At 49.2% G+C, this 57,671-nt stretch carries 55 protein-coding genes, 6 tRNA genes and 1 pseudogene (1 of these 62 running past the window's edge); 34 read left to right on the top strand and 28 right to left on the bottom strand.

All coding sequences use genetic code 11. From position 1 onward, the window contains the following. A pseudogene (locus EQP46_RS14620) lies at nt 1-400 on the bottom strand (transketolase); the annotation flags it as partial. A gap of 388 nt (nt 401-788) precedes the next feature. On the opposite strand from EQP46_RS14620, the gene metK reads away from it, so the two are divergent. The 7 genes from metK (at nt 789) to ruvX (ending at nt 6,398) form a co-directional block, all read left to right on the top strand. Next, nucleotides 789-1,943 (top strand): methionine adenosyltransferase, encoded by a 1,155-nt coding sequence (gene metK / locus EQP46_RS14625; protein WP_129494365.1) that lies wholly within the window; start codon nt 789-791, stop codon nt 1,941-1,943. Nucleotides 1,944-2,048: 105 nt separating this feature from the next. Then, nucleotides 2,049-2,540 (top strand): SprT family zinc-dependent metalloprotease, encoded by a 492-nt coding sequence (locus tag EQP46_RS14630; RefSeq protein ID WP_167482773.1) that lies wholly within the window; start codon nt 2,049-2,051, stop codon nt 2,538-2,540. Between the two features lie 128 nt (nt 2,541-2,668). Beyond that, entirely contained in the window at nt 2,669-3,379 is a 711-nt protein-coding gene (gene endA, locus EQP46_RS14635) for a deoxyribonuclease I (protein WP_129494534.1), read from the top strand. 95 nt (nt 3,380-3,474) lie between these two features. Beyond that, nucleotides 3,475-4,206, top strand: coding sequence for a 16S rRNA (uracil(1498)-N(3))-methyltransferase (gene rsmE, locus EQP46_RS14640; protein WP_129494367.1), 732 nt, complete (start codon nt 3,475-3,477; stop codon nt 4,204-4,206). Nucleotides 4,207-4,253: 47 nt separating this feature from the next. Next, nucleotides 4,254-5,201: a glutathione synthase gene (gshB, locus tag EQP46_RS14645; RefSeq protein WP_017013188.1), complete on the top strand. Its 948-nt coding sequence runs from the start codon at nt 4,254-4,256 to the stop codon at nt 5,199-5,201. Nucleotides 5,202-5,392: 191 nt separating this feature from the next. Then, a complete protein-coding gene (locus tag EQP46_RS14650) occupies nt 5,393-5,956 on the top strand; it encodes a YqgE/AlgH family protein (protein ID WP_129494368.1) in 564 nt (187 codons plus the stop codon). Nucleotides 5,957-5,966: 10 nt separating this feature from the next. Next, a complete protein-coding gene (gene ruvX / locus EQP46_RS14655; RefSeq protein WP_129494369.1) occupies nt 5,967-6,398 on the top strand; it encodes a Holliday junction resolvase RuvX in 432 nt (143 codons plus the stop codon). Nucleotides 6,399-6,495: 97 nt separating this feature from the next. Here the strand turns inward: ruvX and EQP46_RS14660 are convergent, their stop codons facing one another. Together EQP46_RS14660 and EQP46_RS14665 are read right to left on the bottom strand one after the other, a co-directional pair. Further along, nucleotides 6,496-7,608 (bottom strand): PilT/PilU family type 4a pilus ATPase, encoded by a 1,113-nt coding sequence (locus tag EQP46_RS14660; RefSeq protein ID WP_129494370.1) that lies wholly within the window; start codon nt 7,606-7,608, stop codon nt 6,496-6,498. Continuing rightward, a complete protein-coding gene (locus EQP46_RS14665) occupies nt 7,608-8,648 on the bottom strand; it encodes a type IV pilus twitching motility protein PilT (RefSeq protein WP_129494371.1) in 1,041 nt (346 codons plus the stop codon). Before EQP46_RS14665 ends, EQP46_RS14660 begins: the two co-directional genes overlap by 1 nt. A 26-nt stretch (nt 8,649-8,674) precedes the next feature. On the opposite strand from EQP46_RS14665, the gene EQP46_RS14670 reads away from it, so the two are divergent. From EQP46_RS14670 to EQP46_RS14705, 8 genes are all read left to right on the top strand, one after another. Next, nucleotides 8,675-9,379: a YggS family pyridoxal phosphate-dependent enzyme gene (locus tag EQP46_RS14670; protein ID WP_129494372.1), complete on the top strand. Its 705-nt coding sequence runs from the start codon at nt 8,675-8,677 to the stop codon at nt 9,377-9,379. 75 nt (nt 9,380-9,454) lie between these two features. Beyond that, nucleotides 9,455-10,273 carry a pyrroline-5-carboxylate reductase gene (gene proC, locus EQP46_RS14675; RefSeq protein ID WP_129494373.1) on the top strand — a complete coding sequence of 273 codons (819 nt, stop codon included), beginning with the start codon at nt 9,455-9,457 and terminating at the stop codon, nt 10,271-10,273. Between the two features lie 9 nt (nt 10,274-10,282). Next, a complete protein-coding gene (locus EQP46_RS14680; protein ID WP_129494374.1) occupies nt 10,283-10,852 on the top strand; it encodes a YggT family protein in 570 nt (189 codons plus the stop codon). A 3-nt stretch (nt 10,853-10,855) separates the two neighbouring features. Continuing rightward, entirely contained in the window at nt 10,856-11,170 is a 315-nt protein-coding gene (gene yggU, locus EQP46_RS14685) for a DUF167 family protein YggU (protein WP_129494375.1), read from the top strand. A gap of 84 nt (nt 11,171-11,254) precedes the next feature. Next, nucleotides 11,255-11,713, top strand: a complete 459-nt coding sequence (locus EQP46_RS14690) for a DUF4426 domain-containing protein (RefSeq protein WP_129494376.1) — start codon at nt 11,255-11,257, stop codon at nt 11,711-11,713. A 149-nt stretch (nt 11,714-11,862) separates the two neighbouring features. Beyond that, the gene (locus EQP46_RS14695; protein WP_129494377.1) at nt 11,863-12,477 is read left to right on the top strand and encodes an XTP/dITP diphosphatase; all 615 of its coding nucleotides are present in this window, start codon (nt 11,863-11,865) and stop codon (nt 12,475-12,477) included. A gap of 6 nt (nt 12,478-12,483) precedes the next feature. Next, nucleotides 12,484-13,650: a radical SAM family heme chaperone HemW gene (gene hemW / locus EQP46_RS14700; RefSeq protein ID WP_129494378.1), complete on the top strand. Its 1,167-nt coding sequence runs from the start codon at nt 12,484-12,486 to the stop codon at nt 13,648-13,650. Between the two features lie 93 nt (nt 13,651-13,743). Next, entirely contained in the window at nt 13,744-15,777 is a 2,034-nt protein-coding gene (locus tag EQP46_RS14705; protein WP_129494379.1) for a DUF3857 domain-containing transglutaminase family protein, read from the top strand. Between the two features lie 151 nt (nt 15,778-15,928). Here EQP46_RS14705 and EQP46_RS14710 read toward each other — a convergent pair whose 3' ends face one another. The 3 genes from EQP46_RS14710 to trmB form a co-directional block, all read right to left on the bottom strand. Further along, nucleotides 15,929-16,690, bottom strand: coding sequence for a DUF2884 family protein (locus tag EQP46_RS14710; protein ID WP_129494380.1), 762 nt, complete (start codon nt 16,688-16,690; stop codon nt 15,929-15,931). A 99-nt stretch (nt 16,691-16,789) separates the two neighbouring features. Then, nucleotides 16,790-17,710, bottom strand: a complete 921-nt coding sequence (gene glsB / locus EQP46_RS14715; RefSeq protein WP_129494381.1) for a glutaminase B — start codon at nt 17,708-17,710, stop codon at nt 16,790-16,792. Nucleotides 17,711-17,814: 104 nt separating this feature from the next. Next, a complete protein-coding gene (trmB, locus tag EQP46_RS14720; RefSeq protein ID WP_129494382.1) occupies nt 17,815-18,531 on the bottom strand; it encodes a tRNA (guanosine(46)-N7)-methyltransferase TrmB in 717 nt (238 codons plus the stop codon). A 476-nt stretch (nt 18,532-19,007) separates the two neighbouring features. Here trmB and mutY point away from each other — a divergent pair, with 476 nt between their 5' ends. The 7 genes from mutY (at nt 19,008) to EQP46_RS14755 (ending at nt 22,247) form a co-directional block, all read left to right on the top strand. Next, nucleotides 19,008-20,093, top strand: a complete 1,086-nt coding sequence (mutY, locus tag EQP46_RS14725; RefSeq protein ID WP_167482772.1) for an A/G-specific adenine glycosylase — start codon at nt 19,008-19,010, stop codon at nt 20,091-20,093. A 20-nt stretch (nt 20,094-20,113) separates the two neighbouring features. Beyond that, nucleotides 20,114-20,386, top strand: coding sequence for an oxidative damage protection protein (locus EQP46_RS14730; RefSeq protein WP_129494384.1), 273 nt, complete (start codon nt 20,114-20,116; stop codon nt 20,384-20,386). Between the two features lie 143 nt (nt 20,387-20,529). Then, nucleotides 20,530-21,672, top strand: coding sequence for a membrane-bound lytic murein transglycosylase MltC (mltC, locus tag EQP46_RS14735; protein WP_129494385.1), 1,143 nt, complete (start codon nt 20,530-20,532; stop codon nt 21,670-21,672). A 136-nt stretch (nt 21,673-21,808) separates the two neighbouring features. Beyond that, nucleotides 21,809-21,884: transfer RNA gene (locus tag EQP46_RS14740), tRNA-Phe, on the top strand. 46 nt (nt 21,885-21,930) lie between these two features. Continuing rightward, nucleotides 21,931-22,006 (top strand) — tRNA-Thr (locus tag EQP46_RS14745). Nucleotides 22,007-22,044: 38 nt separating this feature from the next. After that, a tRNA-Phe gene (locus tag EQP46_RS14750) sits at nt 22,045-22,120 on the top strand. Nucleotides 22,121-22,171: 51 nt separating this feature from the next. After that, nucleotides 22,172-22,247 (top strand) — tRNA-Asn (locus EQP46_RS14755). A gap of 118 nt (nt 22,248-22,365) precedes the next feature. Here the strand turns inward: EQP46_RS14755 and EQP46_RS14760 are convergent. From EQP46_RS14760 to EQP46_RS14815, 12 genes are all read right to left on the bottom strand, one after another. Then, nucleotides 22,366-24,057, bottom strand: a complete 1,692-nt coding sequence (locus EQP46_RS14760) for an ATP-binding SpoIIE family protein phosphatase (protein WP_129494386.1) — start codon at nt 24,055-24,057, stop codon at nt 22,366-22,368. Nucleotides 24,058-24,201: 144 nt separating this feature from the next. Then, complete coding sequence (locus EQP46_RS14765) at nt 24,202-24,501, bottom strand: STAS domain-containing protein (RefSeq protein WP_129494387.1); 300 nt, start codon at nt 24,499-24,501, stop codon at nt 24,202-24,204. Nucleotides 24,502-24,509: 8 nt separating this feature from the next. Continuing rightward, on the bottom strand, nt 24,510-25,679 hold the full coding sequence (locus tag EQP46_RS14770) for a methyl-accepting chemotaxis protein (RefSeq protein ID WP_129494388.1): 1,170 nt from the start codon (nt 25,677-25,679) through the stop codon (nt 24,510-24,512). Further along, nucleotides 25,672-26,715, bottom strand: coding sequence for a protein-glutamate methylesterase/protein-glutamine glutaminase (locus EQP46_RS14775; protein ID WP_129494389.1), 1,044 nt, complete (start codon nt 26,713-26,715; stop codon nt 25,672-25,674). The genes EQP46_RS14770 and EQP46_RS14775 overlap by 8 nt, the downstream gene beginning before the upstream one ends. Continuing rightward, nucleotides 26,715-27,356: a chemotaxis protein CheD gene (locus tag EQP46_RS14780; RefSeq protein WP_129494390.1), complete on the bottom strand. Its 642-nt coding sequence runs from the start codon at nt 27,354-27,356 to the stop codon at nt 26,715-26,717. The genes EQP46_RS14775 and EQP46_RS14780 overlap by 1 nt, the downstream gene beginning before the upstream one ends. A gap of 35 nt (nt 27,357-27,391) precedes the next feature. Beyond that, on the bottom strand, nt 27,392-28,243 hold the full coding sequence (locus tag EQP46_RS14785) for a CheR family methyltransferase (protein WP_129494391.1): 852 nt from the start codon (nt 28,241-28,243) through the stop codon (nt 27,392-27,394). A 2-nt stretch (nt 28,244-28,245) separates the two neighbouring features. Continuing rightward, entirely contained in the window at nt 28,246-30,636 is a 2,391-nt protein-coding gene (gene aer2, locus EQP46_RS14790; RefSeq protein WP_129494392.1) for an aerotaxis transducer Aer2, read from the bottom strand. Nucleotides 30,637-30,641: 5 nt separating this feature from the next. Next, entirely contained in the window at nt 30,642-31,115 is a 474-nt protein-coding gene (locus EQP46_RS14795; protein ID WP_129494393.1) for a chemotaxis protein CheW, read from the bottom strand. A gap of 8 nt (nt 31,116-31,123) precedes the next feature. Next, nucleotides 31,124-31,618 (bottom strand): chemotaxis protein CheW, encoded by a 495-nt coding sequence (locus tag EQP46_RS14800; protein WP_129494394.1) that lies wholly within the window; start codon nt 31,616-31,618, stop codon nt 31,124-31,126. Nucleotides 31,619-31,627: 9 nt separating this feature from the next. Further along, the gene (locus tag EQP46_RS14805) at nt 31,628-33,712 is read right to left on the bottom strand and encodes a chemotaxis protein CheA (RefSeq protein WP_129494395.1); all 2,085 of its coding nucleotides are present in this window, start codon (nt 33,710-33,712) and stop codon (nt 31,628-31,630) included. 24 nt (nt 33,713-33,736) lie between these two features. Further along, complete coding sequence (locus tag EQP46_RS14810; protein WP_017010799.1) at nt 33,737-34,096, bottom strand: response regulator; 360 nt, start codon at nt 34,094-34,096, stop codon at nt 33,737-33,739. 30 nt (nt 34,097-34,126) lie between these two features. Then, nucleotides 34,127-34,405, bottom strand: coding sequence for an STAS domain-containing protein (locus tag EQP46_RS14815; protein WP_129494396.1), 279 nt, complete (start codon nt 34,403-34,405; stop codon nt 34,127-34,129). A gap of 385 nt (nt 34,406-34,790) precedes the next feature. Between EQP46_RS14815 and EQP46_RS14820 the strand changes: the two genes are divergently transcribed. Both EQP46_RS14820 and EQP46_RS14825 read left to right on the top strand, forming a co-directional pair. After that, nucleotides 34,791-34,866: transfer RNA gene (locus tag EQP46_RS14820), tRNA-Phe, on the top strand. 73 nt (nt 34,867-34,939) lie between these two features. Further along, nucleotides 34,940-35,015, top strand: a tRNA-Thr gene (locus EQP46_RS14825). Nucleotides 35,016-35,284: 269 nt separating this feature from the next. On the opposite strand, the gene mrcB is transcribed toward EQP46_RS14825, so the two are convergent. Together mrcB and hrpB are read right to left on the bottom strand one after the other, a co-directional pair. Next, a complete protein-coding gene (mrcB, locus tag EQP46_RS14830) occupies nt 35,285-37,645 on the bottom strand; it encodes a penicillin-binding protein 1B (RefSeq protein WP_129494397.1) in 2,361 nt (786 codons plus the stop codon). 11 nt (nt 37,646-37,656) lie between these two features. Then, nucleotides 37,657-40,152 carry an ATP-dependent helicase HrpB gene (gene hrpB, locus EQP46_RS14835; RefSeq protein ID WP_129494398.1) on the bottom strand — a complete coding sequence of 832 codons (2,496 nt, stop codon included), beginning with the start codon at nt 40,150-40,152 and terminating at the stop codon, nt 37,657-37,659. Between the two features lie 62 nt (nt 40,153-40,214). Between hrpB and thpR the strand changes: the two genes are divergently transcribed. The 8 genes from thpR (at nt 40,215) to panC (ending at nt 46,820) form a co-directional block, all read left to right on the top strand. Beyond that, nucleotides 40,215-40,844, top strand: a complete 630-nt coding sequence (thpR, locus tag EQP46_RS14840) for an RNA 2',3'-cyclic phosphodiesterase (RefSeq protein ID WP_129494399.1) — start codon at nt 40,215-40,217, stop codon at nt 40,842-40,844. Beyond that, a complete protein-coding gene (gene sfsA, locus EQP46_RS14845) occupies nt 40,834-41,544 on the top strand; it encodes a DNA/RNA nuclease SfsA (RefSeq protein WP_129494400.1) in 711 nt (236 codons plus the stop codon). The genes thpR and sfsA overlap by 11 nt, the downstream gene beginning before the upstream one ends. A 132-nt stretch (nt 41,545-41,676) precedes the next feature. Next, the gene (gene dksA, locus EQP46_RS14850; RefSeq protein WP_017008353.1) at nt 41,677-42,126 is read left to right on the top strand and encodes an RNA polymerase-binding protein DksA; all 450 of its coding nucleotides are present in this window, start codon (nt 41,677-41,679) and stop codon (nt 42,124-42,126) included. Between the two features lie 108 nt (nt 42,127-42,234). Next, nucleotides 42,235-43,116, top strand: a complete 882-nt coding sequence (gluQRS, locus tag EQP46_RS14855) for a tRNA glutamyl-Q(34) synthetase GluQRS (protein ID WP_129494401.1) — start codon at nt 42,235-42,237, stop codon at nt 43,114-43,116. A 68-nt stretch (nt 43,117-43,184) separates the two neighbouring features. Further along, nucleotides 43,185-44,600 carry a polynucleotide adenylyltransferase PcnB gene (gene pcnB / locus EQP46_RS14860; RefSeq protein WP_129494402.1) on the top strand — a complete coding sequence of 472 codons (1,416 nt, stop codon included), beginning with the start codon at nt 43,185-43,187 and terminating at the stop codon, nt 44,598-44,600. Continuing rightward, nucleotides 44,597-45,079 carry a 2-amino-4-hydroxy-6-hydroxymethyldihydropteridine diphosphokinase gene (folK, locus tag EQP46_RS14865; RefSeq protein WP_129494403.1) on the top strand — a complete coding sequence of 161 codons (483 nt, stop codon included), beginning with the start codon at nt 44,597-44,599 and terminating at the stop codon, nt 45,077-45,079. Before pcnB ends, folK begins: the two co-directional genes overlap by 4 nt. Before the next feature lie 50 nt (nt 45,080-45,129). Next, nucleotides 45,130-45,924, top strand: a complete 795-nt coding sequence (gene panB, locus EQP46_RS14870) for a 3-methyl-2-oxobutanoate hydroxymethyltransferase (protein ID WP_129494404.1) — start codon at nt 45,130-45,132, stop codon at nt 45,922-45,924. Between the two features lie 14 nt (nt 45,925-45,938). Further along, nucleotides 45,939-46,820 (top strand): pantoate--beta-alanine ligase, encoded by an 882-nt coding sequence (gene panC / locus EQP46_RS14875; RefSeq protein ID WP_129494405.1) that lies wholly within the window; start codon nt 45,939-45,941, stop codon nt 46,818-46,820. Nucleotides 46,821-46,923: 103 nt separating this feature from the next. Here panC and EQP46_RS14880 read toward each other — a convergent pair whose 3' ends face one another. Genes EQP46_RS14880 through EQP46_RS14890 form a run of 3 tightly spaced genes read right to left on the bottom strand, consistent with a single transcriptional unit; the run spans nt 46,924 to nt 50,285 of the window. Continuing rightward, a complete protein-coding gene (locus EQP46_RS14880) occupies nt 46,924-47,694 on the bottom strand; it encodes an ABC transporter permease (RefSeq protein WP_129494406.1) in 771 nt (256 codons plus the stop codon). Next, entirely contained in the window at nt 47,691-48,614 is a 924-nt protein-coding gene (locus tag EQP46_RS14885) for an ABC transporter ATP-binding protein (protein ID WP_129494407.1), read from the bottom strand. The genes EQP46_RS14880 and EQP46_RS14885 overlap by 4 nt, the downstream gene beginning before the upstream one ends. Nucleotides 48,615-48,632: 18 nt before the next feature. Continuing rightward, nucleotides 48,633-50,285: a SulP family inorganic anion transporter gene (locus EQP46_RS14890; protein ID WP_129494408.1), complete on the bottom strand. Its 1,653-nt coding sequence runs from the start codon at nt 50,283-50,285 to the stop codon at nt 48,633-48,635. A 220-nt stretch (nt 50,286-50,505) separates the two neighbouring features. On the opposite strand from EQP46_RS14890, the gene can reads away from it, so the two are divergent. Beyond that, complete coding sequence (gene can / locus EQP46_RS14895) at nt 50,506-51,159, top strand: carbonate dehydratase (RefSeq protein ID WP_129494409.1); 654 nt, start codon at nt 50,506-50,508, stop codon at nt 51,157-51,159. A 124-nt stretch (nt 51,160-51,283) separates the two neighbouring features. On the opposite strand, the gene hpt is transcribed toward can, so the two are convergent. Further along, on the bottom strand, nt 51,284-51,817 hold the full coding sequence (gene hpt, locus EQP46_RS14900; RefSeq protein WP_129494410.1) for a hypoxanthine phosphoribosyltransferase: 534 nt from the start codon (nt 51,815-51,817) through the stop codon (nt 51,284-51,286). Between the two features lie 243 nt (nt 51,818-52,060). Between hpt and EQP46_RS14905 the strand changes: the two genes are divergently transcribed. Beyond that, nucleotides 52,061-52,663: a TetR/AcrR family transcriptional regulator gene (locus tag EQP46_RS14905; RefSeq protein WP_129494411.1), complete on the top strand. Its 603-nt coding sequence runs from the start codon at nt 52,061-52,063 to the stop codon at nt 52,661-52,663. A gap of 63 nt (nt 52,664-52,726) precedes the next feature. On the opposite strand, the gene EQP46_RS14910 is transcribed toward EQP46_RS14905, so the two are convergent. The 4 genes from EQP46_RS14910 to EQP46_RS14925 form a co-directional block, all read right to left on the bottom strand. Continuing rightward, nucleotides 52,727-53,755, bottom strand: coding sequence for an ABC transporter ATP-binding protein (locus EQP46_RS14910; protein ID WP_129494412.1), 1,029 nt, complete (start codon nt 53,753-53,755; stop codon nt 52,727-52,729). After that, nucleotides 53,752-55,383, bottom strand: a complete 1,632-nt coding sequence (locus tag EQP46_RS14915; RefSeq protein ID WP_129494413.1) for an ABC transporter permease — start codon at nt 55,381-55,383, stop codon at nt 53,752-53,754. Before EQP46_RS14915 ends, EQP46_RS14910 begins: the two co-directional genes overlap by 4 nt. A gap of 73 nt (nt 55,384-55,456) precedes the next feature. Further along, nucleotides 55,457-56,476, bottom strand: a complete 1,020-nt coding sequence (locus EQP46_RS14920) for a Fe(3+) ABC transporter substrate-binding protein (RefSeq protein ID WP_129494414.1) — start codon at nt 56,474-56,476, stop codon at nt 55,457-55,459. A gap of 356 nt (nt 56,477-56,832) precedes the next feature. Beyond that, nucleotides 56,833-57,671 carry the 3' portion of a LysR family transcriptional regulator gene (locus tag EQP46_RS14925; RefSeq protein WP_129494415.1) on the bottom strand. 43 nt of this gene lie beyond the right edge of the window, so only the last 839 of its 882 coding nucleotides appear in the window; the start codon falls outside the window, past its right edge — the gene reads right to left on this strand; the stop codon is at nt 56,833-56,835.

The raw sequence follows: 57,671 nt of genomic DNA on the forward strand, positions 1-57,671 counted from the left end.
TCGCCATGCCTACCGCATTGGTGATGCCTTGGCCAAGTGGACCTGTGGTGGTCTCGATGCCTGGTGCATAACCGTATTCAGGGTGACCTGGGGTTTTTGAATGCAGTTGACGGAAGTTTTTCAGATCGTCAATCGACAGATCGTAACCGGTGAGGTGAAGCAGAGAGTAGATCAGCATTGAGCCGTGGCCGTTCGAAAGCACGAAACGGTCGCGGTCAGCCCACTCAGGGTTTTGCGGGTTGTGGTTCATGTGGTCGCGCCACAATACTTCGGCGATGTCTGCCATCCCCATAGGGGCACCTGGGTGACCAGAGTTGGCTTGTTGGACACCGTCCATACTTAGAGCGCGGATCGCGTTAGCTAAAACCTTGCGAGAAGACATGTCTGCTCCTGAGATCATCAATAGACGTTTTGTATTAGTTGCCATCTCGCACAATACTTTTAAACGTTGGCGAGAAAGCAGAATTCGGCGGGCAAGTATTGTCGCAAGACTCCCCCTGCACTGCAAACGTTTTACATCGCTGATTTCACGGCATTCTGCTGAATTTTGCGCGAAGAATTCGCTTTTTTACGTAACCTTTTGCTTCCACACGCAAACGTTTACCCAAAACAGCAAAAAGCGCACCGGTGATATGCCAAATACAAACTCTCAGGGCGTGAATATATATCACCGACAAATTGCATGGTTGATTTATTATCGCTCCGGCGTAGAATAGACGTCCAGATGGTAAAACATCTAACCATTTAAACGTATATAAGCATATCTTCATTTTTTTAAGGAACGCGACATGGCCAAACACCTGTTTACTTCAGAATCAGTTTCGGAAGGTCACCCAGACAAAATTGCTGACCAGATTTCAGATGCTGTACTTGATGCAATTTTGGAGCAGGATCCGAAAGCCCGCGTTGCTTGTGAAACATACGTAAAAACCGGCATGGTCATGGTTGGCGGTGAAGTAACAACGTCTGCATGGGTTGATATCGAAGAAATTACGCGTGAAACAGTGCGTGAAATTGGTTACGTTCACTCTGATATGGGCTTTGACGCTGACTCTTGTGCCGTTCTAAACACCATCGGTAAGCAGTCTCCAGACATCAACCAAGGTGTTGATAAAGCAGACCCTAAAGAGCAAGGCGCAGGCGACCAAGGTATCATGTTTGGTTACGCAACTAACGAAACTGAAATCCTAATGCCAGCGCCAATCACTTACTCTCACCTTCTTGTTAAGAAGCAAGCTGAAGTACGTAAGAGCGGCAAGCTAGACTTCCTACGCCCAGATGCGAAATCTCAAGTTACTTTCCAATACGACCAAGGCAAGATCGTCGGTATCGATGCTGTTGTTCTTTCTACTCAGCACTGTGATTCAGTAACAACACCTGATCTACGTGAAGCGGTAATGGAAGAGATCATCAAGCCAGTACTTCCTGCAGAGTGGATCAACAAAGACACTAACTTCTTCATCAACCCAACAGGCCGTTTCGTAATCGGTGGCCCAATGGGTGACTGTGGTTTGACGGGTCGTAAGATCATCGTTGATACCTACGGCGGCGCAGCACGTCACGGTGGCGGTGCATTCTCTGGTAAAGATCCATCAAAAGTTGACCGTTCTGCAGCTTACGCAGCACGTTACGTTGCGAAAAACATCGTTGCAGCTGGCATGGCTGACCGTTGTGAGATTCAACTGTCTTACGCAATTGGTGTTGCAGATCCAACGTCTATCATGGTTGAAACGTTCGGTACTGAAAAAGTAGCTCACGACATCATCATTGAAGCAGTTCGTCAAAACTTCGACCTGCGCCCATACGGTCTTCAAGAAATGCTGAACCTTCTTCAGCCTATCTATAAGCAGACTGCAGCATACGGTCACTTCGGTCGTGAAGAATTCCCTTGGGAAAAAACCGACAAAGTGTCAGCACTGCGCGATTTCGCAAACATCAAATAATCGCGACAACGCAGCACAACAGAATAAGAAAAGGGAAGCTTCGGCTTCCCTTTTTTCATGCCTATCTTTACCCTACCCGCTGTGACAATCCACTCTGCCAAGGCGATGAACGAACTCCACTACCGCATTACTCGACGCGTAAGCGAATGCATTTCTCATGCGAATCTGACCCTCAATACAGATTTTGCAGTCCCCGCGATCCGCTTTGATATTCGAGGTAAAACAGCCGGCATGGCATTGCTTCAGCGTTGGCAACTGCGCTTTAACCCTGTGTTACTTGCAGAAAACCCTGACGCCTTTATCGAGGAAGTGGTGCCCCACGAAGTGAGTCACTTGATCGTCTTTTCCCGTTTTGGACGCGTTCGCCCACACGGTAAAGAATGGCAGGCTGTGATGTCGCAGGTCTTTGACGTTCAACCTAAAACGACACACAGCTTTGACATCAAATCTGTAGAAGGAAAAACCTTCCCCTATCAGTGCCAATGCGACGTTATCCCGCTGTCCGTGCGTCGGCATAACAAAGTACAACGCCAGCAAGTGCAGTACGTTTGCCGTCGCTGCAAACAACCGCTGGTATGGAAACCTTTATCCCCCTAACGCAAATGCGTTAAGTGCAACACATCACCTAATAACAAGTTGTTCAATTAACACTATTTTAGTGGGATTTAACTCGCAACTATCTGCAATAATCAAAGTACTTAATTCCAATAAGACTTTGTTTAATGATGAAGACATATCTCCTCCTGCTTTCCGCGTTGTTGATATCGCCACTGGCAATGTCAGCACCTGAACACCCGCAATCCTTCTCGAAAGCCAAGCGTCTCGCGCAAAAAATCTATCTCGATCACCCCACCTCTTTTTACTGTGGCTGTGACATCGAATGGCAAGGTAAGAAAGGCGTGCCTGAACTCGATACCTGTGGCTACCAAGTGCGTAAACAAATAAAACGCGCAAGCCGCATTGAGTGGGAACACGTCGTGCCAGCATGGCAGTTCGGCCACCAGCGCCAATGTTGGCAAGATGGCGGACGCAAAAACTGTGGGAAAACCGATCTGACGTTCCGCCTTATGGAAGCGGACCTGCACAACCTCGTGCCTGCGATTGGTGAAGTGAACGGAGACCGATCAAACTTCCGCTTCTCACAATGGAACGGCGACAAAGGCGCGTTCTATGGCCAGTGCAAAATGAAGGTCGACTTCAAGCAGCGTGTGGCAGAGCCACCCGCACAAAGCCGCGGTGCCGTTGCGCGTATCTATCAATACATGAATGACCAATACGATTTTCGTTTGGCATCAGCGCAGAGCAAACTCATGAACGCATGGGATAAAACCTACCCAGTCACCGATTGGGAATGTGAACGCGACCGCCGCATTGCTGCAACACAAGGAAATCACAATCCTTTCGTGAAAGCTGCATGCGAAAAAGCAGGTCTATAACAACAGCACCAAAAAACTGAAACCACACCAAGACTACAGTCAATGAGCAGTAGCATGCTAAACTGCTGCTCATTATTTCCAAGACCAAAACCACCATGCGTATCCCAAGAATTTTCCATCCTGAATTGCTGCCTAACAGCGGCCGTGTCGCACTCGATGATGATGCGGCGAATCATGTTGGCCGTGTATTGCGTATGCAAGTTGGACAAGAAGTCCTGCTCTTTGATGGCAGTGGTGCTGAGTTTCCTGCTGTGATTTGTGACGTGTCGAAAAAGAACGTCAATGTCGATATCACAGAGCGTGTCGAGCGCAGCATTGAATCGCCGCTAGACTTGCACCTTGGTCAAGTTATCAGTCGCGGCGACAAAATGGAGTTCACCATCCAAAAATCCGTTGAGCTTGGCGTGAATGTCATCACACCACTGATCTCTGAGCGATGTGGTGTCAAACTCAACGCTGAGCGCTTCGACAAAAAATTACAGCAATGGCAAAAGATTGCGATTGCTGCCTGTGAGCAATCGGGCCGAAACATCGTCCCAGAAATCCGCCCAGTCATGGCGCTAGAAGCCTGGAGTCAGGAAGCGTTTGAGGGGTTAAAACTCAACCTTCACCCTCGCGCCAAATATTCCATCAATACGCTGCCGCAACCTGTGAATCGCGTGCGCCTATTGATTGGCCCTGAAGGCGGTTTGTCAGCAGAAGAAATTGAAAAGACCCGTGAATATGGGTTTGAAGAAACACTTTTGGGACCGCGTGTGCTGCGCACCGAAACCGCAGCATTGACCGCAATTACGGCATTGCAGGTTCGCTTTGGTGACTTGGGTTAAACACACCAAGATTAACAGCGACGAACTTGCCAAATAAGGAAGACAGAATGATCAAACTGGGTATCGTGATGGACCCGATTGAGTCCATCAACATCAAGAAAGATTCTTCTTTTGCCATGATGCTAGAAGCACAAGCGCGTGGCTGGGAAATTCACTACATGCAGATGAATGACTTGTCGCTGGAGCAAGGCAAAGCCCTTGCTCGCACCAAGATCATCAGCGTAGAACAAAACCCTGAGAAGTGGTTTGACGTGAAAAGCGAGCAAGAGATCGCACTCGCCGATCTGGATGCCGTCTTGATGCGTAAAGATCCACCGTTCGACACCGAATACATTTACGCGACATACATTCTTGAGCGCGCGGAAGTGGAAGGCTGCTTGATCGTTAACAAACCGCAAAGCCTGCGTGATTGTAACGAAAAGCTGTTCACGGCTTGGTTCCCAGAGCACACGCCAATCACTTTGGTGACACGTCGTGATGACCAAATCAAAGCATTCCATGAAAAACACGGCGACGTGATTTTGAAGCCGCTTGATGGCATGGGTGGTTCCTCTATCTTCCGTGTGAAGAAAGGTGATCCTAACCTGTCTGTGATCATCGAAACACTGACCAACCTTGGAACAAACTACTGCATGGCGCAGACGTTCGTTCCAGACATCAGCAATGGCGACAAACGCATTCTGGTGGTTGATGGTGAGCCAATGCCATACTGCTTAGCGCGTATTCCGGCCAAAGGCGAAACGCGCGGTAACCTGGCAGCAGGTGGTCGCGGTGAAGCGCGTCCATTGAGTGACACAGATTGGGCAATCGCCCGCGCCGTTGCACCGACGTTGAAAGAGAAAGGCCTGATTTTTGTCGGTCTGGATATCATTGGCGACAAGCTGACAGAAATTAATGTCACAAGCCCAACCTGTATCCGCGAAATTGAAGCGGCCTTTGATATCAACATCAGTGGCAAGTTGATGGATGCGATTGAAGCGCGTCTACAAAAATAAAGCTTCGCACACCGAGCAGTTTCGGCTGCTCGGGTATGACTTTCTCTTGCTTACTGCTCATACTGAACATAAGCGAGAGAGCATTAAACGGCTCACTTCAACAGATTCACATACATCAGAAAATACAACATCATCGCAGCTAGCAGTCTTGCAAAGAAATAACGCGAAATCGCACGTACTGGAAGGGCACCATGAATCTCAAAAACCATTTCCTTGTTGCTATGCCTAGCATGGCGGATGAACGTTTCAAACAAAGCGTCATCTACTTGTGCGAGCACAATGACGACGGCGCTATGGGACTTGTTATCAACCAAGCGATCAATATTTCTGTCGCCAACATGTTGGAACAGATAGAGATCGAGCGCGATTTGGACCTCACCCACGAAGTCAGTCTCGATCAGCCCGTGTTGTTTGGTGGTCCCGTTTCTGAAGACAGAGGGTTTGTGTTGCACAAGCCAAACCAAGTTTTCGGATCTAGCATCAGCTTGTCTGATCAACTGACGGTCACAACCTCCAAAGACATTTTGAGCATTCTTGGCACCCATGATGAACCCGACCAATTTATTGTGGCACTGGGGTATTCTGGTTGGGATGCTGGCCAGCTAGAGCAAGAACTTACCGAGAACAGTTGGCTGACAATAGAAGCCGATCCAAAAGTCATCTTCGACACACCGATCAACGAACGCTGGGAAAAAGCCCTAAACCAATTAGGCATTAGCGGTTTAAACCTGTCGTCGGACATCGGACACGCATGAGAACAACACAATGAGTAACATCCAAAGCGTGATGGGCTTTGACTATGGCACCAAGAGTATTGGGGTTGCCGTAGGCCAAATCATCACAGGCACGGCGCGCCCACTAAAAGCGCTGAAAGCCAAAGACGGTATTCCAAGCTGGGAAGCCATTGAAGCCTTACTGAAAGAGTGGCAACCAGACTTAGTGGTTGTCGGCTTACCCTTGGATTTACGCGGGGGTGAACTCGACGCTATCACACCACGTGCGCGCAAATTTGCGAACCGCTTGAAAGGCCGTTTTGGTGTAGATGTGGAATTGCACGATGAACGTCTCACCACCACAGAAGCGCGCTCTTCATTGTTTGAGCATGGCGGTTACAAGGCGTTAGGCAAGGGCAATATTGATTGCCAATCCGCCGTCATCATTGTCGAAAGCTGGTTCGAAAGCCAATACGGCGAATAAACCGCTGTACGCAACGAATAAAAAATCCCGCCATCATACATGGCGGGATTTTTCTTTTGAGACGTTTGATTTTCTAAACGTGCACTTATCTAAAACATCACTCAATACTGACGTTGGCCAACGTAGGGCTACCATCTGGCGATTGTTCAGACATCTTGATCATCAGTTTCAATTCATTGCGTGAATCAGCATTGTGCAGCGCTTCTTGTTCCGAGATCTTGTTCGCGCGAAACAGCTCAAACAACGATTGGTCAAACGTACACATTCCCGCATTGTTCCCTCTGCGGATACACTCTTTCAGCTCGTGCAACTCACCTCGACGAATTAAATCAGACACATGCGAGGTGTTGAGCAGAAGCTCGTAAGCACCATGACGACCAATGCCGCTAACATCCGGCACCAACTGCTGAGCAAGCACACCGCGCAGGTTCAAAGACAGGTCAAACAGGAATTGCTCGCGGCGCTCTTTGGGCACCAAATGCAATACGCGTTCGAGGGCTTGGTTGGCATTGTTCGCGTGCAACGTGGCAATACAAAGGTGCCCTGTTTCCGCAAACTGCATGGCATATTCCATGGTTTCACGTGAACGGATCTCACCGATCATGATCATGTCTGGGGCTTGGCGCAGCGAGTTTTTCAGCGCCACTTCATAGCTTTCAGTATCAATGCCGATTTCACGTTGCGTCACAATGCATTGATCGTGCGGGTGAATAAACTCAATCGGATCTTCTACGGTCAGAATATGCCCGCTACGGTGACGGTTTCGATACCCCACCATTGCCGCCATCGACGTCGATTTACCCGACCCCGTCCCGCCTACGATCAATATCAAACCGCGCTTTGCGATTGACAGATCCTGCATGACGGACGGCAAGCCGAGGTTTCGAATATCAGGAATGTCCGTTTCAATGCATCGAATCACCATGCCCGGCAAATCACGTTGCCAAAACGCACTCACGCGAAAACGGCCCGTTTCTGTGACCAGCGCGAAGTTCGCTTCACGTTCACGGTAAAACATTTCGCACTTCTCGTTATCCATGGCTTGTTCAACCAAGCTTTCCAGATCCGAGATCGTCAGTTTGTCGCCGGTCGGTGTTAACGCGCCATCGACGCGCAACATGCAAGGTGCATCCACCGTGATGTAACAATCTGATGCTTGCTGACTCAACATGTCTTCAAGCAACTGACTTAATTTAATGTGGCCGCTCATCAGGACATGCCCATCCCTGAGGTATCCATGATCCGGTTCGCTTCCGCACCATCAATGATGCCCTGCATCATCAAATTACGCAGCGATTGCTCCATGGTTTGCATGCCTAGCGCTGCACCGGTTTGGATCATCGAAAACATCTGCGCGACTTTGTCTTCACGGATCAGGTTTCGAATCGCCGGCGTTGCAATCATGACTTCGTGCGCAGCAACGCGCCCGCCGGTGACTTGCTTCACCAAGTTCTGAGAAATGACCGCACGTAATGATTCCGACAACATAGAACGCACCATCGGCTTATCTGCACCCGGGAAAACATCAATAATACGGTCGATGGTTTTCGCCGCGCTTGAGGTATGCAGAGTACCGAACACCAAGTGCCCTGTTTCAGCCGCCGTCAGCGCCAAGCTAATGGTCTCTTGGTCACGCAACTCGCCCACCAAAATCACGTCAGGGTCTTCACGCAATGCCGAACGCAGCGCATTGTTGAAAGAGTGGGTGTCTCTGTGTACTTCACGCTGGTTAATCAAACACAGCTTTTGCTCATGAACGAATTCAATCGGGTCTTCAATCGTCAACACATGGCGATGTTGTTCATTGTTAATTTTGTCGATCAGCGCCGCCAAAGTGGTGGATTTTCCTGATCCTGTTGGGCCTGTCACCAACACCAACCCTTTACGATACTGCGTAAATTGGTCGAAAATTTTCGGTGCGCCTAGCGTCTCCAAAGAAGGAATGACAGTGGGAATGCTACGGAAAACGGCGGCACAACCACGCGCCTGATGGAAGGCATTGACGCGAAAACGCCCGACAGACGCCAAGTTAAACGAAAAATCGACTTCTAGGTTTTGCTCAAATTCGCGCTGTTGCGCATCATTCATGATGTCGAAAATCAATCGATTCACATCATTGTGATCCAGCGGAGGCAAGCTCAGCTTGCGAACATCACCATCTACTCGGACCATAGGCGGAACACCAGCAGAAAGATGTAGATCTGAAGCATTATGCTTTACACTGAAGTCTAATAATTCAGTAATATCCATTAATACGTTTCCTCGCAGAATCAATCATGTGTAGTATCAAACAAAACCTAGAACAGGTCACCAGACAAATAGACAGTGCCGCACAAAAATGCGGGAGAGACGCCTCTGGCGTGCAACTGTTGGCTGTAAGTAAGACCAAGCCTATCGACGCGATCGCTGATGCAGTGGGCGCTGGGCACCACCAGTTCGGTGAAAACTATGTGCAAGAAGGTGTAGAGAAAATCCTTCACTTTCGCGAACAAAACACGCCTTTAGAATGGCATTTTATTGGTCCTATTCAGTCCAATAAAACCCGCCCCGTTGCCGAACATTTCGATTGGGTTCATTCGGTTGACCGCAGTAAAGTGGCGCGTCGTTTGAGTGAGCAACGCCCCGATGATATGCCGCCACTGCAAGTGCTGATTCAAGTCAACACCAGCGGTGAATCGTCTAAATCCGGCACGCAGTTTGACGACGTAAAAGTGCTCGCAGACGAAATCGATCAACTGCCAAGCCTCGAACTTCGAGGCCTGATGTGCATCCCCCAACCCGAAGATGATCACGACAGCCAACTCGCGGCTTTCGCACCACTTTCTCAATTATTTGAGGAAATGAAGGCGTCACGCCCGCGTTTTGATACGCTGTCTATGGGTATGAGTGGCGACATGGATGCTGCTATTGCATCAGGCAGTACCATGGTACGCATTGGTACCGCGATTTTCGGTGCGCGTGATTACGCGAATCGCAAATAATCCGAACCAGAAAGACAGTCAACGTCAGTATTTCATTGGCGACAGATTGCCGCCAATTCAACAGGAAGTAGATGGATGGAACAACGTACAGTCGCCTTCATTGGTGCAGGAAACATGGCGCGCTCTATCATTGCAGGCCTTGTGCAATCAGGTTATCCGGCATCGGCCATCACGGCAGTGAATCGTACGCCAGAAAAAAGCGCAGCGTTCCGTGAATCATTCGGCATCAATGCTAACGAGAATGCCATTGAAAGCGCGGCAAACGCCGATGTCGTCGTACTGGGTGTAAAACCTCAGGCCATGGCTGAGCTATTGGAAAGCATGAAAAGCATCGATTGGCAGGGCAAATTGGTGATTTCTATCGCTGCGGGTATCTCTGTCGCACGCCTTTCAGACATGGCGGGCACCGAATTAAACCTTGTTCGTGTGATGCCAAACACACCTTCTTTGGTTGGCGAAGGTATGAGTGGGCTTTATGCGCCAGACTCTGTATCTGAAAATGATCGTGCCTTTGCCGGTCAACTGCTTGAAGCTGTGGGTAAAGCTTGCTGGGTATCTGAAGAATCAGGTATCAACGGCATCATTGCCGCAGCGGGCAGTGCACCTGCGTATTTCTTCTTGTTTATGGAGGCCATGCAAGCGGAAGCTGAGCGTCAAGGCTTCGATAAACAAACCGCGAGAGCGCTGGTTCAACAATCTGCACTTGGCGCCGCAAAAATGGTGGTTGCCAACCCAGACATTGAACTGGCAACCTTACGTGAACAAGTGACGTCGAAGGGCGGCACAACCGCTCAAGCGTTGAGCGTTTTTAATAACAACCAACTTCCAGAAACGGTTGCCGAAGCCATGCAAGCGGCGGTGCGTCGAGCGGAAGAAATGGAATCGCTATTTTAGGGCAACTTTATGAACACAATGAATTTCCTCGTATCAACACTGTTCGATCTTTATATCATGGTGGTGTTGTTACGAGTTTGGCTACAATGGTCACGCGCTGATTTCTACAACCCATTTAGCCAGTTTGTCGTTAAAGCCACTCAACCTGTGGTTGCACCGCTTCGTCGTATTATTCCATCGATTGGTAGCTTTGATTTAGCCACCGTCCTGTTTGCCTTTGTCCTTTGTGTCGCGAAATTCTTCGTGCTGCAAATGGTGGCATCTGGTGGCCTTCCACCGTTTGACGCAAGTTACTTGCTGATCGGTCTGCTTGCATTGGTTAAAGCGGCGGGCGGTTTGCTGTTTTGGGTACTTATCCTTCGTGCAATCCTGAGCTGGGTAAGCCAAGGTCGTAATCCCATCGAATTCGTGATGATCCAACTGACCGAACCGTTGGTTGCACCAATCCGTAATGTACTGCCTTCACTGGGTGGTTTGGATTTGAGTGTGCTGGTGCTGTTTATTGTGCTGCAATTCCTGAACTTCCTGATCGGTGATTTGCTTAGCCCATACTTCGGCAACTTGTGGTTCGTACTGTAATTCATGACGCGCGCCACCCGCCCTGCTTGGCATGAGAATGACGACCTGATACTGCGTTTGTACATTCAACCAAAAGCCAGCAGAGATCAGTGGATGGGGCAACATGGCGAGGAAATAAAACTCGCCATTACCGCCCCACCTGTCGACGGCAAAGCGAACGCCCATCTCACCAAATTTCTCTCAAAACAATTTAAGGTCGCCAAAGGCCAAATTGACATTGAAAAGGGGGAGCTTGGGCGTCACAAGCAAGTCAGGATCCATGACCCCGTCATTTACCCCGATGCCATTAGTGATCTGATTTCCGCCCTCAAGCAGTAATGTCTTTGTATCACCCAATATGTGAAAGAGTCAGCGCAACACGCTGACTCTCGTTTAACGAAACACCGTGATAAGGAAAGCACGATGACCCGTTTCTTATGCCTCACTCGACGCATTCAATATGCCTTCTTCAGTGCGCTTTTGTTGATCCTTTCTCCGTCTGTTACCGCAGAGCAGTTCAAAAACATTGGCTCGTTAGAAGTGCATTATTCCGCACTGAATTCGACCTTCATCCCAGCAAAAATAGCGAAGACGTATGGCATCCAACGTGGCAGCCACAATGCGCTGATTAACATTGCGATACTCGACAAAGCCCAAGCTGGAAAACCCGCATTAACAGCCACCCTTGAAGGCACAGCCCGCAACTTACTTGGCACCAAAAAGCCGCTCACCTTTCGTGAAGTGAAAGAAGGTAAGGCCATCTACTACTTGGCAGAAGTGCGTTTCGCGAACGAAGAAAACCTTATCTTCGACATCGAGGTGCAAGCACAAGGCAATCGCGCAGGCAAACTCACCTTCCAACAGCAGTTCTATACTGACTAGCGTGGTAGATGACACCACATCACATTCAGGTATGATGGCGCTCACATGAAGCGCCATTTTTTATGGATGGCGATCAGACGACAATTTGCGTTTGCGCCAGTGCGCCCGTTGTGGGTATCAGCACGGGCAACACCTTCAGGAGTACAATGATGAGCAAAGTGGTTCTCGCGACAGGCAATGCAGGAAAGGTCAAAGAAATGGCCGACCTTCTGCAAGATTTCGGCTTCGATGTGCTTGCACAAAGTGAGTTCGGCATCAGTGACGCTGATGAAACTGGAACCACCTTCATCGAAAATGCCATCATCAAAGCACGCCACGCTGCCAAAGAAACAGGGCTTCCCGCCATTGCCGATGATTCAGGCTTAGAAGTGGATTACCTGCAAGGCGCGCCTGGCGTTTACAGCGCACGTTATGCAGGTGAAGGCCAAGGCGATCAAGCCAACATCGACAAGTTGCTCGAAAGCATGGCCAATGCTCCTGACGATCAACGCAGTGCCCGTTTCCATTGCGTACTGGTGTACATGCGCCATGCGAACGACCCAACCCCTTTGGTCTGTCATGGCGTGTTTGAAGGCCACATTGCGCGTGAAGAATCTGGGACCAATGGCTTTGGTTATGACCCTGTATTCTGGGTAGAGAGCCACAACTGCACACTGGCAAACATTGAGCCTGCAGTGAAAAAGCAAATGTCTCACCGAGGACAAGCGCTCAAGAAACTGTTCGCTGCGCTCAGTGAACGCATGCAATCCGAACAAGCGAAGTAAACTGAAATGACAGACCACAACGTGGCGGCACACATTCCGCTAAGTCTTTACGTCCACATTCCTTGGTGTGTGCAGAAATGCCCGTACTGCGATTTCAACTCGCACACCTTGAAAGGCGAAGTACCAGAGCGAGATTACATCGACGCCTTGTTGGATGATCTTCAACGCGACTTGGCTCGCTTCCAAGGCGTGAGTGGTCGAAAGCTTCATTCCATCTTCATCGGTGGCGGCACGCCAAGTCTGATGTCGCCAGAAGAAATCTCTCGCCTGCTGATAGGTATTGATGCGCAAATTCCGTTTAAAGACGGCATTGAAATCACCATGGAAGCGAACCCAGGAACGGTCGAAGCGGATAAATTTATTGCGTATCAACAAGTGGGCGTAAACCGCATATCCATCGGCGTCCAAAGCTTTGATGACAAGAAGCTCGCACGCCTTGGCCGCATTCATGGTTCAGAAGAAGCAAAACGCGCTGCAACGTTAGCCCATGAAGCGGGATTGAACAGTTTCAATTTGGATTTGATGCACGGCCTGCCCGATCAAACCCTTGAAGGGGCGCTTGACGATCTTAAACAAGCCATTGCACTGAACCCGCCGCACTTGTCTTGGTATCAGCTCACCATTGAGCCCAATACCCAGTACTACTCCAAGCCACCCACACTGCCGGATGACGATGACCTTTGGGACATTTTTGAAAAAGGCCATGTGCTGCTGAGTGAGGCAGGCTATGTACAATACGAAACATCGGGATACAGCAAGCCGGGATATCAGTGCCAGCACAACCTGAATTACTGGCGTTTTGGCGACTATCTTGGCATTGGCTGTGGCGCACACGGCAAAATCACCGCCGAAAATGGTGCCGTACAGCGCACAGTAAAAGTGAAACACCCACGCGGTTATCTCGATCTTGAGAAAGAATACCTCAGCGAATTGCATATAGTGGAGTCTGATGAATTGCCGTTTGAATTCTTCATGAACCGATTCCGATTGGTAGAGGCTTGTCCGAAAGAGGACTTTCCTGCACGCACGGGATTGCCGCTGGATGTGATCAAAGCACCTATCGATAACGCTATCGAGCAAGGGCTTCTCAGCGAAACTGACACACACTGGCAAGTGACACAAAAAGGTCGCCTGTTCTTGAACGACTTGCTTTCCGGCTTCATCGACGAGTAAAGGCAGCGAATAACGCTGTCTTTATACGAAGGGAAGACACCTTCCCTTCGTGTTGATCTTCGCCAAACGGCAAAGCCAAGGACAGCGTTGTAGATGAAGAAGTATCTGTTTGCCCTGAGTGTAATCGCATGGCTGCCACTCACCGATATTGCGCTCGCCGCAACATCCGGCAGCACCTCACCCAGCCATGCCTCACCGCATGCCTCAAAACATGCATCCCAAAGCATTGGCACCATTTTCGGCAACCTGCCTCAATGGGTCGCCCCCATTTCAGCCATCCCCGCGTTCGACGAAAAAGGCCACCACTACGATCAGCAATATCTGTTGGTTGATAAGCAATTGAACCTTTCGGTGGCTAAGCCCGTCATGTATAAGCGCTACGCCAGCAAGGTGGTGTCCATCAAAGGGGTAGAGTCAGCCTCACAAATCTCTATCGATTTCGACCCAGCTTATCAGCACGTCTTGGTTCACCGCCTAGAGATTGTCAGAGACGGCAAAGTTATCGATCGCAAGAAAAGCGCCAAAACCTCGCAGTTTAAGCGTGAAGTCGACCTCGATGCTTTGCTCTATAACGGCGAAGAAACCTTGCATATCGTGCTAGATGACGTCCAAGTCGGCGACGTTATTGATTACAGCTACACACTCACTGGCTATAACCCTGTTTTTGGCGATCATCGAGAGTGGTACATCAAATCGGGTTGGGCAACCAGTGTTGCCCTGACCAATACGCGCGTCATCGTGCCAAAAAACAGCCCGATAGCCGTGACCAACCTTGAGGACAAAGGAAAAGGCACACTGACCACCACTCAGCAAGCAAACACCACGGTTTACCATTATCGCGAAGAAAACGGCCTGTATGATTTTGATGAATCAGAGCAACCACGCTGGTATAACCCCTACCCCTACCTGCATATTTCCAGCTACAAAGATTGGCAGGATGTGGTGAATTGGGCGCTGCCTTTGTATCAAGCCACCCCGGAAGACGAAGAAGTACAAGCGCTGGTTAGCGACATTCGAGAGACCTACCCTGCCGACATTCAACGGCAAGTGGTGGCGGCGATTCACTTTGTGCAAAACAACATTCGCTACTTAGGCGAAGAGAACGGCATTGGCTCGCACAAGCCTCGCCCACCCGCTCAAATCGTGGCGCAAGGGTATGGTGACTGTAAAGACAAAGCCTTGCTGCTGGTGTCTATGCTCAATGCACTTGGCATTGATGCTTACCCCGCCTTGGTCGATACCTACTGGCGCGATCAACTCAACGAACAGCCCGCAGCGCCTTACAGCTTTAACCATGTGATTGTGCAAATCGACTTCGGCGGAAAGCCCATGTGGATTGATGCCACGCGCACGCACCAAGGCAGTAAACTCACCACCATGGCGCAATCACAATTGGGTTACGCCCTCGTGCTCAAACCCGGTGAGCGTACTCTGCAAACCATGCTCAAACCCGGCCAAGACGTGATTCAAGATGTTGAGCAAAAGTTCGTGGTGAACCATGCTGACAAGAAAAGCTACCTGACGGTGAAAACCACTTACCGCGGCATTGAAGCTGAACAATGGCGTCGCTATTTGGAATCAAAGCCATTAGGTGAACTTGGGGAAGAGTACGCCAACTACTACGCCAGTTACTTTGAAGCGCTCGATCTTCTCAGACCGCTGACGATCACCGATGATCCAAACCAAAATGAACTAACCTTGCATGAAGCTTACGCCGTAGAGGGTTTATGGTCGAAAGACGACGACACCTATGTCTTCGTGATTTCCGGTGACATCGTGGATGATTACTTGGTGAAACCCGATTTGATCCGCCGTAAAACCCCTTTCCGTTATGGAACAGAAGGCGCGGTGCATCAAAAGATCCAAATCAGTTTGCCGGAAACGTGGAACATCACGCCATCTAAGCATTCTGTCGATAGCCCTTTTTTCGAGTTCACGTCATCCCTCAAAGCCGTGTCTGGACCGGGGGATTCATTGCTCGATAAAACCTATGTCGAAGCCGATTATTACTACCGTGCGAAAGCACGACACGTAAAAGCCAGCGAACTGCGCCAGTACCTTCGTCATGTTGATGATGCGTGGAATAACGTGGATTACGAGTTTACGTATCGACCGAATACGCCGTAAGCGAGATTGCGAGATTGCGAGATTGCGAGATTGCGAGATTGCGAGATTGCGAGATTGCGAGATTGCGAGAAAAGCATAATGCGACGTAAAGATGGCGCATAAAAAAACGCGGAATGCTCCGCGTTTTTTTATGTTTATCAAGGTGGTAAACCTACAACATGGTGACGGTTTTCCAACCTGACAGAGCAGGGATCAGCTGTTGAATGTTCTCTTCCTGAACCTGCCAATCAGACAAGCGTGCACACACATCCTGACGAACGGCTTGCGTGCGATGACGCTGCGTTTTCACTTCATCCGTCAGCTTGTTTTGCAGTGACGCCATTTTGCTAGAGATATAAGACAGCTTGTTTGGCTTGTCAGCACTCAGCGTTGCAATGTCATTCAAGCCACGGCTTGAGACAGTGGCAATCAGTTGCGGCACGCTCGCTTCTAACTCTTTCACCGTCATGGTCAACGCTTCGTGATTCAGCATCGGGCTTCGGTCAGAACCATAAAAAGAGGTCACCACACGGTTTTGCAAATGTTGGTGGAACTGACCCAACTCGCCGCGCAATGAACTTTTCTCGCCCAGCTCATTGGCAATCACGCCATCCAGCGCGCGCCAAGACGTTTGCAGCTCGTTAGACAATGAGCGGCTGATGTAAGGCAAATCGTTACGAATGGTTTTGTTGTAGGCCGACAAAGAGGCGCGCTGCTGATCAGACAGCGCCACTTTGTGCACGTCGAAGAACAGGCTGCCATTCGACTCAATACGGAATGTGTTGTTATTGCGTTCGATCACCAAGCTATCGGCATCAATCGCAATGTCGCTATGCAGCTGAGGACGACAGGTTTCTGCGCTCACAAACATTGGTAGTGTCGCCAATAGAACGGCAATAGATTTCACGAGATTCGATACGTTCATTTTAACCATGCTCACTCTCCTTTATCTGGTGCTCAGCACCAGCAGCATTCCCAAAAAGACTGTCTCAATGCCGTGATAAGTCACCGCATTGCAACACCCTTCGGTGCTTTAGAATATTGAACGTCCGATGCGCTCGGCCAACAGTTCTAGTGCTGCTGTGCCTGCTAATGAGTTACCGGAAGGATCGAGTTCTGGAGACCAGACACAAATCGACATTTCTCCCGGTACGATCGCTACGATCCCGCCTCCGACGCCAGATTTCCCCGGCATGCCAACTCGGTAGGCAAACTCCCCTGCACCGTCGTACAAACCACAGGTTGCGAGTAACGCATTGACCTGCTTACTCTGAGTCTGGCTGACAATTGTTTTTTCTGCGCCTAAAGGAAGTCCCTTATTTGCCAAATAGTTAAACGTTTTTGCCAGATCGACACAGCTCATGCGGAGTGCGCAGTAATGAAAATAATTTGAAAGCACAGGCATCACATCATTGTCGAAGTTGCCAAAGGCACGCATCAAATACGCAATCGATGCGTTGCGATCACTGTGTTCCATTTCAGACGTTGCGACGCTTTTGTCGTAACAAAGATGGGGGTTGCCAGACAGCATACGTACGAATTCCAGCATACGCTGACGCGGGGCGGATAAACGGCTGTGTAGCATGTCGCAGACCACCAGCGCACCCGCATTAATAAACGGATTACGCGGGATCCCTTGTTCCATTTCCAACTGGATCATGGAGTTAAACGCTTGACCGGATGGCTCTTTGCCCACGCGCTGCCAAATCTCAGCAGGCAGATAATTTTGCAGGGCCAGTGTTAAGCTCAACACCTTAGAGATAGATTGAATGGAGAACGCTTCTTGTGCGTCACCCGCAGTGATGATTTCGCCGTCGTTATAACAAACGGCAATGCCTAGTTTATCCGCCGGCACGTTTTCGAGTGCAGGGATATAATTGGCAACACGACCTTGTCCAATTAATGGGCGAACTTCTTCTAGGATCTCGCTCAACAGCTCTGGGCTTGGTTTCATCACTATCTCCAGTGTTCAAAAAAGCCAACGCGAGGTTGGCTTTAAATCATTCTCCGATATGCACATTACAGTGTCGCGCCGCGAATAAAGGTATGAGTTTTTTCTTATTCTGTACGGGCGTACTTCATGTCCCATACGCCGTGACCCAAACGATGGCCACGCGCTTCGAATTTCGTCAATGGACGATCATCTGGGCGAGGGATGTAAGAACCGTCAGTTGCCGTGTTCTTGTAACCCGGTGCAACGTCCATCACTTCAACCATATGTTCAGCATAGTTTTCCCAGTCAGTTGCCATATGGAAAATGCCATCAATTTTTAGCTTATCACGCAGCATTTGAACGAATTCAGGCTGAACGATACGGCGCTTGTGGTGACGCGCTTTGTGCCAAGGGTCTGGGAAGAACAGTTGAACCGTTTCCAGGCTTGCGATTGGCAGCATGTGCTCGAACACTTCTACCGCGTCATGACACATAACACGCAGGTTGGTCACGCCAGCATCGCGAGCTGCCATCAAACATGCACCCACACCTGGGCTGTGCACTTCAATGCCCACAAAGTTTTTCTCTGGCGCGTTCTTCGCCATTTCAACCAGTGATGCGCCCATACCAAAACCGATCTCTAGAACAACAGGATTGTTGTTGCCGAAAACCTCAGCCCAATCCAGTTGTTTCTCCTCGAAATCAATACCCATGGTTGGCCAGCAATCGTTCATTGCTTGCTCTTGGCCTTTGGTCAAACGACCTTCACGGCGTACAAAGCTTCTAATTCTACGAAGAATTTTGCCGTCTTCGGTCAATTCGGTTTTGGTAACTTCAGTCATTCTCTATGCCTGTAACTCAGTAACGAAGAAAAGTTAAGCGGATCGCGCATTATCCAAAGATCGAGCAAGTGTGCAAGCCTGATCATTTGACGGCACGTATCTTACCTGAGATGCCTACAAGTTTGCGGCCTTTTTCTGCACAGACTTATTATACCCAAACAACCTCAAGGTGCCTGTTCAGCGAGAGTTTGTTGGCTGGCAGGCGCGGCGCTGAATTGAAAACATAGTTGCTCTACGTTAAAACTCCGCAACAAAGCATGGCAGCCAACAAAACTCGCCCTTTGGGAGCCTCTCATTTCGCTCACTTTTTTGTCAAAAAACCTCAAAATGGCGCACCATTACTGTGGTTTTCCTCCTCACATTTAACCAAATGAGAAGCTCTGAATCCTGCATCTTGAGGTTATTTGGGTATAGACTGTTGCACGAGCAATCTCGTGGGCAACGCCCCCAATAAAGATAACAAAAGAGCGAGCAAAGTGAGTCAGTCCTTTTCCGACGCAATATTGGCCTGGTATGACAAATACGGCCGCAAAACCTTACCGTGGCAGCAAGAAAAAACACCGTATAAGGTGTGGCTGTCCGAAATCATGTTGCAGCAAACCCAAGTTGCAACAGTGATTCCTTATTTCGAGCGCTTCATGACGCGCTTCCCAACTGTCGTCGATCTCGCCAACGCAGAACTCGATGAAGTGCTTCATTTGTGGACAGGGCTTGGCTACTACGCCCGCGCCCGCAACCTGCACAAAGCCGCACAAAAAATCGCAACGGAGTTTCATGGCGAGTTCCCGACCGATATCAACGACGTCATGGATTTACCCGGCGTAGGCCGTTCAACCGCAGGCGCAGTGTTGTCACTCTCATTGGGTCAACACCATGCAATATTGGACGGCAACGTAAAGCGCACCCTTTCGCGCCATTTTGCCGTTGAAGGCTGGCCGGGCAAAAAGCCGGTTGAAAACGCATTGTGGGAACTGGCCGATGCCAACACCCCAGCCGAAGGCGTTCAGCGTTATAACCAAGCCATGATGGACATGGGTGCCATGATTTGTACCCGCAGTAAGCCCAAGTGTGACATTTGCCCTGTCCGCACAAGTTGTGACGCCAACGCGCTTGGTCGCCAAGCAGACTTCCCGGGTAAGAAACCCAAGAAAACCATGCCGGAAAAAGAAACCTGTTTTGTGCTCTTTCAATACGACAATTACATCTGGTTAGAGCAACGCCCTCCCGCTGGTTTATGGGGCGGCTTGTGGTGTCTTCCAGAAGGTAATGAGAAAGAAATAGAGAGTTTCATTGCAGGAAAGCTCAATGACACCGCGTTCGAGAAGCCTCAACATCTCAACGCATTTCGCCACACGTTTAGCCACTTTCACCTTGATATCGTGCCGATTCACGTCACTTTAAACAGCAAACCTACCTTCATTGGTGAGCAAGGAATCATGGAAGGCAACGGCGGGCTTTGGTATAACTTAACCCAACCAGCAAAGGTCGGACTGGCAGCGCCAGTACAAAAGCTGCTTGAAAGCCTGACCAGAGAAATTCAACTTTCGGCTGCGGCCGGATAATTTAATCGGGGAACGGAAAAATGAGCCGTACAGTTTTTTGCGAGCGCTTAAAGAAGGAAGGCGATGGCCTTGATTTTCAACTGTATCCAGGTGAGCTGGGTAAGCGCATTTTCGACAACATCTCAAAAGAAGCATGGGCAATGTGGCAAAGCAAACAGACCATGTTGATCAACGAGAAGAAGCTCAACATGATGGATCCTGAGCACCGCAAATTGCTGGAAACAGAAATGGTGAAGTTCCTCTTCGAAGGCCATGACACTGTGATCGAAGGCTACACGCCGCCTTCTGAGTAATTCGTAGGCTAGATACTTCACAGTTTCATTATATTGTTTTGTAAACAAAGGCATCGTGATTACTCTAATCATGATGCCTTTTTTAATGTCTGATATTTTTTACTCCACAGTCTTCATCACTGTGTAATCGTGAATGGGAACACATGAAACTACGCCGCGTGCTTGCGCTACTTCTCCTTACCCTCTTTTCGACAGGCTGTACCCGTGAAATGATCGAGTCGGTTTACGACGTCGATTATGAATCCACCAACCGATTTGCGAAGAACCTTGCGCCGCTGCCGGGGCAATTCCAAAAAGATTTTGCCGCGCTCGACAAGCTGATCAACAGCTTTAACGGCAACATCGAAGTGCGTTGGGGTAAAGATGAAGTCTTAATTTCGGGTAAACGTGACTACGTAAAGTACACAGATAATTACCTCAGCCGTGCCCGCGTTGACTTTGCCAATGGCCTCGTCACGATCGAGACCGTCGCGACATCGGATCCCAAACAGCATTTAAAACAAGCCATTGTAACGACGCTGCTGACACCTAATGACCCAGCCTCTGTGGATTTGTACTCCGCGGCAGACGTGCAATTGGAAGGTCGCCCCTTCTTGCAAGGGCAAGTGCTCGATCAAGATGGAAAAGAAATCGCGTGGGAGTGGCGCGCCAATCGCTACGCCGATTACCTGATTGATTCGAAGATAAAAAGTAAATCACTGCGTTTTCAGAAGGTGTTTTACGTCGAAATACCGATGGTGTCTGATCACTCCAGCAAACGACGTTATCAATACGCTGATCTGATCCGTAAATCATCACGCCAATACGGCATCTCGGAAGAGCTGATTTATTCCATTATCAAAACGGAAAGCAGTTTTAACCCTTACGCGGTGAGTTGGGCAAATGCATATGGTTTGATGCAAGTTGTTCCCAAAACTGCAGGACGCGATGTGTTTAAGCTTGTGAAAAAACGTTCTGGTGAACCAAGCCCTGAGTACTTATTCGACCCTGCAAGAAATATTGATGCGGGTACGGCATATTTCTATATTTTGAAAACGCGATACCTAAAAGATGTCCGCGATCCATTGTCAAAACACTACAGCATGATCTCTGCATACAACGGCGGAACAGGCAATGTACTTAAAACATTCCACCGTTCAGACCGAAAACGTGCCATGAATGATTTAAATCGATTAAATCCTAATCAGGTGTATTGGGCATTAACCAATAAACACCCGTCCTCAGAGTCTCGACGCTATCTTCAGAAGGTGACTAACTTTCAAAAAGAATTTCGTTCCATGCAATAAAAACGCGGGGAAAACCAGAAACTCAGTGCATTTTTAAATCAAAACGACGAAAAAGACATCAAACAGTCTTATTTGACGTTTTTTTTAAAAAAAGGTGTTGACGAAAACCCTGAAAATCCGTTTAATGCACCCCGTTGCCTCGATAGCTCAGTCGGTAGAGCAGGGGATTGAAAATCCCCGTGTCGGTGGTTCGATTCCGCCTCGAGGCACCATATTTAGTGAGATGGTGTTTGTACGCAACGTTTCCACGGTTTGTGTGCCGGCTTAGCTCAGTTGGTAGAGCAACTGACTTGTAATCAGTAGGTCACCAGTTCGACTCCGGTAGCCGGCACCATTATTTTGATATTGAGTTTAGAGAACTCTTTAATCAAAGCCTCGATAGCTCAGTCGGTAGAGCAGGGGATTGAAAATCCCCGTGTCGGTGGTTCGATTCCGCCTCGAGGCACCATATTGCAACATGGTGATTCATTTAGCTTCGGCTAAGTAAGTTTCCAGCAATTCCCCCTTAGTTCAGTCGGTAGAACGGCGGACTGTTAATCCGTATGTCGCAAGTTCAAGTCTTGCAGGGGGAGCCACTTTAAGAAAACCAGTCTTCGGACTGGTTTTTTTTCGTCTTTAAAAAGCCCAATCATTTGATTGGGCTTTTTGCGTTATCGTGTGGGCTTGATGAATGCCAAAGTGATGTATTCACCGTCACCAGTCATTCGGTAACCCTGCTGCGAGCAAGTAAACGCCTTTGGCGGTGCAACCACCATCGATGTAATCGAACGTATCGCAAAGTTCTGAGACCAATGCGATGCCGCGTCCGCACATAGCGCCACTTTCATCTAGCCGGCTCCCTACCCCTTCCGATTCGAACCCTTCCCCATTATGGGTGACATAGAAAGACAAGGTGCGTTTGGATGGATTAAAAGAAATGCCTATTTCCATGTAAGCATGACCACCGAGATCTTCAAGACGGCGCTGACGCTCAAGGTAATAATCAAGAAAGCCTTCGTCATCCGTTTTCACGTCAGATTCTAGACCTAACAAACCATGCTCAAGTGCATTGTTCGACAGCTCAGACAAAATGGTACACATCAAATCCAGATCGATGTTGCTGCCCAGCGTGCCTTTCAGCATTCTGCGCACTTCCCCAACCAAATTTACTTTCTGTAATTCACTGGACCCAAAATACACGGTCAACTGCGCGGGGGAACGACGGTGATAATACTCTGGGTCTCCGGGTTGGACTTCAATGCGGCTTTTAATCGGCGCGGTCAATTCAAGCATCGACATATCATCGCCCACGCCCCCACCGCTGGTAAATTCTGACACACGCTGCTGCGTAGTATCGATGATGCTCGCGTGTGGCTCAGTGAATATGGCTTCTAAGCCTTCTTCACCCAACTCCTGCCCATACGTATTTCTCGCTTCTGTCACACCATCCGTGAAGAAAAACAGCTTATCGCCATGCTCCAGTTTCAACGCAACAAGATTGGCTTCAAACTCCTCTGAATCCATCGCGCCCAGCGCCATGTGGGACGATGGGAGCCGTTGCTTCACTTCACCATTTCTGTCAATGAGGTACCCGTCTGGCATCCCGCCTCCCCACCAGTTTACATCTACGCCATTGGGCATCACTTCCAATAAATTGGCAGCCACCAACATGCCGGGAGGGAGAAACTTTTTCAGCGTCGCATTCATTTCTTTCACGATATCACCCAGCGCCAGGCCGTTATGCGTCATGGCAAAGAATGCTTTTGTGGCTGGAATAGAAGAAATAGCGGCGGGAAGCCCATGCCCCGTCGCGTCGGCAAGCAAGGCATACACACCACCTTGGGGGCGTGGCGTCACAAGTACGACGTCACCATTGAAGTTAGTGTAAGAACTGGTATAGAAATTCACGCCTTCGGCTTCCTGATAACACCCTTGCATCAGGTTACTGAAGATGGTTTCCGCCATGGTGTGTTCGTATATCGTGTGCGCTTGAAAATGCTTGAGTTTATCGCGCTGAACAGCGACTTCTTTATACAGCCGAATGTTGCGGCAATGCGCCCGTATCTTCGCAACAATGGTGGTTCGGCTAATGGGTTTGGTGAGAAAGTCATCCCCAAGTGTCATGCATCGATTGAACGCATCATTATCAGAAATGCCCGTCAAAAAAAGCACCGGCATGTAGGTATCTTTATAGCGCTTTCTTATCTCGGTGGCGGCGTCAAAACCATTCATCACAGGCATCATGACATCCATGATGACCAGTGCGGGCAGCTCGTTCATGCCTTCCAACATGTCCAGTGCCATCTGACCATGATCAGCAATGAGCAGTTCTTCAAATTCATCCTTGAGTACATGCTCAAGAAAACACTGTATCGAGACCTCGTCTTCAACAATCAACGCTTTCACTCAGCTTCTCCCATGCTAAACAACCGCTTTGATATTCTTTAGAGCAACCCGGTCATGCATGGCATTACTCATTTAATGGCACGCCCAAGACGGCTCACCATCTCTGTAAATGCGTTTTAAAAGGGCGTTTTCTTTTGGTTCGCCTTATTCGATTTTGAATTTTTTCTCGAAGCGAGCAATCACGAGCACACGCTTGATTTGAGGCATTGTGTTGATAAGACGGATATCTCCGTCTTTTTGCTCGAGAAACGTCTGCATGTTTAGCAACATGCCTAACCCCGCACTGTCGATGTATTCCGTGCCACGGAAATCAACAACAATGTCTTTACCCTGACAATCCTGATACGCCGCGCGAAATTCTTGCACCACGCTAAAATCGAATTGCCCATTCACATGGATAACAACACTGTTCCCTTCTTTTCTTTCTTCGCAACTGATGGCCATACCATCTCCTAAAACAGTTCGATGTCGCCTTCGTCAGCAGACATTTGTTTAGCCGGTGCTCGCTCTGACGAGCCAGCCGCATTTTCAATCGCATCGATGGCTTGATGTAACGCCGCCCAATCCACACTTCCCTCATCCAACTTCTCGAGAATAAGTGCATTCAAGCCCTCTAGAATATGGAGGTTATTGATAACGTGCTGGCCCTGCTGAGAAACGATGTCAGCAAACTGCAGCCCTTGAATACTTTTGGACACTTCGCCACGCACAGATTCACCGAGTTCAGTCACCTTCCCAATTTCCATGGTGACTTGCTGGTTAACCCGCTGAACACCTTTCAAAAGATCTTCAATGTGTGTTTTCGATTCAATGGCCGCCGTCATGTCCAAGGTGGCAATCTCGCCCACAATCGAATTCGTTTGTTTCACTGTGTCTTGCGCCAAGTTGATATCACGGTGAATTTGACTGTTCAGCTCTGTTGCACGATTCGCTAAATCTCGCACTTCAGCGGCAACAACGCCAAAGCCTCGCCCGAGATCGCCCGCCCTTGCAGCTTCAATCGCAGCATTCAACGCAAGTAAGTTTGTTTGGTCAGACATTGCCTGCACTTGGTCGAGGAGGTTAAACACCGCATCGAGCTTCTCTGACATGTCATGAATACGGTGAATGGCCGTAATACTCTTCTCTGATACCTGAACCAGAATGTCGATATAGGTATCAATGGCATGTTCCGTCTCGGGCAGCACTTTTGTCAGGCTATATTCACTTTCATCATTGTTCAGCAAGTCCGTGACCATATGCTGCGACAGGGTTGCTTGAGCGCTGACGGCTTTCTCCATACCAAAGAAACTGGAGTTTAGGTTGTGCACCGAGTCATTAATGACTTCTTGCTGGCGATCAAGCTGCTCCCGAATGGGCACCAATTCAATCGTCAAAATGTTATGGATTTTCTTAAGTATCTGCGTGGACTCGTAAGACACATCGGTATGATTAAACCCGACGTCTCCTGCGTCTGTATCTGTCTTAGATGCCGTTGATGATAGCCACAGCAACGACGCCACCCCCAACAGAACGACCGACGATGATGCAATGTTTATCACGCTTAGCGAAGTCCACAGCGGTGCGCATGCAGCGGCAATGGCTAAGAGTGCTATAACGGTTCTTAGGCTTTTGTTATCCATAAACTTTACCTACCAAGTACGTTGCGATTTTGTCCAAAGGTAGAACATGCTGGGCAGCTTCCAGCTCAACCGCTGCTCTTGGCATTCCCCATACAACTGAACTGTGTTCATCTTGTGCGACGGTGATGGCGCCTTGCTGACGCATCTCAAGCATGCCTTGTGCGCCATCTCGCCCCATTCCTGTGAGCAAGACCGACATGGCACGTTTCCCCGCCGTTTGGGCGATGGACGAGAACATCACGTCCACCGAAGGTTTATGGCGCTGCACAGGTTCACTGTCGCAGCGTGTGCAATAGTATCGTCCCGCCTTTTTGATGATCTTCAGATGCACATCGCCAGGTGCGACATACACTCGCCCGTTAATGAGCGGAGCTGTGTCTGTCGCCAGCTCTTCGACGGTGAGTTTTGAAATACGATTCAGGCGTTCAGAAAACGATTTACTGAACACGGCTTTGATGTGCTGAGTGATGACAATAGGCGGCATCAGTTCGGGCAACGCTTCCAACACGTTCCGAATTGCTTCGGTTCCCCCCGTTGAGGCGCCAATGGCAATAACATCGATGTCATTACTGAGCTGTCGGCCAGACACACTGATCTCACTCGATGGCTTATGCACCGCGCCTGAGATGTTGGCTGTGGCCGCCATTTTGACCTTTTCGACCACCAGCTGACGGTAAGTATTCAGTTCTGCAGCCACGTTATCTGTCGGCTTGGGGAAATAATCCACCGCGCCTATTTCCAGCGCCGCTAAGGTCGCTTCTGCGCCATGTTGTGTCAGCGTGGAGATCATCACGACGGGCATGGGATGTAGGCGCATTAAATTACGGAGAAACTGGACACCATCCATTTTGGGCATCTCGATGTCCAAGGTGATGACATCGGGTTTCAGCTTCTTTATTTTTTCTCTCGCTTCGTACGGGTCTACCGCCAAGCCCACGACTTCTAACTGTGGATCTGCATCTATGATTTCACTAAGCAATGCTCTAAAAACCGCAGAGTCATCAACAATAAGAACTTTGTGTGCTCGCTTTTTCATTAGAATAGTTCCGCGTTGTCTTCATCATCTCGTTTTGCTTCATTGACCAGACGACGGTTGTAATTGTTCTCTTCCGCTTCCATTTCGGCACGATAACCACGCAGTTTCTTCACCCACGCTTTTCCTGTTATCGGATCAAATACCACCTTGCGCGGATACTCACTCCCTAAATCTTCGCCAACTAACGTTAGCCCTTCGCTTTCAACATAATTGCGGACAAAGGCGATATTCTTTTCGCCGATGTTGGCTTGTGTACCCATTACCAATCCGCCACCAAACAACTTCACACGCAGTCGGCTTTTAATCGCCCCCTGCTGAATTAAGGTGTTAATCAACAACTCCATGGCGTAGTTGCCATAACGTGCAGCATTCGATCGCCACTGTGTCGGATCCCAATCCTCCACCTCATCAGCATCCCCAAAAGGCAGCATAAAGTGGTTCATTCCGCCAAGCGCAATAAACGGATCCCAGACGCAGGCGGAGATACACGATCCAAGCCCTGTCGAGATCAGTTCCCGCTCAGAAGTGACGTACACTTCTCCGGGCTGAATTTTCACCATCATCATTTGCTTACCGGGGTGGTAGAAGCGCTTTACTCCTGCGCCTATCGGGCACCCAGTAAGCTCCAACACTTTATGCATATAGCGAACACTGTCCTTAAACGAGGTTTCTCGCCCTAAGGCTTGCGAAACATGGTTTGACCGAGATTATCGAACCGGCTCCCCATTTCGCCGATGCTTTCCGAGTGACCAATAAACAGAACGCCGCCACTGTCGAGTTTTTCCCAAAATCGATAGATAAGCTCTTGCTGCACCTCTTTTTCAAAATAAATCATGACATTGCGACAAAAGATCGCATCGAGCGGACCTTTGTGAGGCCACGTCGCCATCAAATTTAACTGTTTGAATACAATGTGTTTTTGTAACAAGGGCTTCGCTTTTAACAGCTCTTGTTTCGCACCTTTTCCTCGAATAAAACCGTGTTTAAGCTCTTTGTCTGGAATAACACTGCTCGCTTCGATGCCATAGGTGCCATTTCGCCCTACATCCAAAACCTGAGTGTCCAGATCAGTGGCGAGAATGCGGCAGTCGTACGGCCCAGTGAGTAAGCCATTCGCAGCCAAAGACGACGCTATCGTGTATGGTTCTTCACCAGTAGAACAACCAGCGGACCAAATTCGGATTCGATGTTTATTTTTTTTCTGCCACTCTGGCACCAGTACATTGGACAGAAAATCAAAGTGATGCTTCTCCCTGAAAAACTGTGTTTTGTTCGTTGTGAGTGCGTTGATAAACGCTACTCTCTCGTCCAAATCACGGCTTACCAAGTCAAAATATTCACAAAATTTCTCTATACCCGTTCGGCGAAGCCGACGAGCAAGGCGTCCATAAACCATCGACGTTTTTCGCTCAGAGAGAGAGATTCCCGTCTCTCTGAGCATGAATTCCTGAATGTGGGTAAAGTCCTCTTCGGTGAACTCAAACTCGCGCTGCTCTTCTATTTGGCTAAGCGCTTGAATGGCATCCACCGTCAGAACTCCTCCCAATCATCTTCAGATGCCACACTCGGAGGTGCCGATGCGGAAGGGGCATTGGCCACCTTCTTCACCGCCGGTAATGTTACCTTCGGGTGTGTGGTGCTCGGTTGGCGAAAACTCTTGATGGGTTCGGCCGACACGGCATTTAATCCCGTGCGCGCGCTGTCCACTTGGAAGAATCCAATCAGATTCATCAGCTCACTACCTTCATCACGAAGGGACTGACTTGCTGCAGAAGCCTCTTCCACCAAGGCGGCGTTTTGCTGTGTCATTTCGTCCATCTTCACAACGGCTTTTGAAATCTCATCAATGCCTGTAGCTTGCTCTTGGCTCGCTGAATTAATTTTACTGATGAGCTGACTCACCTCGCCAACCGCATCCACGATCTCGTTAAGCACATCGCCAGATTCATCCACCAAACGCGACCCCTCAGAGACTTTTTCCACACTGTCTTTGATGAGCTCTTTAATTTCTTTTGCAGCACCTGCACTGCGCTGCGCAAGGTTTCTGACTTCACCCGCAACCACGGCAAAACCCCGCCCTTGCTCACCGGCGCGAGCAGCTTCAACCGCCGCATTCAGTGCCAGCAGGTTTGTTTGGAAAGCAATCTCGTCAATCACACTGATGATGTCCGCAATCCGTTTACTCGCTTTGTTAATTTCTCCCATGGCAGAGACAGCTTGTTTCACCACGCCCCCACCTTTTTGCGCTTTGCTGCTCGCATCTTGAGAAAGGCGATTTGCAGAGTTCGCACTCTCGGCGTTCTGTTTCACCGTCGACGTCATTTCTTCCATGCTGGCGGCGGTTTGCTCTAGGCTGGCGGCTTGCTCTTCCGTACGCTCGCTAAGATCGCTGTTCCCATCCGCTATTTCTCCGGATGCCGTCGCCACACGCGCAGAAGATGCCGTGATTTTTTCCACCATGTCGCGAAGGTTGATGATGGATGTATTAACTGCAGCACTAAGTTCCGCAAACTCGCCTTTGTAATCCTCTGGCATGCTCACTTTGAGGTTGCCATTCGACACTTCTGTCATGACTTCTCGGCAGTTATTTAATGGCCCAACCATGCTGTTGAGTAAACCATTAATGCTGTCACTGAGGTTTGCCATAAACCCAGAATACTTCGCGGTATCCATTCGGGAATCGAGCAAGCCTAGAGAAGCATCATTGATGAGCCCTTGAACTTCACGTTGCCCCATCATTTGCTCGGTAATATCTTCCCATTGCAGTGCAGGGCCAATGTAACCACCAGCATCATCAAACATGGCAATACATGTCAGTTCGAACTCCAGCTCTCCCACTTTGATTTGGGTGGTGTATGGCAAGCAATCAGGGTTGCTAATAATGGAGCGCTGATGTGAGGGGTTTTTATGAAAAACATCAAAGTTTCTCCCCACCAGCCCTTCAACAGAAAAACCGGGGAAGTGATTTCGTAGCTCATTCTCGCGGTTTAAGAGAAGACGTTTTAGTGCAGGGTTTAAATAAGAAATGTTGCCATCCTTGTCCGCCATCATGATGTTCGTTGTCATCCCTTCAACGGCAGACACAAGGCGGCCTACTTTCAGCTCATTTTGACGGATTTCAGTGACATCTCTCCATTCAAGGCTGTTACCAATGTAGTTGCCTTTGGCATCGGTAATCGCTGCAACATTGAGTTCAATGGTGAGTTCACTGACACTGATGTCCGTTTTGTAAGGTAAGTTGGCAGGATTTGCCAGTAGCTGTCGTTGGTGCGCAGGGTTTTTATGGAATTCATCGATGCATCGCCCTATCAACCATTCTCTTGTCGCTGTAAAGCCCGTCCATACCTCTCTAAAGGAAGATTGGTGCTTATCAAATAGCGCCAATGTTTGCTCGTTGACGTAAGTAATGCTGAAGTCTCGGTCAATCAATACGATCGCTGTTAATGACTGTTCAATGGCGGCTTGAAGGCGAGAACGTTCATTGTCTTTTTTGATATCTTCGGTGATGTCGTCCCATTCTAAGGTATTGCCTACATACTCCCCATCAGCGTCGATGACAGCACCAACAACAAGACGTAATGTGACATCCTCGATTTCTATCTTCGCTTCGTGAGGAAGATTTTTGGGATTAGATAACATTTTCCGCTGATGCTCAGGATCCTTATGGAAGAGGTCGATACACGTGCCTTCAATCCATTCTTTCTCCGCACGGAAACTGGGCCACTGTTTGCGAAAGAGAACCTCATGCTGTTTTAACAGCTCAACAGATTTTTTGTTGACGTAAAAGACCTTGAAATCTCGGTCAACCATCATGAGGGCGGTCTGAGCCGTATCCAATGCAGATACAATATGCGCTTTCAACGCACGCTCTTCTTGACGCTGTTGTTTCTCAAGTGCCTTTTCTTTATTCCACCAAGACATAATCGTTAACCCTCGCTAACCAGCTCCGGCTGCGCTACTTCGTGCAACTCATCAAAATCAAAAAGTGTGTCTAATTGAATCAAGACCACATGCTTACCATTGACCGAGGCGATGCCTTCGATAAACCTTTCATCAATTTTCACGTAACCCGGTGCGGCTTTAATTTGTCCAGCAGACAGTTGATACACTTCTGCCACCGCATCCACAATGATCCCTAAAGATTGCCCTTCTTCATTCCGAACAATCACAACCACAGTGGTGCTGCCCAACGTGGCGGGTTCCATATTGAATCGCTGTCTTAAATCAACAATAGGAATGTATTCACCCCGAAGCTCAAGCACACCCAGCAGGTAGCTTTCACTGTTAGGTAATTTCCTGACATCTGACCACCCTCGCACCTCTTTCACGTCGAGAATGTTCACGCCATATTCTTCGTCATCAATGAGAAAACTCAGGAATTCTTTTACTTCTTCAGTCATCGCCCCTCCTAATGCACCAACCCCTCGATATCGAGCAATGCATCGACATCAAGTAAGCTCATGACTTGGGCATCCACATTTAGCAAGCCGCTCACAAAAGGCATCACCTGCGAGTCTCCAATCGGCGGGATCAAGCTGTTATCGCCCATGTCGATAACATCTGACACGGCATCCACAACGATCCCCATCATCCGGTTTCCCGCCGCTTCTCCGGCTCTAAGAATCAGCACCACGGTTGTCGGCAAATACTCAACGACGCCGATGTTAAACCTCACCCTTAAATCCATAATGGGCACGATCATTCCTCGCAGGTTGATGACCCCAAGAATGAATGTTGGTGCGCGCGGTATCGTGGTAGGGGATTCCCATACTCGGATTTCCTCAACAGCTTTGATATCCACGCCATAGAGTTCATGGGCGAGATCAAAGCTCAAGAAATCCGAGCCTTTTAATCTGTCTTTGCTTTCTGCTGTTTCTTGAGGTGCTGCTATCTGTTCAGTCATTGTCATCACCTATGCCGCTGCAATGTGGCTTTTGCTGTCGCCCACACGGCTCAAGAAGCCTGACATCAAGCCCTGCACATCCAAAATAAGGGAGACAGAACCATCGCCGAGGATGGTGGCACCAGAGATGCCATTGACGCGGGTATAGTTAGATTCAAGGCTTTTGATCACCACTTGCTGCTGCCCCAGCATTTCATCAAGCAGCAACCCGACACGATTTCCTCCCGCCTCAACAAGACAGAGAAGTTGCTTATCAAGCGCGCCTGTCTCGCCCAGTTCGAACTCTTCTTTCAGGCGAAGAATGGGGATGTTTTCATCACGCAGACGATAGAGCTCAACGCCCCCCGTTGCGACTTTCACGCGCTCGGATTCAATTTGGATGGACTCGATGATTGAGATCAGCGGAACCACGAAAACCTGATCCGCGAGTTTGACGAGCTGACCGTCCAAAATAGCCAGCGTCAGTGGCAGACTGATGCGGAAGATACTGCCCACATTGGGTTCAGAATCGACTTCAATGTGCCCGCCGAGATCTTCGATGTTTCGTTTCACGACATCCATGCCCACGCCACGGCCTGATACGTCAGAGACTTGCTCTGCGGTCGAAAAGCCTGGCGCGAAGATCAAGTTATAGACTTGGTGATCGGACAGATCATCCAAGGCCATATCATGATGCAGTAGGCCTTTTTCAATGGCTTTCTTCCACACGCGTTCTTTATTTAGGCCAGCACCGTCATCACGTACCTCGATCACTATCGAGCCGCCTTGATGGTAGGCATTGAGGGACACGCGGCCCATTTCAGATTTGCCCTTGCTCAACCTTTCTTCAGGCCCTTCTAGGCCATGGTCAACAGCGTTTCTAACAAGGTGAACCAGCGGATCGGTAATACGTTCGAGTACCGTTTTATCAAGTTCGGTTTGCTCCCCTTCAATCACTAACTCCACCGTTTTACCCAACTGTGATGACAGGTCGCGAATCAGGCGAGGGAAACGGTTGAAGGCAAAACTGATAGGCAGCATGCGAATATTCAACACACTTTCTTGCAGCTCTTTGGTGTTTTGAAGCAATTGATCGAGACCCGCTTGCAGACGTTCAAGCTTACTTTCGGAGAAGTTTTGTCCCAATTCAGTGAGCATGGATTGGGTGATCACAAGCTCCCCTACTAAGTTGATCAGGTTGTCGACTTTGTCGATTTCAACGCGAATCGAAGAGACTGCATCATTTTTTGCAGCGGCAGGCTTGGTAGGCGTTTTAGGTTTTGGTGGCACCGGCGCAGTGGCAGTGTCAGCCACAGACTTTGAATCAGCTTGGACGGCGTCATTCCCATTTGCATCACTGCTTTCAGGTTCACCCGTCCCAGAAGGCGCAGCGTCTGGTTTTGAAATCTCTAATGAACACTCGTCTTCCACCCATTCGAAGATCTCTTCAATCAGGTGCTTTTCAAGTTCCCCATCCACCACAATGTGCCATTTGAGGTAACACATCTCGGGCTCAAGCTCGCTAAAGGGCGGGAGTGCCTCTGACAAGCATTCGATCGAACAATGCACACCAAGATCAAAGAGCTCTCTTAGGATCCGAACCGGGTCGTTTCCTGAAAAGAACATGTCTTTGTTTGGGACGAAGCTAACAACCCAATCACCATCCCCTTCCATTGGCGCCGCTTCGTCGCTCGTGGCACTGGGTTGCGCTTCATCTGGGCTATCGCCATCAAGCAGCTGGTTGAGTTGTTTCGTGAGATCATCACGCAGTTCATGGTCGAAATCAGAATCCGTTTCATACGCGACCAGCATACTGTGAATGCAGTCGCCGCCTTTGAGGAGTAAATCAATGGTATCGGCATCAAGTCGACGTCTCCCTTCTCGCGCTTCGTCGAGCAGGGTTTCCATCACATGGGTAAACTGGCTGATTTCATTGAGATTGAACGTCGCACCACCGCCCTTTATGGAGTGTGCAGCACGAAAAATAGTGTTGATGATATCAAGATCAACCTCACCATCAGGGTCGAGTGCTAACAGTTCACGCTCAAGGACTTCGAGGTTTTCACGACATTCCTCGTAGAAAATCCGGCGCAGTTGGTCCATGTCCAAAGCCATAGCTATCTCCTAGGTGGAACACTTTTAGATAACGCGTTGCAGCGTCTTCAAAAGCGTATCTGGATTAAACGGCTTAACGATCCAACCAGTTGCCCCAGCAGATTTACCCATGCTTTTTTTCTCCGCGGAGGTCTCCGTGGTGAGCATGAGAATAGGCGTGAATTTATATTGAGGAACGGCGCGGACTTGGCGAACAAACTCCAATCCGTCCATGTTTGGCATGTTGACGTCAGAAATGATCACGTCGTAATCGCCCGATTTCGCTTTTGACAATGCTTCAGCACCATCGTTTGCGGTCTCAACTTGATAGCCCGCTTCTTTCAGTGTGTGGCTTACCATTTGACGAATTGAAACTGAATCGTCTGCAGCTAGTATTTTTCGCATGCTGTCACCCTAATTAACTTACGTGAAAAGCTATAAAGCAAAACCGTTTAAGCCCAATGGCTCAACTAAACCCAACGTTTTTGCAGCACCCACTAATTCGCTCGAAGCGCCCTCCCACTGCCAATTGATGTTTTTTTCTTGGCAAAGATGTCGTGCGGTAAGTAAAAGTTGTAGTCCTGAAGCATCAACACGAGAAACTGCACTGCCATCAATAAGCAAACTGTCTGACTGCTCCAACTCGGCTTGCAGGCGTTCTTTAATGTCCATGACCTGCGTGATATCTAATTGCTCCCCTAATGCGAATCCCATGTCAGCATTCCTTCCGGTGCTTTTTTGGCTCTCGCCATTTAGATTTATGTACCTGTAAGTGTAGCAATAGTGGGAAAATTGATAGATTTTTAGTCAACTGTTTTTATATCAAGACGAAAAATATGGGTATTGCCTAAAGATTTGGTCGGAAAAACCTGTAGGCAAAGGAGAATCAGGAGCGTAAAGCGGGATTGATGACGCGAGTAAGTGTCGTTTTAACGTCAGATTTAATAATGTGCCCCGTTTCACAGATCCAAAATACTGGTCAACAGAACACCGTTCTGACTGAGATACGCCCAAACAAGCTAAAAAAGCAGCAAACGAACCATTTTGGTAATAATTTATTTTGACAAGATCACGCGAGTCCTATTTAATAGCGCTCGTTGCCTCGATAGCTCAGTCGGTAGAGCAGGGGATTGAAAATCCCCGTGTCGGTGGTTCGATTCCGCCTCGAGGCACCATTTTACAAGTAATCGCTTTTAGCGGTTACAAGGAAATGGGGCTCAGTAGAAGCAACATTTTCAAAGTTTGTGTGCCGGCTTAGCTCAGTTGGTAGAGCAACTGACTTGTAATCAGTAGGTCACCAGTTCGACTCCGGTAGCCGGCACCATCTTTACGAAAGCCTCATCCAAGGATGAGGCTTTTTCGTATCTGGCGTTTGGGAAATGAGATTGCGAGATTGCGAGATTGCGAGATTGCGAGATTGCGAGATTGCGAGATTGCGAGATTGCGAGATTGCGAGATTGCGAATCAGTGTGAGTTCGGCTTTGGCGGAACATCAAGAATGAATCCGTATTCTTTTCGCTTTTCCCTTCTGCTCTCGCTCTTATCTCTTACCTCGCAACTCGTCTCTCAATAATCGCTTTCTGCTCTAACGAATCAATTAAACAAACTATTAAACCACCCCACGGGGTCTGGCTTATCACAACGCTTGCGCCATGCACCTGTCGGATCCCACATAGGCAGCTTTGCCTTACTAAAACAATCCGTCAAAAACTGACCGTCTTTCACCGTATACGGCACTGTGGTCAAATTCGCTGGCCAGCTTAAAGTCAGCGGCTCAGGTTGACGCGCTGTCATGTAATCTGCATACACACGTAACGCTCCGGATGAGCCAGTGAGTTTGGTCGATTTGTTGTCATCGCGCCCCAACCAAACCGTTACCACTTCTCGCCCATCAATGCCTACGTACCAACTGTCGCGGTTGTTATCGGTAGTACCGGTTTTCCCCGCAAGGCCAGCCCATCCGAAAGACGGCTGCAAGAAGCGCGCAGTTCCTGATTTAACCACATCCTTCATGGCGTAAATCGTCAACCAACTCGCTTGCTCTGGGAGCGCTTGACTCGCCTTAGGCCAATTGCGATAAAGCACCTGCCCTTGTTGCGTCACCACCGCGCGCAACGCGGTCAATGGCGCTTTGCGACCACCACTGCCCAGCGTTTGGAACATCTGGGTCACTTCCATTGGCGTGAGCGTAAATGCCCCCAGCAATAAAGACGGAACGCGCGTGATTTGCGCGGGGTCGACACCAAGATCTTCAAAGGTATCAATCACGGTATTCAGGCCAAGGGCGAGACCAAGGTTTACCGTAGGAATGTTGTAAGAGTTGGCCAACGCCTTGAGTAAAGGCACCTGTCCGCGGTATTTACGATCATAGTTACGAGGTCGCCATTCACTGCCTTGATCGCCTTTTAATACTACGGGCTTATCGTCCAACGGCGTGGAAAGGTTGTATTTTTCTGGTTCAGACAGTGCAGCAAGATAGACCGCTGGCTTTGAGAGCGAGCCAATCTGACGGCTGCCATTCAACGCCCGGTTGAAGCCCGCATATCCTGGACGGCTTCCCCCGACCATGGCGCGGATCTCCCCGCTTTGGCGATCGGCAATCACGACAGCTGCTTCCAGTTTGTCGCCCGCAACCTTGCGCAATTCTTTCACCTTTTTCACCACGGTCTTTTCAATCAAAGATTGAGACAAAGGATCGAGGGTGCTGAACACGCGTAATCCGCTTTCTGGATTGAATTGGTTACCCACTCGCTCGCGAATTTCTCGGGTTAGCTGTTCAAAATACGCTGGCTGGCGACTGTTCAAACTGGGTGATTGCTGCACATCTAGCGGACGTGCGGCGGCTTGTGCGTATTGGTTCGAGGTCAGCACATTGCTTTGCATCATCATACGCAACACGAGATCTCGACGCTCTTGAGCGCGTTCAGGGTATCGCCACGGATTGTAATAAGACGGCCCTTTCACCATGCCCACCAGCAAAGCCAATTGGTCGATACGAAGTTCTTCAATAGGGCGACCAAAATACAAACGCGCCCCCAGCGGGAAACCATGCACGCCTTGCCCCCTCGCTTGTCCTAAATAGACTTCGTTAAGGTAGGCTTCGAGAATGCGGTCTTTGCTGTAACGGTAATCCAAAATGATGGCGATATACGCTTCCTGCACTTTTCGCCACAAGGTTCTGTCACGGGTGAGGAAGAGGTTTTTTGCCAACTGTTGCGTCAGTGTCGAGCCACCTTGCACCGTTCGCCCTGCCCGAATGTTGGCGACAAGCGCGCGAGCAATCGCCATCGGAGACACGCCATCGTGATGGTAGAAATCACGATCCTCAGTCGTCAGCAAGGCATCAACAAGAAACTCAGGAAAACGTTCACGGGGAAGGAAAATACGCTGCTCATCCGTATTGGATTCCATCATGCCCAGCAGCTTAGGTTCGATACGCAGATAACCACGCTGTTTACCACTATCAAGCTGCTTGATGGCACTCACGCCATCGTCGCTAAAGGAAATCATGACGTGTTGCGCTTGCTCGGGTCCATCTTCAAATTCGAAAGGACGACGCACCAATTCCACGCGTGTTTTGGACGAAGAGTATTCCCCTGGGCGCTGCGGATTCCGGACCTTGTTGTAGTTGAGCAAATCCAACTCTCGCTTGAGCGTTGAAATATCAACAGGCTCACCCGGTGCGAGATGCAGGACGCGGCCATACACCACCGCGGGCAGCTGCCAGATTTGCCCTTCAAAGCGCTCTTGGATTTTCCCATCAAGGTAAATCCCTAAAATAGCCAGTGCCGCAATGCCGACTAATGCCAGCTTGAAACCCAATGATAACAGGCGGCGTCCCCACCCTTTTGATGGCGGGCTTTTCTTCGTGCCTCGCTTAGAAGCAGTAGATTTAGTGGCGGCGGTTTTTGAACGCGTTCGTGACGTCGTTTTTTTTGGTGTTGGTTTTGTCATGGATTTGTCGTTCAAGATCCCGGTTTAAAGTGGCGTTTCGTTAGCTTTGTCGGCTGATGATTTGCAGGGTCATCTGGCCATACATGCTTGGGGTATCGCCCTTTCATTTCTTTTTGTACTTCGCGGTAGGCACCTTGCCAAAAGCCCGCTAAGTCTTGTGTTATTTGCAATGGTCGCTGTGCAGGGCTGAGCAATTCCACCACCAGTGTCACTTGCCCATCAGCAATGGTGGGTGATGATGCCTGACCATACATTTCTTGCATCTTCACCGCCAATGCTGGCTTTTGATCAGCATGATAGCGAATGCGGTACGTTGAGCCCGTTGGCACTTGATAGGTTTCAGGTAACAAACGATTAAGCTGCTTTGTATTCTCCCAACCAATGCGTGCTTCGAGTGCGCTGTACGCATCCACACTCTTTAAGCCGTTCATCCCTTTCACACCATTCATGAACGGGGCAAACCAGCCTTCAAGCTCGCTCAATAGGCTTTCTTCATCCATGGCTGGAAGCACAATAGCCAGTTCCCATGCAATGGCACAACGTGCACGGGTTAACAGGCTCTGTGTTTTCTCTGACAAGGTTAAACACGACAGGCCTTTTCGTTTCACGGCTTGCAACAATGCTTGCGTTCGAAGTGCTTCACTCACGTTGCTGATAGGGGTACGAGAAACAACGATCTCGCCACAGCACACTTGCTTTTCCGCCACCAGCGCGCCTTTTTTATCGTCCCAGTCTACCCACTCTCGTTGAGAAAACAGTGAAGGTAACTGGGTTTGCAGATCTTCCATGTCCGCGCGGCAAGCAGTAAAAATACGGCTATCGCCTTGCGAGACACTCATCAAATCAATGGCGATCAGGCATTTCTCATTAGACATTGGGTGCTGGTCATCCAGCTTGGCACCGTGACCATTGCTCAATAAATATCGCCCATCCGTGCCGCGTGATTGCGCCACCCGGTCTGGCCACGCCGAGGCAGCCAACACAGGTAACCAATCAGCTTGAATTGCTAACTGCAAACGCCCGTTCAGACGCTCCGTCAATTGTTGAGCACGTTGTAACTGCGGTCCTTTACGTTCCGCCAAGCGCATTAACTGTAAACGAAGGTCTGGGTCTCTGTTTCCTCTCGGTGGCTCTTCCGCCCATGCAGCTAGCCAAGCGGCTGTCGACAAGGCAGACGCGTCAAGGTCGGCGGCTGTCACCAGCATCGCGCCTAAACGTGCATCTGTGCCAAGCGCTGCGACGCGTTTGCCTTTGGCGGTAAGCCCGCCAGATGCCTCTAACACACCAAGCTGCATTAACAGGTTAACGGCTTGCTGCCAGTGCTGCGTTGGCGGCAGGTCAAGCCATTGCAAGTCTTGCGGTGAACAGCCCCATTGCACTAGCTCTAACACCAACTGCGTTAAATCACTGGTGGTCATTTCAGGGTCAGGCACCGCGCGCATACGTTGAAAGGTTTCTTCGCTGTAAAGACGCAAACACACACCTTCAGACAAGCGCCCTGCACGGCCTGCGCGCTGAATGGCTGACGACCGCGCAATTTGAATCGTATCGAGTTTGGTGATGCCTGTTTTTCGATTAAATCGCGCGACGCGCTCTATACCACTGTCCACCACCAAACGAATCCCTTCGATGGTCAAACTGGTTTCAGCAATATTGGTGGCAAGCACCACTTTTCGCTGTCCGTTCGGCGCCGGAGCAATGGCCGCTTGTTGTTCTTTGGCTGTCAGCTGACCGTACAAAGGACAAATCAGCACATCCTCAGACACTTTGTCGCGCAGCGCGTCAGCGGTGCGTTGTATTTCACCGACACCCGGCAAAAAAACCAAAGCTGAGCCCTGCTCTTTCTCAAGCAATTGCGCCACCGCACTGGCGACCGCATTCTCGTAGCCATACTGACGCGGCACCGTCTGATAGCGCGCTTCTACCGGAAAACTGCGCCCTTCTGACTCAAGGTAGGCTGCGTCAGGCAACATGCCCGACAGCGCATTGTCATCCAAGGTGGCGGACATCACGAGAAGCGTGAGGTCATCACACAGGCCTTGCTGCACATCCAAGGACAAGGCCAAGGCAAGATCCGCATGCAGACTGCGCTCGTGAAATTCATCGAAGATCACCAGATCCACACCCGACAATTCTGGGTCGGCTTGGATCATTCTCGTCAGCACACCCTCAGTGACAATCTCCAATCTGGTTTTGTCACTGACTCGGGTTTCCCCACGAACTCGCAAGCCCACGGATTCTCCGACTTTCTCACCACGCTGATTCGCCAAAAACGTGGCAATGTTTCGCGCCGCCAAACGACGAGGTTCTAACAAAATAATTTTGCCGTCGAACACACCACGTTCGAGCAAGACATGAGGGAGTCGTGTTGATTTGCCCGCACCGGGCGGCGCTTTGAGGATCACTTGAGGGCGTTCAGCCAATGCAGAAATAATGTCGTCGAGCACACTGTCGATGGGGAGCTGTGACAAATCAAAAGCCTTTGTGTCAGAATTACCAGCGAGCATTGTATACCCAAACAATACCAAGATGCAGGATTCAGAAGGCACCGAGACAGAGGAATGAAGTAATGAATCGCACGCGCCGTCTGTTCTTTGCATTGGATTTTTCAACGCCAGATAACGCACAGGCGAAAGCGGAGATAGTCACGCTCAAGCAGGCCCTGTCACCACTCGGACACCCCGTGCCCGATGACAACCTGCACCTGACACTCGCTTTTCTCGGGAATGTTTCGCAGCAAGATTATGTCGCGCTCTGCCGCGCCGCTGACAAGATAGACGCCTCGGCCTTTTCGCTTCGCACTGCATCTCTTGGGTACTTCAATAAGCCCCAAATACTCTGGCTGGGCATTCACCCCTCCGTCGAGCTTCAACGTTTAGCGGAAACCATCAATACGCTCAGCCAAGCCGTACTAAACATAGACAAAGGCGATACGCCCAACGCGCCAAACTTCTTGCCCCATATCAGCCTGCTTCGACAGGTAAAGCCCGGCGCTATTGATAACACTAAAGATGAATATAAAGAGGGAATATCGTCATTGCTGACCGTGCAGCGCTTCGGCCTTTACGCATCGGCACCTCACCCTACACGCAAAGGCGTGCAATATACCTGCTTAAATGCGTGGGCTCTCCGCATCGCCACGCCAAAGCACCTATCCGAATTACCGCCTAATTCGCCAAAGGATGACCATGAATTTTGATCCACCACTGCAACCTGCCATTTTGATCCGACGTTACAAACGCTTTTTGGCCGATGTTCAACTGCCCGATGGCACAGAACGTACTATCCACTGTGCGAACACGGGAGCAATGACAGGGTGTGCAACGCCCGGCGATACCGTGTGGTATTCCACGTCTGACAATACAAAAAGAAAATATCCTAACAGTTGGGAAGTGACTGAAACGGCACAAGGGCATGTCATATGTGTCAACACCGCGCAGGCAAACCGACTCGTGGTTGAAGCCATACGTCATGATGTGGTGGAAGAACTCTTGGGTTATGAAGCACTTCGCACCGAAGTGCCCTACGGTGACGAAAAAAGCCGTATAGATATTTTGTTGCAGTCAGAAGGTCGGGAAGATTGCTACATCGAGGTAAAAAGCGTCACGTTACTCGATAAAGATGGGCAAGGATTTTTCCCGGATACCGTCACGACTCGCGGGCAAAAACATTTACGAGAGTTAGCTACATTGGCGCAACAAGGAAAACGCGCGGTCCTGTTTTTCGCGGTCCTGCATACAGGGATCGAGAAGGTTTCCGCAGCAAAACATATAGATGCGGTCTATAATCAGTTACTTATAGAAGCAGCGTCATCTGGAGTGGAAATTATCTGCTACCAAGCTGCGCTGTCATCAGCCCATATGAGCATAAAAAACAAGGTCCCGTTTTACCGGATCTGAGAAAAAATGCTGACATGTTCACACTGGGGTTATGCAAGGCGAAAACAAAGATTGCCTCGTATATGGGTTTCTGATATAGATACCGCCCTCTTTTGACCGAGCAGGTCAGGGTGTATTTAGGAGAACGCTTACATGCCAGAAAGCAAAGTAAAAAAATCGCTGGGCATCCTGGCTACCGCCGGGTTAGAACCTTACCAAGAAAAGGCTGGCGAGGAGTACATGAATGATCAGCAAGTTGATCATTTCCGTAAGATCCTTGAAGCGTGGCGCAACCAACTTCGTGAAGAAGTCGATCGCACCGTTCACCACATGCAGGACGAAGCCGCAAACTTCCCAGATCCTGTAGACCGCGCAGCTCAGGAAGAAGAATTCAGCCTTGAACTACGCAACCGTGACCGTGAACGCAAGCTGATCAAAAAGATCGCAAAAACCCTACAACGTTTAGAAGATGACGATTTTGGTTTCTGTGATTCTTGTGGTGTTGAGATTGGCGTTCGCCGTCTTGAAGCGCGCCCAACTGCTGATCTTTGCATTGACTGCAAAACGCTCGCAGAAATCAAAGAAAAGCAAATGGCCGGCTAAGGCTTACGCTTTCCAGCGAATAATGGCAAAAAGGGAGCTTTGGCTCCCTTTTTCCTTTTTCGTTTCAGGTAAAAATTCAGTGTCCAGACAAACACGTAAACCTTGGTTATGACAAACACGCACTACATTGGGCGATTTGCCCCTTCGCCATCTGGCCCGCTTCATTTCGGCTCACTCGTTGCCGCGCTTGGCAGCTACCTTCAAGCACGTGCTCATCAAGGTCAATGGCTGGTTCGCATTGAAGATATTGACCCACCACGTGAAATCGCGGGAGCATCTGATGCCATCTTGAAAACGCTTGATGCCTTTGGATTGCACTGGGACGGTGATGTGCTTTACCAACACACCCGCAGCGATGCTTATCAAGCGCAAATTGATGCGTGGTTAAAATCAGGCGACGCCTACTACTGCCAGTGCACTCGCAAACAAATCAAGGAATCTGGTGGTGTCTATTCGGGCACCTGTCGACACCTTGCGTTGCCGTCAGAAGAAGCGGCAGTGCGCGTTTGTATTGATAATCCCATCACTGAGTTCGTTGACGTACGTCACGGCGTCATTCGCCTCGATAGCGCGATGGCAAGCGAAGACTTTATCATTAAGCGCCGAGATGGCCTTTTCGCGTATAATTTAGCCGTAGTGCTTGATGACATCGCACAAGGCGTAACAGAAGTGGTTCGCGGCGCAGACTTAATTGAACCTACAGGGCGACAAGTCTCTTTGTATCAAAAGTTGGGCGCAGAACCGGTCAGCTATTTACACTTGCCGCTTGCACTCAATGCTGACGGGAATAAGCTTTCTAAGCAAAACCACGCGCCTGCAGTTGATAACACGCATCCAGGCCCCGCCATTGAAGCGGCGCTGGCCTTTTTAGGCCATCCAGTACCAACCGAATTACAAGGTGCCCCTGTCCCTACATTGTTGGATTGGGGGAAAGAAAATTGGCAGATCGAGAAGCTGCCAGCAGCAACGGAAGTTATTACAGCTTTCTAAAATACGGGGCCGTGATATATGATATGCCGTCGTTTTTATGGCCCGACCTGTCACATACGAGGTGAGTTATCTTTAATCGAGTTACCAGCTTTTGCCGTAAGGTATTGAATCGCGACAACAAAGTGCGCGACATCGATGACCTGAAGCTTGAAATCATTCCTCGCCAAGAGCACGGTATATCAAGAAAAGATATCAGCGAAAATGCGCTGAAGGTACTTTATCGCCTGAATAAAGCCGGGTATGAAGCCTATCTTGTTGGCGGCGGTGTTCGCGATCTGTTGTTAGAAACAGAGCCTAAAGACTTTGATATCGCCACTAACGCGACCCCTGATGAAGTGCGCAAATTGTTCCGCAATTGCCGCCTCGTTGGCCGTCGTTTCCGCTTGGCACACATTCTATTTGGTCGCGACGTCATTGAAGTCGCTACCTTCCGCGGTCACCATTCCGGTGAAAAAAGCGAAAACAAAGGCGAGAAAAACGCGAGCCAATCACAATCAAATGATGGCATGCTGCTCCGCGATAACGTCTATGGCTCCATCGACGAAGATGCCCAGCGCCGCGATTTCACCGTGAATGCCCTTTATTACAACATTGATGATTTCTCTGTTCGTGATTACGCAGGCGGTGTGGAAGACCTTAAAAATCGCGTGATCCGTCTTATTGGTGATCCTGAAACACGTTATCGCGAAGACCCAGTGCGCATGCTGCGTGCTGTGCGTTTTGCCGCGAAACTCGACATGGAAATCAATGCAGCCACTGCCGCACCTATTCCAGCGCTGGCCCATTTGCTGCGTGATATTCCGTCAGCCCGTCTGTTTGAAGAAAGCCTTAAACTGCTTCAATCAGGTCACGGCTATGACACCTACGTCATGCTACGAGAGTACAACCTGTTTTCACCGTTGTTCCCGATCTTAGAAGAGCACTTCACGGAAGATCGCAACAGCAAGTGTGAGCAGATGATGGCGCTCGTGCTGAAATCAACAGATAACCGCGTCGCCACCCAACAACGCATTAACCCTGCATTCATGTATGCGGCAATGCTTTGGTACCCATTGGAAACGCGCGCGGAAGAAATCGCCTTCGAAAGTGGTCTTAGCTACTACGACGCCTTTATGGTCGCGGCAAACGACATCCTTGATGAACAAGTGAAGTCGATTGCCATCCCTCGTCGCTTTACCGCGATGATCCGCGACATTTGGCAATTGCAGCTTCGCCTAAGCCGCCGCTCAGGAACCCGTGCATACAAACTGCTGGAACAACAAAAGTTTCGTGCAGCGTACGATTTCCTTGATATGCGTGGCAAGGTTGAAGGCGGCCAGTTGAGTGAGTTGGCGCAATGGTGGAATGACTTCCAACGCGCAGACCGTGATGGTCGCAACGACATGGTTCAAGTGCTGAACAAAGCCAGTTCTACGAAGAAGGTACGCCGTCGTCGCAAAGCGAAACCACGTCGTCGTAAACCTCAGTCGAACCAAGAATCATGATCCGTGTTTACATTGCGATTGGCAGTAATCTTGGCAATCCGGTAGAAAAAGCCTCCTTGGCCATTGCTGCGTTAAAGCAGCTACCGAACACACAATTTGTCTGTTGTTCCTCGCTGTATAGCAGCAAACCAATGGGGCCTTCAGACCAGCCAGATTACGTTAATGCAGTCGCAATTGTTGACACTTTGCTCGAACCGTTAGATCTTCTTGATCAGACACAGCGCATTGAGCTGGAGTTTGGTCGTGAGCGTAAGGACGAGCGCTGGGGACCAAGGACGTTGGATTTGGATATCCTCCTCTTTGGTGACCTGCAAATAAACAGTGAACGGTTGACCGTTCCACACTACGGGATGAAAGTGCGAGAGTTCGTGCTTTACCCTCTCGCCGAAATTGCCCCTGACTTACATCTGCCCGATGGGAGTGCAGTCACCGATTTAGTGGCCGTCGTTGATAGAAACGGCCTTACCGCTATCGCGTGACCACAAGGCGAAACCGCCTTTCAGACAGTAAGCAGGGTTTGGGAGACAAGATGAAAAAGATTACGATAAACACCTTAATGGCATGGAAGCAGGAAGGGCGTAAATTTGCTACTGCAACCGCATACGATGCGAGTTTTGCGCAGCTTTTCGAACAACAAGAAATGCCACTCCTGCTGGTTGGCGATTCTTTAGGTATGGTGCTTCAAGGCAAGAGTGACACGCTGTCAGTCTCGATTGAAGAAATTGCCTACCACACGCGCAGCGTGCGTGCAGGAAGTCCAAACTGTCTGCTGATGGCTGATATGCCATTTATGTCTTTCTCTACCCCAGAACAAGCCTGTGAAAATGCAGCCGTGCTAATGAAAGCCGGTGCTAACATGGTGAAGGTAGAAGGCGGACGCTGGTTAGCAGAAACCATTACCACGCTGACACAACGCGCGGTGCCTGTTTGTGCCCACCTTGGCCTAACGCCACAGTCGGTCAATATTTTCGGCGGCTTTAAAGTACAAGGTCGTAGCGAAGAGCAAGCAGAGCAGATGCTGCAAGATGCCCTTACCCTTGAAGCGGCAGGCGCACAAATTATTTTGCTTGAGTGCGTACCCAAAGCACTCGCAGCACGCATTACTGACGCGGTTCGCGTACCGGTTATTGGTATCGGCGCAGGTAATGCTACCGATGGCCAAATCCTTGTGATGCATGACATGTTTGGTATTTCGGCGAACTACATTCCACGTTTTTCAAAAAACTACCTCGCGCAAACGGGTGACTTACGTCAAGCCGTTACACGCTATATCGAAGAAGTTGCAACTGGCGAGTTTCCTGGCCCAGAGCAGACGTTTAATTAAGGAATGCTGAAATTATGCAAGTGATCGCTGAGATTGCTCCACTACGTGACCAGATCCTTCAATGGCGTCGCGAGGGGCAGCGAATCGCATTTGTTCCGACCATGGGACACCTTCACGATGGGCATTTGACCCTTGTTAGAAAGGCGCGTGAAAACGCGGACATTGTTGTCGTTAGCATTTTCGTTAACCCAATGCAGTTTGATAAAAACGACGACCTTGTGGCGTACCCTCGTACCTTGGAAGAAGATACGGCCAAACTGAATGCAGAAGCGGTTGACGTGCTCTTTACACCAAACGCTGACATCATGTACCCACAAGGCTTGGATAACCACGTTTCAGTTGAAGTCCCTACGCTTTCAAACATCCTTGAAGGTGCATCTCGTCCTGGCCACTTCAAAGGCGTTGCGACGGTTGTCAGCAAGCTGTTCAACATCGTTCAACCTGATGTTGCTCTGTTTGGCGAAAAAGATTTCCAGCAGCTTGCTGTGATCAACAAGATGGTGGCAGATTTGGCGCTACCGATTACCATCATCCCTGTGCCAACTGTTCGCGAAATGGACGGCCTTGCGATGAGCAGCCGAAACTCACGTTTGACGGTAGACGAGCGTCAGCGTGCGCCCGTACTGGCGAAAACACTACGTTGGATCAGCAGCCAAATGCGCGGTGGTCGTCATGATTACAGTGAATTGGTGCTTGATGGTAACGATCAGCTGCGCGCTGCAGGGCTTGAGCCTGATGAGATTTTCATTCGTGATGCTCACTCGCTACAGCCTGTTACCGAGCACACATCAAAAGCCGTTATCCTCGCATCTGTGAAGCTAGGTCAAGTGCGTTTGATTGATAACTTAATGGTTGAACTGACTGCCGCTCAAGTTGAAGAGAACAGTGAAGAGTAAGCACCAAGTACATTGATGCCTGCTTTTTGTCTGCATAAAAAAACCGCCACTGGCGGTTTTTTTGTTTCAAAGAGATTTGATTCTGAGGCGAAAAGTGCCGCCGTTAGGTGCGTAATCCAATACCACGGCTGATCAAATACCAAGCGACCGAATACAGCATCACGATAAACGCAACCAGTACCGAGAACGACGTCACGATGCTGACATCCGACACGCCAAGAAAGCCATAACGGAACGCATTGACCATATAAACAATCGGGTTCAGCTTCGACACGCCCTGCCAAAACTCAGGCAACAGAGATAACGAATAGAACACGCCCCCTAGGTAGGTCAATGGCGTCAGGATAAACGTTGGAATGATGCTGATATCATCAAATGTTTTTGCATACACCGCGTTGATCAAGCCGCCGAGTGAAAACAAAATCGACGTGAGCAACACGGTCGCGATAATCACGCTCAAGTGTGCAATGTGTAAATCGACAAAGAACATCGATACCACAGAAACAATAAGCCCTACCGCCAAACCACGGCTCACACCACCGCCCACATAGCCCGCGATGATGATGTAGTTCGGCACAGGTGCCACCATCAACTCTTCAATATTACGCTGCATTTTGGTGCTAAAGAATGACGAAGCCACGTTGGAGTATGAGTTGGTGATCACTGACATCATGATCAACCCCGGCACGATGTACGCCATGTAGCTAAAACCGCCCATCTCACCGATACGGCTACCAATAAGATTACCGAAAATAACGAAGTACAACGTCATGGTAATGGCTGGCGGCACGAGGGTTTGCACCCAAATTCGACTGTAGCGCGTGATTTCTTTTATTAGGAGGCTTTTAAAAGCAACCCAGTAGGCCTTGTTCATGCTGATGCCCCCTCGCTGTTACGCACAAGATTCACGAAGAGCTCTTCCAATCGGTTGGCTTTATTGCGCATAGAAAGCACTTGAACACCTTGCTCAGACAGCTGCGTAAACACCGTATTCAACCCAGTGTCTTTGTGCACTTCCACTTCTAACGTGTGGTCATCCACTTGCTGCCATTTTACGCTTTCAAGGTTTGTCACCTTGCTGTCTGGTGCAAGATCTAACACGAACGTTTCCACATCCAACTTCTTCAGCAGCGCTTTCATCGACGTGTCTTCCACCAATTCCCCACGGTTAATGATACCGATGTTTCGACACAGCATTTCCGCTTCTTCTAAGTAATGGGTGGTAAGAATAATGGTGATGCCTTGTTCGTTGATGTCTTTCAAAAACGTCCACATTGAGCGGCGTAATTCGATATCCACACCCGCTGTTGGCTCATCAAGAATAAGGAGTTTCGGTTCATGCATTAGCGCACGCGCGATCATCAATCGACGTTTCATCCCGCCAGAGAGAGTGCGAGAGGGTTCATCGCGCTTGTCCCACAAATCCAACAACGACAGGTATTTCTTCGCACGCACTTTGGCTTCAGCACGCTCAACTCCATAGTAACCGGCTTGGTTGAGCAGGATGTGCTCCACCTTCTCGTATTGGTTGAAGTTAAACTCTTGCGGCACCAAGCCGAGCTGCTTTTTGGCCTCAACAAGATCGGTATCGATGTCATAGCCAAAGATCTTTACCTTTCCTGATGTCTTGTTCACCAAGGAGCTAATGATGCCGATAGTGGTAGATTTCCCCGCCCCGTTGGGGCCAAGCAAGGCGTAGAAATCCCCTTGCTGCACCGAAAGAGAAACCCCTTTCAGTGCTTTTACATCTGTGCCATACACTTTGACCAGATTGTCGATTTCGATTGCTTTCATAATTCCCTGAATATGTGTTTAAGGCAGCACCTCAGTGAGCCGTTTCGCTGCATGTAATGCATCATGACGCGAGTCGAAGACATGTGGATCGCTGATCCAATCTCCAACATGAAGCCTTTCTAATTGTTCTTTGGTTTGCTGATGAGGGCATAACAAGAAGACAGTACAGTTCGCTTCTCGTGCATCTTTAATGGCGTTTTCAAGCGCCAACCCTACGGTCATGTCGATGAGCGGTACATCGCTCAAATCGAGGATCATGACGCGGTATTCGCCGATCTTCGCGTGTTGACGCGAAATCGCTTTCGAAACGCTGAAGATCATCGGGCCTGACAGATAGAAAAACAATACCTTTCCATCAGACTCATCCAATAAAGCGCGCTCGTCTTCAGAAAGAGGCACATCATCATCGTCCGCATCACTGATTGCACGTACTTGCTTTGCCTGCTCGCGGCTCAAACGCTCAATCACAATAATGTTTGAAATAAAGACGCCCAATCCCACGGCCACAATCAAATCCACAAAGACGGTCAAGATCATCACGCCGTACATAATGGCGGTTTGATGCTTGCTCACCTTGTGGGCGCGCTGCAGGAAACTCCAATCGAGAATGTTGATCCCCACATACAGCGCAATACCTGCCAGCACGGCCATCGGAATAGGCGCGGTTAAGAAGCCCGCCACCAACACGACAGCCGCAAGAATCAGCGCGCGCACAATGCCCGCTAAGGGCGAACGCGCCCCCACTTGCACGTTGACCACGGTGCCCATGGTTGCGCCTGCACCGGGTAATGCGCCAAACAAACCTGACACCATGTTTGCGATACCCTGCCCGCGCAGCTCTTTGTCTGAGTTGTGTTCTTCACGGGTCAATGAATCGGCAATGACCGCGGTTAACAAGGTATCAATACACCCCAAGGTCCCCAACACCAACGCATCGATGACCATGGTAGTGAGCATTTCAGGTGTGAAGGTTGGCAACACCAATGACGGCAATCCCGTTGGAATTTCACCAATGCGTCGAATGCTGTCGAGGTCAAAAATCAATAGCGAAAGCAGCGTCACCAACACCAATGCGACGAGCTGCGCAGGCACATAGCGACGGTACTTTTGAGGAAAATAGAAAAGAATGGCGAGGGTGAGTACACCCAGAAAGAGTTCTTTAAAGCTCAAGTTCGACACGGTATCAGGGAAGGCTTGTAGCGTTCCTATTACTCCCCCAGCTGGCGCTGGGTGCCCCATCAACGGGCTTATCTGTAGCAATATCAGTATCACGCCGATACCTGACATAAAGCCAGATATGACGCTATAGGGCATCAGAGTGACGTATTTCCCGAGCTTTAACGTGCCCAGTAATACCTGAAACGCCCCCGCCATCATCACCACAGTGAACCCCATCGCCATACCCGTTTCGGGGTAGCGTGCCATCATGGAGGTTAATACCGCCGTCATGATCACTGTCATCGGGCCTGTGGGCTCTGAAATCAGTGAGGATGAGCCGCCAAATAAGGCCGCGAATAAGCCAACTAATATTGCCCCCCACAATCCTGCTTCTGCACCCGCGCCCGAAGCCACACCAAAGGCCAGCGCCAATGGCAGAGAGATGATTGCGGTCGTCACACCACCAAAAATGTCGCCTTTTAGGCTCCAATGCTTAAATCGGTCAAAGTTCACTACTTGCTCCCTGTGTTGTACTTCCTTTTTCGGCAAGCCACCGAACTGCGCAATGATTATAAAGATTTATCAATCAAAACGAACAACGTATCGAATTAGTTATACCAATGTAAATGGTGGTAAGAGGAGCTAAAATATTGAGGACGAAGTGTTAAATTGTATCTAATCATGATCTTTAGTGGTGTATAGTGTTCCGCCAGTTAGAGCTTTTGGGGGCGCAATGGGACAGATTAAGCAGCTTTTAGCAAACAACCAGAAATGGTCGAAAACCATCAAGGAAGACAATCCAGAGTATTTTGCAGACCTCGCGAAATCTCAGCATCCTGAGTATCTTTGGATTGGTTGTTCGGATAGCCGCGTACCCGCGGAGCGCCTGACTGGGCTGGATTCAGGTGAACTTTTCGTGCATCGAAACGTCGCCAATCAGGTCATTCACACAGACTTAAACTGCCTGTCTGTGGTGCAGTATGCCGTCGATGTTCTTCGCGTTAAACACATCATTATATGTGGTCACTACCGTTGCGGCGGTGTCCACGCTTCTATCGAAAATCCCAACTTGGGTCTGATTAATAACTGGTTACTTCACATCAGTGATTTGTACCGTAAACACAGTAAATACCTCAGCCCGTTTAGCTTGGAAGAGCAAGGTAACCTGTTGTGCGAAATCAACGTTGCTGAGCAAGTTTACAACCTTGGTAGCTCTACCATTTTGAAAAACGCATGGGATCGCGGTCAGGACATCAAAATCCACGGCTGGTTTTATGACATCAGCGATGGCGTGCTAAAAGATCTCGCGATGACGTCAAACAGCCTTGAGACACTCGAGTCTGGCTATCACAATGCCATGTCGAAATACGTACCACCTGCAGACTAAGTGACAGAAAAGTCAGACATAAAAAAAGCGACCATCATGGTCGCTTTTTTGTATCGGTAAGTTTGTCATTGCATCGGTCGTCGTCAGCGAGAAGCCGAAACCACCGCGTAATGACACGCCAGAATCAATCTTCTAGTGGCACAACTTTGCCGATAAATGGCAGATGACGATACTTCTGCGCATAATCGATACCCACACCCACAACGAATTCGTCAGGGATTTTGAAACCATACCAATCAACAGGAACGTCAACTTCTCGACGCTCTGGCTTGTCCAGCAGGGTACAAATGCGGATAGAGTTAGGTTCGCGCAGCGACAAAATCTCGCGCACTTTATCCAGCGTATTACCGGTATCGATAATGTCTTCAACCAGCAAGATGTCTTTGCCTTTGATGTCGTCATCCAGATCTTTCAGGATACGCACATCGCGGCTGCTTTCCATCGTATTGCCGTAGCTTGATGCAGTCATAAAGTCGACAGCGTGCGGTAAGTCAATGGCACGACAAAGGTCAGCCATAAACACAAATGAACCACGCAATAGGCCAACCATGACCAAATCATTGGAGTCTTTGTAATGCTCTGTGATTTCAACGCCCAACGCTTTTACGCGTTGTTGTACTTCTTGCTCTGAAATCATTACTTCTACGGTATGTTTCATTATCAACCTCGACGGTATTCCCGTCTAACTACCTGTGTCACTGAGGTCGGACATTCTATCACTGAGCAATCTACGATCCTACTCTCGAAAATTGTCAAAATTTCGTCGCATAACGTCGGGGGTGACATTGTTAAGCAACCAGTTGCTGTTGTACACTTTACACACACATGTACATTTACATGTGCATTCAAATAAAAATCAAAGCAAAAACACTCAGTTACCGTAAAGTTGGCAGGAGCTAGGATGGCTACTTCAAGTGGACGTACCCGTACCCGATTATCGCCCGAACAGCGAAAAGAACAGCTATTAAAGTTCGCCTTGGAATCGTTCTCTAAACGAGGAATTGGTCGAGCTGGACACGCTGACATCGCAGACATGGCGCATGTATCGGTGGCAACCGTCTTTAATTATTTCTCCACCCGCGAAGAGTTGGTTGATGCTGTTCTGAATGAAGCAGAACGCGAATTTCACCAATTAATCCTCGAAAGCACCAGCGTCGAGTATCAAGATGTTAGAAGTGCGCTTTCTCATGTTGCTTTGCAGCTCATTGATGCAGCTTTGGAAGATAAAGATTGGCTAAAAGTCTGGTTTGAGTGGAGCACATCCATTCGCGAAGACATTTGGCCGAACTTTGTGCAAGGCAAAAACGTGGTACTTGATCGCTTCACAAGCTTATTTGCCCAAGGCATTGAGTCAAACGAGCTTGAAACGACACATACGCCACTTGAGTTGGCGCGTATGTTCGATGGCATTTGCTACATCCTTTATCTGCAAACGCATCAGCAACCAGATAAAGAGGCATTGGCTCGCCAAGCTGAGAGCTACATCGATATGTTGTGCTCGTAGTTTTCAGTGTTGAAATACAAAAAACCGGCGAAATCGCCGGTTTTTTCTTCTTCGAATTCAGGGTTATTCAACGCTAAACAAGATGGGAGGATGAGGGCGAATATCCAGTTTTACTTTGTCCCCCGTATCCAGCAACTGATTGGAATACACCATCAAGGTTTGGCCATTTACTTCCACTAAATACCTGCAGCTATCCCCCATAAATTGGGCTTCAGCGACCACGCCATCACCTGCGTCATCAGGCAGGATGGTCAGATTCTGAGGGCGAATCAACCATTCTAGCGCGTGACCATTGGCTTTTTGCTCAACCGGCCACTCACCCAACGGCGTTGTCATGCTTTCGTTATCATTCAAAGACACAGGCACGTAAGAGCCGTGGCCGAGGAAATCGGCGACAAAACGGCTGCTTGGGCGATAGTAAAGATCTGTCGCGCTGCCGTATTGTTCAATCACGCCTTGGTTCATTACCGCCAGCTTATCTGCGAAGGCGAAGGCCTCTTCACGGCTGTGCGTAACGAATATTGCAGTGACACCTTGCTGCTTAAAAATCTTACGGATTTCTTGGATCAAACTGTGGCGCACTTGGGTGTCGATGTTCGAGAAAGGCTCGTCCAACAGCAACAAATCTGGCTCACTGGCCAATGCTCTTGCGATCGCGACGCGCTGTTGTTGGCCGCCTGATAGCTGATGAGGATAACGTTTTTCTAAGCCATCAAGTTTTACCAGCGACAGCATTTCTTTCACGCGAGCGGTAACGCGCGCTTTATCCCACCCCGTTAGACCAAACGCAACGTTCTCGCCCACGGTAAGGTGCGGGAACAATGCATAGTCTTGAAAAATCATGCCGACGTTACGAAGTTCTGGCGGCACATTGCACTTCTCATCAATGATCGTTCGACCATTAATACTCATCTTGCCGCCATCAAGCGGCAGTAAACCAGCAATCGCTTTTAGTAGCGTGGTTTTACCACAGCCGCTCGCCCCTAGAAGGCAGACAATCTCGCCTTTTTCAACGTTCAGCGAGAGATCGCTCAGCACGGCTTGACCGTTATAACGACAAATCAAATCACTGACGGAAAGCGCATTACTCATGAGTGGCTTTGCTCCAAAGAACGGTTAATCATGATAAGTGGAATCAGCCCCACAACGACCAACAATATAGCAGGCAGCGCCGCGTATTCCAGATGTTCATCAGATGCATAGTTAAAAACGTATGTCGCCAATGTCTCGAAGTTAAACGGACGCAGCAACAAGGCCGCGTTTAGCTCTTTCATTGATTCGATAAACACCAGCAACATCGCAATCAAACAACCGCGACGAATCAACGGTAATTGAACACGCTTAATGATGCTTTTCGCATTGCACCCCATGGTACGGGCCGCCATATCCAAAGACGGTGACACCTTCGCAAGGCTCGATTCAACACTGCCAATTGCAACAGCACTGAAACGCACGACAAACGCTGTCAGCAAGGCAAACATGGTGCCAGAGAACAGCAGCCCCGGCCTTCCCCAATCCATGGCTTTCGCCACATCATTGATGGCGTGGTCGATGCTGGTCAGTGAAATCAACACACCAATTGCAAGCACAGTACCGGGAACGGCATAGCCCAATGAAGACATGCGCAAAGGCACATTGCTGGCAGGCGTTGCTGAGAAACGGCGGTAGAAATTCACCAACAGCGCAATCGCCAGTGCGATCACGGCGGCAATGGAAGACACATACAAGCTGTTAAAACTGTATTGGATGAAGTCTTCAATCGAACTCGACGAGTGATAGTCCCACGCATAAATCAGTAATTGACCAAGTGGCGCAAGAAACGCGATAGCGAAAAGTCCCCAGCACCAAAGGGTGGCGAGCACTTTGTACTTCCCCTGGAGCGGCGCTTTGGCAATTTTGTCGGCGCTGACGTTTTGACTAAAGAGTTTCTGCTTGCGGCGACTGTATCGCTCACTGCTGATCAACAGGAATATCACCACCAGCATGATGGCAGAGATCTTCGCCGCAGCGTTCAGGTTGGAATAGCCAAGCCACGTATCATAAACCGCGGTGGTGAGCGTACTCACCGCAAAGTAATTCACGGTGCCGAAATCCCCTAAGGCTTCCATCGCCACTAACGAAGCGCCAACCGCAATGGCAGGTCTCGCCAGCGGGAGTGACACGCGCATGAAGCTTTGCATTGGCGAGCAGCCGAGCAAGCGTGCAGATTGCGTCAGCGTCAGGTTTTGCTCCATGAACGCAGCACGTGCAAGCAGGTAAACATAAGGGTGCAAGACTAAAGCCAGAACAAAAGACGCCCCAGGAAGGGTACGAAGATCGGGGAACCAATATTGTGTCGCGCTCGTCCATCCAGTGACATCACGCAAGAAGAGTTGAATCGGCCCCGCATAGTCAAACCAATCAGTATAGATATACCCGACGATATACCCCGGCATGGCGAGCGGTAAAACAAGCGCCCATTGCAACCAACGGTCACCTGGAATGCTATAGTTGGCCATGAGCCAAGCAGAAGGAATGCCCATCAACAGGGATAAAAAGACGGTGCCTGCAACGAGCAGGACAGTATTTAGCGTGTACGTTCCCATCACCGTAGACATCAGGTGACCAAACACATCATCACTTTCGCCAACCGCGGTATAGAAGATCGCTAAAATCGGCAAAACCAGCAGCAGGGAAAACACCCAGCTACTGGTTTTTAAAAATCGGTTCTGTTCTAACATTGCCTACTACATCATGGCGTCAGATAGCATAAGGGGGAATCAGATTCCCCCTTACTATTGCAGAATGAAGCGATTACAGGTCGAACTTCACTTCATCAAGAAGCTTCATCGCCTTGGTGTGATTCTCTGCAATAGTTTCTAGCGGCAAATCGTCCGCAGTGTATTCACCCCAAGAAGCAACAAGCTCAGAGCGTGCAACGCCCGGCTTAACTGGCTCTTCGAAGTTCACTTCCGCGTACATTTGCTGTGCTACGTCTGACGTCAAAAACTCCATCAGTTTTTGCGCGTTGTCTTTGTTCGGCGCGTATTTCGCCATTGCCATGCCGCTGATGTTTACGTGAGTACCGTTCGCATTTTTGCCCGGGTAGTTCAGGTATACGCTGTCAGCCCATGTTTTTTGCTCTTCATCTGCCAGCATCTTACCTAGGTAGTAGCTGTTGCCCAGTGACACGTCACACAAGCCTTCAGAGATTGCTTTCACTTGGCCACGGTCATTGCCTTGCGGCTTACGTGCTAGGTTAGCTTTTACGCCTTCCAACCAAGCTTTTGCTTCTGCTTCACCGTGGTTTGCGATAACAGCAGAAACTAACGATACATTGTACGGATGCTTACCAGAGCGTGTACAGATTTTTCCTTTCCACTCAGGCTTTGCAAGATCCATGTAGTCGAAATCGTCGCCCAATTTACCAACACGGTCACGTGAAGAGTAAACAGAACGTGAACGCGTGGTCAGTGCAACCCAACGGTCTTCACTGTCACGGTATTGTGAAGGGACGTTCTCATCAATGATTTTGCTATCAACAGGTTGAACCAAATCTTTATTTACTAGCTCCATCAGGCGTGAGATATCAACGGTCAGCAGAACGTCAGCAGGGCTGTATTCACCTTCTTGTTCAACCTTCTCCGCCATGCCTTTTTTCGCAAACTTCACGTTTACTTTAATGCCGGTTTCCTTGGTGAACTCGTTTAGCATCGGTTCAATCAAAAATGGTTGGCGGTAAGAATATACATTCACTTCTTCCGCAGCATTCGCAACACCACTAGTACCTACAACTCCAAGCACCAACGCAGATGCTGACAACAATTTTTTCATTTTCTTCCCTTCCTAAACCGAAACTGTAATGAGAACGTTTATCAGTATCGTTAGTATACATGTTACGGGTTTGTACGCAATACTCGCTTTTTCAGATAGATGAAAAAAGCCCCACATCGCTTCGATGTGGGGCTTTTTAGCTGTCGAAATTTGTAACGGTTTGTGTCTTATAACTGAGTAGTATTATTTCACGCTCACAAACTCAGGGTAAGCATCTACACCACAGTCGTGGAAATCCATGCCTTTTTCGCTCGACGGTGAATCACCGTTAAAAACCAACCCAACCAAACGCAGAATAAATATACCCAAGGTTGCTAGCGGCAAATTTGAGCAAAGGATTCAGTGAACAGCTTAAATCAGATCACGACTTTTACCGCCTTCAAAAAATCTTCGATTGTTGGCGAGTTACTCGCTTTTCGATAGGCGACATACAGCTCGATTTTTTCGTCATCAGCATCAAATGGAACGAAGGAGACGCCTTTTGGTGCAATACTTTTAACCCATGCAGGGGTCAAAGCAATACCGAGGCCATTGATGACAAACTGAAGCATGGTCGATTTATCGATTATTTCGCAGGTGACTTTTGGCTGAACGCCAATTTTACGAAAATTGTGCCACAACATATTGTGAAGAATAGGTCGCGCATGTTTGGGGTAACCAACAAATGCTTCATCAACCAAATCGGTTGTCTTAAGTGACTTTGCTTTTGACAGAGGGTTGCTATTCGATAAAACAACCATCACCTCTTGGCGTTGAAGCAACTCACTGGTGATATATTCGTCATCGGGTGGTGTGCGGACGAAAGCAATATCGGTGCGATGATTAACCAGTTCTTGTGTATGTTTATCAGAAGATGAAATCTCTAATACCTGTACATGAACATCTGGGTTTGTTTTCCTAAACTCGAGCAATGCTCGGGGTAAAATCATCGAGATAGCTTCATCTACACCACTCACTCTAATGTTTTTTAACGCAGCCCCAACGTTGTGCTTTGCTTTAGAAAGTGACGTTTCAACATCATTCAAAATACGTTTGGCATCGCCAAGAAAGCCCGCACCTACTTGCGTCAGGCTGACTTGTCGCGTGGTACGGAAAAACAGCGGTGCGCCAATTTCGTATTCCAGTGCAGCAACACGTTCAGACAGCGCTGATTGGCTTAGCCCAAGACGTTCGCCAGCGCGGCGAAAATGTAGCT

Origin of the sequence: Enterovibrio baiacu (assembly GCF_004120195.1) — a bacterium.
Classification (GTDB): domain Bacteria; phylum Pseudomonadota; class Gammaproteobacteria; order Enterobacterales; family Vibrionaceae; genus Enterovibrio; species Enterovibrio baiacui.

Coding starts and splice junctions, on each gene's coding strand:
- metK (WP_129494365.1), top strand. CDS start 789: ATGGCCAAACACCTGTTTACTTCAGAATCAGTTTCGGAAGGTCACCCA.
- EQP46_RS14630 (WP_167482773.1), top strand. CDS start 2,049: ATGAACGAACTCCACTACCGCATTACTCGACGCGTAAGCGAATGCATT.
- endA (WP_129494534.1), top strand. CDS start 2,669: ATGAAGACATATCTCCTCCTGCTTTCCGCGTTGTTGATATCGCCACTG.
- rsmE (WP_129494367.1), top strand. CDS start 3,475: ATGCGTATCCCAAGAATTTTCCATCCTGAATTGCTGCCTAACAGCGGC.
- gshB (WP_017013188.1), top strand. CDS start 4,254: ATGATCAAACTGGGTATCGTGATGGACCCGATTGAGTCCATCAACATC.
- EQP46_RS14650 (WP_129494368.1), top strand. CDS start 5,393: ATGAATCTCAAAAACCATTTCCTTGTTGCTATGCCTAGCATGGCGGAT.
- ruvX (WP_129494369.1), top strand. CDS start 5,967: ATGAGTAACATCCAAAGCGTGATGGGCTTTGACTATGGCACCAAGAGT.
- EQP46_RS14660 (WP_129494370.1), bottom strand. CDS start 7,608: ATGAGCGGCCACATTAAATTAAGTCAGTTGCTTGAAGACATGTTGAGT.
- EQP46_RS14665 (WP_129494371.1), bottom strand. CDS start 8,648: ATGGATATTACTGAATTATTAGACTTCAGTGTAAAGCATAATGCTTCA.
- EQP46_RS14670 (WP_129494372.1), top strand. CDS start 8,675: ATGTGTAGTATCAAACAAAACCTAGAACAGGTCACCAGACAAATAGAC.
- proC (WP_129494373.1), top strand. CDS start 9,455: ATGGAACAACGTACAGTCGCCTTCATTGGTGCAGGAAACATGGCGCGC.
- EQP46_RS14680 (WP_129494374.1), top strand. CDS start 10,283: ATGAACACAATGAATTTCCTCGTATCAACACTGTTCGATCTTTATATC.
- yggU (WP_129494375.1), top strand. CDS start 10,856: ATGACGCGCGCCACCCGCCCTGCTTGGCATGAGAATGACGACCTGATA.
- EQP46_RS14690 (WP_129494376.1), top strand. CDS start 11,255: ATGACCCGTTTCTTATGCCTCACTCGACGCATTCAATATGCCTTCTTC.
- EQP46_RS14695 (WP_129494377.1), top strand. CDS start 11,863: ATGAGCAAAGTGGTTCTCGCGACAGGCAATGCAGGAAAGGTCAAAGAA.
- hemW (WP_129494378.1), top strand. CDS start 12,484: ATGACAGACCACAACGTGGCGGCACACATTCCGCTAAGTCTTTACGTC.
- EQP46_RS14705 (WP_129494379.1), top strand. CDS start 13,744: ATGAAGAAGTATCTGTTTGCCCTGAGTGTAATCGCATGGCTGCCACTC.
- EQP46_RS14710 (WP_129494380.1), bottom strand. CDS start 16,690: ATGGTTAAAATGAACGTATCGAATCTCGTGAAATCTATTGCCGTTCTA.
- glsB (WP_129494381.1), bottom strand. CDS start 17,710: ATGAAACCAAGCCCAGAGCTGTTGAGCGAGATCCTAGAAGAAGTTCGC.
- trmB (WP_129494382.1), bottom strand. CDS start 18,531: ATGACTGAAGTTACCAAAACCGAATTGACCGAAGACGGCAAAATTCTT.
- EQP46_RS14730 (WP_129494384.1), top strand. CDS start 20,114: ATGAGCCGTACAGTTTTTTGCGAGCGCTTAAAGAAGGAAGGCGATGGC.
- mltC (WP_129494385.1), top strand. CDS start 20,530: ATGAAACTACGCCGCGTGCTTGCGCTACTTCTCCTTACCCTCTTTTCG.
- EQP46_RS14765 (WP_129494387.1), bottom strand. CDS start 24,501: ATGGCCATCAGTTGCGAAGAAAGAAAAGAAGGGAACAGTGTTGTTATC.
- EQP46_RS14770 (WP_129494388.1), bottom strand. CDS start 25,679: ATGGATAACAAAAGCCTAAGAACCGTTATAGCACTCTTAGCCATTGCC.
- EQP46_RS14775 (WP_129494389.1), bottom strand. CDS start 26,715: ATGAAAAAGCGAGCACACAAAGTTCTTATTGTTGATGACTCTGCGGTT.
- EQP46_RS14780 (WP_129494390.1), bottom strand. CDS start 27,356: ATGCATAAAGTGTTGGAGCTTACTGGGTGCCCGATAGGCGCAGGAGTA.
- aer2 (WP_129494392.1), bottom strand. CDS start 30,636: ATGTCTTGGTGGAATAAAGAAAAGGCACTTGAGAAACAACAGCGTCAA.
- EQP46_RS14795 (WP_129494393.1), bottom strand. CDS start 31,115: ATGACTGAAGAAGTAAAAGAATTCCTGAGTTTTCTCATTGATGACGAA.
- EQP46_RS14800 (WP_129494394.1), bottom strand. CDS start 31,618: ATGACTGAACAGATAGCAGCACCTCAAGAAACAGCAGAAAGCAAAGAC.
- EQP46_RS14805 (WP_129494395.1), bottom strand. CDS start 33,712: ATGGCTTTGGACATGGACCAACTGCGCCGGATTTTCTACGAGGAATGT.
- EQP46_RS14810 (WP_017010799.1), bottom strand. CDS start 34,096: ATGCGAAAAATACTAGCTGCAGACGATTCAGTTTCAATTCGTCAAATG.
- EQP46_RS14815 (WP_129494396.1), bottom strand. CDS start 34,405: ATGGGATTCGCATTAGGGGAGCAATTAGATATCACGCAGGTCATGGAC.
- mrcB (WP_129494397.1), bottom strand. CDS start 37,645: ATGACAAAACCAACACCAAAAAAAACGACGTCACGAACGCGTTCAAAA.
- hrpB (WP_129494398.1), bottom strand. CDS start 40,152: ATGCTCGCTGGTAATTCTGACACAAAGGCTTTTGATTTGTCACAGCTC.
- thpR (WP_129494399.1), top strand. CDS start 40,215: ATGAATCGCACGCGCCGTCTGTTCTTTGCATTGGATTTTTCAACGCCA.
- sfsA (WP_129494400.1), top strand. CDS start 40,834: ATGAATTTTGATCCACCACTGCAACCTGCCATTTTGATCCGACGTTAC.
- dksA (WP_017008353.1), top strand. CDS start 41,677: ATGCCAGAAAGCAAAGTAAAAAAATCGCTGGGCATCCTGGCTACCGCC.
- gluQRS (WP_129494401.1), top strand. CDS start 42,235: ATGACAAACACGCACTACATTGGGCGATTTGCCCCTTCGCCATCTGGC.
- folK (WP_129494403.1), top strand. CDS start 44,597: ATGATCCGTGTTTACATTGCGATTGGCAGTAATCTTGGCAATCCGGTA.
- panB (WP_129494404.1), top strand. CDS start 45,130: ATGAAAAAGATTACGATAAACACCTTAATGGCATGGAAGCAGGAAGGG.
- panC (WP_129494405.1), top strand. CDS start 45,939: ATGCAAGTGATCGCTGAGATTGCTCCACTACGTGACCAGATCCTTCAA.
- EQP46_RS14880 (WP_129494406.1), bottom strand. CDS start 47,694: ATGAACAAGGCCTACTGGGTTGCTTTTAAAAGCCTCCTAATAAAAGAA.
- EQP46_RS14885 (WP_129494407.1), bottom strand. CDS start 48,614: ATGAAAGCAATCGAAATCGACAATCTGGTCAAAGTGTATGGCACAGAT.
- can (WP_129494409.1), top strand. CDS start 50,506: ATGGGACAGATTAAGCAGCTTTTAGCAAACAACCAGAAATGGTCGAAA.
- hpt (WP_129494410.1), bottom strand. CDS start 51,817: ATGAAACATACCGTAGAAGTAATGATTTCAGAGCAAGAAGTACAACAA.
- EQP46_RS14905 (WP_129494411.1), top strand. CDS start 52,061: ATGGCTACTTCAAGTGGACGTACCCGTACCCGATTATCGCCCGAACAG.
- EQP46_RS14910 (WP_129494412.1), bottom strand. CDS start 53,755: ATGAGTAATGCGCTTTCCGTCAGTGATTTGATTTGTCGTTATAACGGT.
- EQP46_RS14915 (WP_129494413.1), bottom strand. CDS start 55,383: ATGTTAGAACAGAACCGATTTTTAAAAACCAGTAGCTGGGTGTTTTCC.
- EQP46_RS14920 (WP_129494414.1), bottom strand. CDS start 56,476: ATGAAAAAATTGTTGTCAGCATCTGCGTTGGTGCTTGGAGTTGTAGGT.